This window comes from Pseudomonas sp. 1L-E-NC-VB-C3 (genome assembly GCF_057291535.1).
Map to the genome: position 1 here is coordinate 113,383 of NZ_JBXAWD010000008.1, position 55,111 is coordinate 168,493.

Genomic DNA, 55,111 nt, shown 5'->3' on the forward strand with positions numbered 1-55,111 from the left:
CGGTTGCAGGCGGCTTGGCTGGTAGTTGACGCCGGACTGGCTGGCGCCGAAATTCATCGCACCATCCTGATTGCCATTGTTCACTGCGGTTTTCGGTGCGTTGATCGGCAATTGCAAAGCGTTGGCGCCGAGGCGATACATCTGCGTATCGGCATAAGAGAACACTCGCCCCTGCAACAAGCGGTCTTCCGAAGGTTCGATACCCGGAACTACGTTGGCTGGAGCCATGGCAACTTGTTCGGTTTCCTGGAAGACATTGGCCGGATTACGGTTCAGGACCATTTGTCCAACTTTGCGCTCGGCAATACCCGGCCAGATCTTGGTTGCATCCAGTGGATCGAAATCAAACTTGGACAAATCCTGTGGCTTGAGAACCTGCACGTACAAGTCCCACTTCGGAAAGTTGCCCTTGTTGATATTACTGACCAAGTCGTTGGTCATATGACTGTAATCCTGACCCTGAACTTCGCTGACTTGTTTTGGCGTGAGATTCTTGATGCCTTGAAGACTCTTCCAGTGAAACTTCACGTAGTGAACTTCATTCTTGGCATTGATCAGCTTATAGGCATGAACACCATTGCCATCCATTTCCCGATAACTGGCCGGAGTGCCGTAGTTGGAATACAACTCGGTCAGCGTGCGGGTGGCTTCCGGTACATGGGAGAAGAAATCGAACCGGCGCGAATCGTCATCGAGGTTGGTGCGCGGATCGGGCTTGAAGGCGTGCACCATGTCCGGGAATTTGATCGCATCGCGGATGAAGAAGGTCGGGAAGTTGTTGCCGACCAGATCCCAATTGCCGTCAGCGGTGTAGAACTTGGTGGCGAAACCCCGCGGGTCGCGCAGGGTTTCCGGGGAATGGTTGCCATGCACCACCGCCGAGAAACGCACGAATACCGGCGTGCTCTGGCCTGCGGCGAACACCTTGGCCTTGCTCAGGTCGCTGAGGTCATCGGTCACGGTGAAGGTGCCGTGAGCGCCAGTGCCGCGTGCATGTACGACGCGCTCGGGGATGCGTTCACGATCGAAGCGCTGCAGCTTCTGGATCAGTTGCACATCCTGCAGCAGCACCGGGCCGTTGGCGCCGGCAGTTTGCGAGTTCTGATTGTCACCGACTGCCGCGCCGTTATCGCGGGTCAGCGGAGCGGCGTTGACCGAAAAGGTCAGCAGCCCGGCAGTCAGTACGCCGAAGGTGCGGCGGAAGGGAAAAGCCCCCAGTCCAGGAATGGATGTCATATCAGGTTCCTCTGGTTTTATTGGGCGCATCCAGGTGCGCCATACCAAGGCTAGAGGCCTGTGCCGCAGAACATAAATAGAAAGAACGTAACACCATGATTGAAGAAATTGGCTTTCCCGTCAGCGGGTTAGCGCGTATTCCGCGCGCGATTGCTGGCAATTTGCAAACTAATCGTCAATCGATGTGTCGATAAAAACGGGCATTGTAAGAAGGTGTTTCGCGCAGGAGGCGTTTCGCTGATTTACACTGCCAACACCAAACTCATCTGTAACAAGGAAATAACTATGGGCGTGCTTAGCGAGTTCAAGGCCTTCGCGGTCAAAGGCAATGTGGTCGACATGGCCGTCGGTATCATCATCGGCGCGGCGTTTGGCAAAATCGTTTCGTCGTTTGTCGGCGACGTGATCATGCCGCCGATTGGCCTGTTGATCGGTGGAGTGGACTTCAGTGATCTGGCTGTCACGCTCAAAGCAGCCCAGGGCGATGCGCCCGCAGTGGTGCTGGCTTACGGCAAATTCCTGCAGACGGTGCTGGATTTCGTGATTGTCGCTTTCGCGATTTTCATGGGTGTCAAAGCCATCAACCGCCTCAAACGTGAAGAAGCCGTAGCACCGACCGCGCCGCCGATCCCGAGCAAGGAAGAACAACTGCTGGGCGAAATTCGCGACCTGCTCAAGGCGCAGAACGAGCGGCCCTGAGGCATTCGGTAGTCATCAAAACGGCACCCGCGGGTGCCGTTTTCGTTACCAGTAATTTTCCACCGCAACCTGCCCCGGCTTGCGCGTCAGGCTCAGGCGCATGTCGCGCTGTTTCAGCAAGGCGCGGGTGTCGTCGATCATCTGCGGGTTGCCGCACAACATCACACGCGAATGCTCTGGCGAGAGCTCAACGCCCGCCGCGCGTTCCAGTTCGCCGTTTTCAATCAGCGTAGTAATCCGGCCCTGCAGCGCGCCTGGATGCGCTTCGCGGGTCACAGTGGGGATGAATTGCAGCTTGTGGGCGTATTCGCTCAGATAGTCCCGTTGCGCCAACCCGGCGATCAACTCCTGATAAGCCAGTTCCCGCGCCTCCCGCACGCTGTAAACCAGAATGATCCGCTCGAATTTCTCCCAGACCTCGAAGTCCTGCAGGATCGACAGAAACGGTGCCACCCCGGTGCCGGTGGACAGTAACCACAGGTCTCGGCCATCGACAAAGCGATCCAGCGTCAGGTAGCCGAACGCCTGGCGTTCTACCATCAAGCTGTCGCCGACCTGGAGCCGGCTCAGCTCACTGGTGAATTCGCCGCCCGGCACGACGATGGAAAAGAACTCGAGAAACTCGTCGAACGGCGACGACACCATCGAATAGGCGCGCCAGACCATGCTGCCATCGGCCTTGGTGACGCCCAGCCGGGCGAACTGGCCGGCACGGAAGCGAAAGCCGGGGTCGCGGCTGGTGCGCAGCGTGAACAGGTTCGGCGTCAACGGTTGCACATCGAGCAAGGTCTGGGTGGTGTACTTCTCGGCACTGGCAGTCATGAGGCACTCCTTGAAACGATTGCCTATAGTGTCCCGCAAAACCGCGCTGCCAAACACCTGCCAACGGTAATGATATTGACAGAATCAGCGCTGCACATTCGATGTGATGTCAATTTTAGATCTAGAGTAATAACTTTAAGATGGCAGTTAAAATATAACAGCGCGTATTGCTAAGAACACTTTATAAAAAACATCAAAGTTTCAATCTCGAAAAAATGTAAGGCGTTTCGCAGGAAAGATCCTACACTTCGATTCGTGCCGGATCTTTTGGATCCATTCCGCACCCCGATATCAAGATACAGAGGCAAAGTTCATGGAAACGTGGAAGGAATCACAATTGAAACAACTGACATTTGCCAAAGGCATTGAAGCGGCATACCCGATACTGCTGAGATTTGCCGAGAATCTGGGCTTTAACTACTGTGCAATAGCAGTGACGTCCCCTCATCGTGATGTCCACCTGAATGCCTTGCAGATCAATAACTACCCTAAAGAATGGAACATTCAGTACAACAAAGAGAACTTCCGCAATATTGATCCGGTAATAGCGCATTGCAATCACTCAATATTACCCATCGTCTGGGAAGAAAGAGTCTTCAACGATGCACCCGAGTTGTGGCAGGCGTTGAAACAGAATGGGCTGCAGCATGGCTGGTCGCAGGCCTTTCATGACGAAACCAGCGGTTTGTGCAGCATCATCAGTCTGGCTCGAACCCACTGCCCGATCAGCCCGCTCGAACTGTATGAGCATTACGGTTATCTGTTTTTTGCCAACCGACACTTCAGTGACCTGTATGCCCGCACCGTTCCCACACCGGCCAAACCCAGCAAACCGAGGCTATCGTCCCGGGAACTGGAGATCATGAAATTGTCCGCCATGGGCAAGACCGCTCACGATATTTCGAGAATCCTCAGCCTGAGCGAACGCACCGTTAACTATCACGTACAAAACGTCATCGAAAAATTCAACGTCTGCAACAAGATTTCCGCAGTGATTGCCGCCGCTCGTGCCGGGATTATCTGACTGACGAGCGATATCGCACGGTAATCCTGCGAGTATTTACGCGCAAAAAAACGTACCATTCAGGCCTTTCCGAGTGATGACGCAACCTGCTTGCATCGCAGTCCACTCGGTCGGATCCCGTCGCACCATCTGCCGGCAACGGGATATCTGCCGAATATCCTGAGTCCCCGCCCCATGCCCTTGCTCGAAACGCCTTTCGCCCAGCTCGACCTGATCCGCCAGCCTGAACAGCAGAATGAACCGCTGCAAGCCTTCGATGCGGCGGACGAATACCTGCTCAATCATCTCGCCAGCGGACAACCTCAGAGCAGCACCCGCGTGCTGGTGCTCAATGACAGCTTTGGCGCCTTGGCGATCAGCCTGCTGGGCAAGGTCGAGGTGAGCAGCAGCGGCGACTCGTTCCTCGGTTTCGTCGGGCTGGAAAAGAATCTGCTACGCAATGGCCAGGCGTTCGATGCGATCCGTCCGATTCCGGCCAGTGAGCCTTTGGTCGGGCCGTTTGACCGGGTGCTGATCCGCGTTCCCAAGACGCTGGCGCTATTGGAAGAGCAGTTGATCCGCCTGCAAGGGCAACTCGCGCCGGGCGCGCAAGTGATCGCCGCCGCCATGGTCAAGCATCTGCCGCGCGCTGCCGGCGATCTGCTCGATCGCTACATTGGCCCGGTGCAGGCGTCGCTGGCCGTGAAGAAAGCCCGACTGCTGATCGCCACGCCTGAAAGCAAAGCGCCCGCCACATCGCCCTATCCGACTCGTTATCGTCTCGACGAACCAGCGATCGAATTGCTCAACCACGCCAACGTGTTCTGCCGCGAAGGCCTCGACATCGGCACTCGCGCGTTTCTGCCGCATCTGCCAAAGAACCTTGGCCACGCGCGAGTCGCCGATCTCGGTTGCGGCAACGGTGTTCTGGCAATCGCCAGCGCCTTGCAGAACCCGGATGCGCATTACACGCTGGTCGACGAATCGTTCATGGCGGTGCAATCGGCTGCCGAGAACTGGCGCGCGGCATTGGGCGATCGCGAAGTGATCGTGCGCGCTGGCGATGGTCTGGCCGGGCAGGCGCCGCAGTCGCTGGACGTGGTGCTGTGCAACCCACCGTTCCATCAGCAACAGGTGGTCGGCGATTTCCTCGCCTGGCGCATGTTCCAGCAGGCGCGCGAGGCGCTGGTGGTCGGCGGTGCGCTGTACATTGTCGGCAATCGGCATCTGGGCTATCACAGCAAACTGGCGCGCTTGTTTCGTGGCGTCGAGCAAGTGGCGGCCACGCCGAAATTCGTCATCCTCAAAGCGCGCAAATAAATCTGCGGCATAAAAAAACCCTCCGTGAGGAGGGTCGCAAGTCCATACCCGAAGGCGCCGGGACGGGATATTTCAGTGGGTGGTCAAACCCGCGGCATTCATGAACATGCGCATCAGGCTGGCGGCGATGAACAACACGCCGACACTGCCAACCCAGATCAGGGCCAACCAGCCGAGCCGCTGCCACAGCGGTTTTTTTTCGGCTTCTTCAATGTCGTGCAGGGAATGTTTGCCGGTCATTGCATCGATCTCCGTTAAGCCAAGGCGTCACTGCGGACGCCTTCGCGAGCAGGCTCGCTCCCACAGGGCAAGCCCAGCATTGGATTAGTGATAACCATCTTCGTGGGTCACCTTGCCGCGGAACACGTAGTAGCTCCAGAAGGTATAACCCAGGATGAACGGAATGATGAACAGCGTGCCGACCAGCATGAAGCCCTGACTTTGCGGCGGCGCGGCGGCGTCCCAGATCGAGATCGACGGCGGCACGATGTTCGGCCACAGGCTGATGCCCAAGCCACTGTAGCCGAGGAAGATCAGCACCAGGGTCAGCAGGAACGGCGTGTAGTTGGCGTTACGTGCCACCGCGCGGATCAGGCCGTACAAAGTGACCAGCACCAGAATCGGCACCGGCATGAACCAGAACAGATTCGGCATGCTGAACCAGCGTGAGGCGATTTCCGGATGCGACAGGGGTGTCCACAGGCTGACGATACCGATTACCGCCAGCAGCACGAACGCCAGCGGCCGCGCCAGGTCGTGCATCTGTTCCTGCAACTTGCCTTCGGTTTTCATGATCAGCCAGGTGCAGCCGAGCAAGGCATAGGCCACCACCAGCGCCGCGCCGCAGAACAGCGTGAACGGTGTCAGCCAGTCCAGTGAACCTCCAGCGAACTGGCGATTGACCACCGGCAGACCATCGATGAACGCTCCCAGCGCCACGCCCTGAAAGAACGTCGCCGCGATCGAACCACCGATGAATGCCTTGTCCCACAGATGACGTTTTTCATCCTTCGCCTTGAAGCGGAACTCGAAGGCCACGCCGCGAAAGATCAGGCCCATCAGCATGAAGATCAGCGGCAGGTACAGCGCCGACAACACCACCGAATAGGCCAGCGGGAAGGCGCCGAACAACGCCGCCCCGCCCAGCACCAGCCAGGTTTCGTTGCCGTCCCATACAGGGGCGACCGTATTCATCATCACGTCGCGATCGGTCTTGCCGGGCACGAACGGGAAGAGAATGCCGATGCCCAGGTCGAAGCCGTCCATAACCACGTACATCATGATGCCGAAGATGATGATCACGGCCCAGATCAGCGGAAGATCGATACCCATGAGTCAAATCTCCTTGGTCAAGCGAGTGTTGTCTTCGTGCTCGCCCTCGGCCGGATCATCGGCTGCGGACAACGGACGCGCCGGGGTGCGTTTCTTGCCTGGACCACCGTCCGGCGTTTCACTGCCTTCGCTGATCTTCGGCCCTTTGCGCACCAGGCGCATCATGTAGCCGAGCCCGGCGCCGAACAGCGCGAAATACACCACTACGAACATGATCAGGGTGATGCTCATCTGCATGAAGCTGTGGTTGGACGAAGCATCTGCGGTGCGCATCAGGCCATAGACCACCCACGGTTGACGGCCGATTTCCGTGGTGAACCAACCGGCAAGAATTGCGATCAGGCCGGACGGCCCCATCCACAACGCCAGATGCAGGAACGGCCGCGAGGTATACAGCGAGTCACGCTTGCGCAGCCACAGACTCCACAAACCGGTGAAGATCATCAGGAAACCGAGGCCGACCATGATCCGGAACGACCAGAACACGATGGTCGAATTCGGCCGGTCTTCCGGTGGAAATTCCTTCAGCGCCGGTACTTGTTTATCCAGCGAGTGGGTCAGAATCAGGCTGCCGAGGTAGGGAATCTCTACGGCGAACTTGGTGCGTTCCTCTTTCATGTCCGGCCAGCCGAACAGGATCAGCGGCGTCGCTTCGTCGCCATGGTTTTCCCAGTGGCCTTCGATCGCAGCGATTTTCGCTGGCTGATGCTTGAGCGTGTTGAGGCCGTGGAAGTCGCCGATCACAGCCTGGATCGGCGCGACGATCAATGCCATCCACATGGCCATCGATAGCATGGTGCGGATCGCCGGGTTGTCTCTGCCGCGCAGCAGGTGCCAGGCCGCTGACGAACCGACGAAGAACGCCGTGGCGACGAACGCCGCCGTGGCCATGTGCATCAGCCGGTAAGGGAACGACGGGTTGAAGATGATTGCCAGCCAGTCGGTGGGGATCACCTGACCGTTGACGATTTCAAAGCCTTGCGGGGTCTGCATCCAGCTGTTGGAGGCGAGAATCCAGAAGGTCGAAATCAGCGTGCCGATCGCTACCATCACCGTCGAGAAGAAGTGCAGGCCGCGCCCGACCTTGTTCCAGCCGAACAGCATGACGCCAAGGAAACCGGCCTCAAGGAAGAACGCGGTGAGCACTTCATAGGTCAGCAACGGCCCGGTGACGGCACCGGCGAAGTCGGAAAAACGACTCCAGTTGGTGCCGAACTGATAAGCCATGACCAGCCCGGAAACCACGCCCATGCCGAAGTTGACGGCAAAAATCTTCGACCAGAAATGGTAGAGATCGCGGTAGGTGTCGTTGCGGGTCTTCAGCCACAAGCCTTCGAGCACCGCCAGGTAACTCGCCAGGCCAATGGTGATGGCCGGGAACAGAATGTGGAACGAGATGGTGAACGCGAACTGAATTCGGGCGAGATCCAGAGCCTCTAAACCGAACATATGGCTTCCTCTGTCAGGTAATACGGGTAGCTGGCCCGGAGGCCTGCACCACTGCCCCCACGGATATGGAGTGCGGCGAATTCGGATTCGTTCTTTTTTTGCAACCATCGCAACGCAGGGAGTCTGGCCAAATGGCCGCCAGATCAGTTCCGATCGGAGTCTTGATCTGGATCAAGCAACGTTGAAAGAGTAGTCCCATTTTTACCAATGAACTGCGTGGTGGTTTGCCGCGTGACAAGTTGCCTCACTCCCCCGTGGCGAGGGGATTTATCCCCGTTCGGCTGCGCAGCAGTCGTCGCTTCCAGCTTTTGGGGCCGCTGCGCGACCCAACGGGGATAAATCCCCTCACCACAGGGTTGATTGTCAGCATGAAAGATCGATGTCTGGCTAACTGAATTGTTTCTCGTAGCAACTTCCTGTTACAGACTGGTGATAATCTCGCCGTTCACTCGCCCAAGACTGCCTTCAGATGCCCATTCAAGAGCCCCTGCTGCTACGTCACCATCGTCCATTCATGGCCTTTTGGCTGGCGCGGATTTTCACCGCCAGCGGTTTCCAGATGCTCACCGTGGCGATCGGCTGGAATCTGTATCAACTGACCGGCAACGTGCTGGATCTGGGCCTGGTCGGGCTGGTCGAATTCGCCCCGCGCGTGCTGTTCATGCTGCACACCGGGCACGTTGCCGATCGCTATGATCGGCGCAAGGTCGCCGCGCTTTGCCAGTCGTTGCAGGCATTGATTGCCTTGGCGCTGGCCATCGGCAGCGCCACCGATCACGTCACCCGCGAGATGATTTTCATCCTCGCCTTCCTGCTCGGCGCCGCCCGTTCGTTCGAGATGCCGACGACTCAGGCCTTGCTGCCCAGCATCGTCCCCAGTGCGCTTTTCCCCCGTGCAGTTGCCGCCGCGCAATCGGCGCAGCAGTCGGCCACTATCGTCGCTCCGGCTCTTGGCGGTTTGCTCTATGCGTTCGGCAGCGTCTGGGTCTACGGCCCGACCGTGCTGCTGTACGTGATCGCCTGCGCGCTGATGCTCAACCTACCGGCACGCCAGACGCCATTGAATAAAGGCAAAGCCACGCTGGACTCGCTGTTGGCAGGGATTCGCTTCATCCGCAGCCGCCCGGACATCCTCGGAGCGATCTCGCTGGACCTGTTCGCCGTGTTGCTCGGTGGCGCCACAGCGCTGCTGCCGGTGTTCGCCAAGGACATTCTGCTGACCGGCCCGTGGGGCCTTGGCCTGTTGCGCTCGGCGCCGGCGGTGGGTGCGTTGCTGATGTCGCTGTTTCTGGCGCGATTTGCCGTGGAACGCAATGTCGGCCGGGTGATGTTCACCGCCGTCGGCATCTTCGGCGTCGCCACTATCGCGTTTGGTTTGTCGACCTCGTTCTGGTTCTCCCTGGCGGTGCTGGTGGTGCTCGGCGCAGCGGACATGATCAGCATGGTCATCCGTGCCTCGTTCGTGCAACTGGAAACCCCCGACGAAATGCGCGGCCGGGTCAGCGCGGTGAACGGGCTGTTCATCGGCGCATCGAACCAGTTGGGCGAATTCGAATCCGGCCTCACCGCCCACTGGTTCGGCACCGTGCCGGCGGTGGTCATGGGCGGGATCGGCACGCTGGTGGTGACGGGGACGTGGATCAAACTGTTTCCGACGTTGGCGAATCGGGATCGGATGCATGTGCCGGTGGAAGAGAAGGTCTGAGTTTTTTGGAAAAAACTCACCTGCTTAGCACTTATTAAGCGACAACGTGCGGTACATAGTTACCGCACCAGGTGTAATGTATCGCCTTACACTCGCCGCCATGATCAAATCCTTTCAGCACAAAGGCCTTCGTGGCTTCTATGAAACAGGTACGACTCGTGGAATTCGTGCCGACCATGCAAAACGGCTTTCGCGCATGTTGCAGTTCATGGATCGAGCGACGCTTCCCGCAGACCTGGACTTGCCCGGCTGGCGCCTGCATCCGTTGAAAGGTGAGCTGAGCGAATATTGGTCGCTCAGCGTTTCAGGCAACTGGCGAGTGATCTTTCGTTTTGTCGGTTCGGATATCGAATTGGTCGATTATCTGGACTACCACTGACAGGAGGCAGGCTCATGCCCATGCACAACCCGCCACACCCCGGTGAAACCCTGCTGCTGGATGTCTTGCCCGAGCTTGGTATCAGCGTGAGCGAATTGGCCCGGCACCTTGGCTTTGCACGCCCGCATCTTTCGCGCGTACTGCACGGACACGCGCCGATCAGCCCGGATCTGGCAGTACGACTTGAGCGTGCAGGGATCGGCAAGGCGCGCGTTTGGCTAGGCGTCCAAACCGACTACGATCTTTGGCAAGCGGAGCACCGTGAGCAACCAATGATAGAACCCCTCGCAGCCCACGGCTGAACCGTCAGGCCATCATCTCCCCCGCCACCCTCGCCCGCAACGCCTTGCCACCAAGCTGCTCGACCAGGGTCAAGGCAAACTCCAGCGCCGGTCCCGAGCCTTGGGCGGTGATGCAGTTGCCGTCGACCACCACCGCTTGATCAACAAACGTACAGCCTGATAGTTGATGGCTGGCGCCGGGCAGGCAGGTCATGCGTCGCTGGCGCAGCACGCCTGATGCTTGCAGCGCGACAGCCGGGGCTTCGCCGATGGCGGCGAACAGTCGGCCGGCACTGGCTTGATCCTTGAGCAATTGCTGCAAGGGCTGATGCGCCGCCAGATGCCGGGAACCGACGGCACCGCCCGGCAGGACAATCAGGTCAAAAGTCTGTGCCAGTACATCGACCAGCATGCCGTCGGCAGTCAGCCGGGTGCCGCGTGCGCAGGTCAGCATGCGCCGGCCTTCGATGCTGGCGGCAACCACTTCGATACCGGCACGGCGCAGCACGTCGATCAGGGTCACGCTTTGCAAATCGTCGATGCCCTCGGCGAGGGCAATCAGGGCTCTGGAAGTCATGGGCGCTTTCCGCTGGATAGTCAGTCAAGCGTAGTCAGCTTTGTCCCACCCTGTTCGCAGACAGCCGTTACTTGATGTAAAGCTGGGTCGAAAGCGTGTTGCGCGGAGCGTTGATCGAGGTGTTGCTGAAGTTGAAGGTGCCTTCCTGTTTGCCGGCCAGATCGAAGGTATAAAGAGAGCCGACGGTTTTGCTGCCGGGGGTGCATTCGGTGAGGTTGCCATTATCGAAGGCGCACACCGGACCTCGGGTGCCGTTGACCTCGAAGCCATCCAGCGTCACGTGTGGCTGGTTCTGGCCATAGCCGACTTCCAGCACGAAGACTTTGATATTCGGCCCGCTGTGATTGCATTGGGTTTGCGGCTGGTTATCGGCAATATCTTCCAGGCCGCAGGACGGTGACTGCACTTTGATCACCTTCACCTCGGAGAGTGGCGGCGCCGATGCCGCGAACGCCGGAGCTGTCACCAGTAGTGCTGCAATCCATCCGAAAATCCTGATCCAACCGTTGCGCATGCCTGCCCACTCCAAAAAATCAGCGCGCAGTATGGCGCAGTTGTCGGCTGCGCAAAACTTCGCCGACGATCGACACCAACATCCGCCAAATTCCTCACGCGGCTGGTATGATGCGCGGCTTTTTCCGGCCCACGACAATTTTCCAGGCGCTTGCGACGGTCTGTGCTTTGCTGTTGAGGTCGATACATTCACGGCGCCACGCGCGCCACGGGGAGCAGACATGCTGGAAAGGCTGTTTCAACTCAAGGCACACAACACCAACGTGCGCACCGAAATTCTTGCGGGCGTCACGACTTTCCTGGCCATGGCTTACATTCTGTTCGTCAACCCGAGCATCCTCGGCGAGACCGGCATGGACAAGGGCGCGATCTTCGTCGCCACCTGTCTGGCGGCTGCCATCGGCTCGACCGTTATGGGCCTGATCGCCAACTACCCGATCGCTCTCGCTCCGGGCATGGGCCTGAACGCCTTCTTTACCTACACCGTGGTGCTGCACATGGGCCACACCTGGCAGGTGGCGCTGGGTGCGGTGTTCATTTCCGCCGTGCTGTTCTTTCTGCTGTCGATCTTCCGCATCCGTGAATGGATCATCAACGCCATTCCGCTGCCACTGCGCTCGGCGATTGCCGCCGGTATCGGCCTGTTCCTGGCACTGATCGCCCTGCACAATGCCGGCATCGTGGTCAGCAACCCGGCGACCATGGTCGGCCTCGGCGATCTGACCAAACCGGCACCGATTCTGGCCACCGTCGGCTTTGCCGTGATCGTCGCCCTCGAAGCGCTGAAAGTGCGCGGCGCGGTGCTGATCGGCATTCTGGCAGTGACCATCGCCTCGATCGTACTGAACGTCACCGAGTTCGGCGGCATCATGTCAATGCCGCCGTCGCTGGCGCCAACCTTCCTGCAACTGGACATCAAAGGCGCACTGGACATCGGTCTGGTCAGCGTGATTTTCGCCTTCCTGTTCGTCGACCTGTTCGACAACTCCGGGACCCTGATCGGCGTCGCCAAGCGCGCCGGCCTGATGGGCAAGGACGGCCACATGCCGAAAATGGGCCGCGCGCTGATCGCCGACAGCACGGCGGCCATGGCCGGCTCGCTGCTGGGTACGTCGACCACGACCAGTTACATCGAATCCGCTGCCGGCGTCAGTGCCGGTGGCCGCACAGGCCTGACCGCCATCGTCGTGGCAATCCTGTTCCTGCTGGCGCTGTTCTTCTCGCCCCTGGCGGCCAGCGTTCCGGCGTTCGCCACTGCGCCAGCGCTGCTGTTCGTCGCCGTGCTGATGACTTCCGGCCTGGCGGAAATAGACTGGGACGACATCACCGTGGCTGCGCCGGTTGTGGTTACCGCGCTGGCCATGCCGTTCACCTATTCGATCGCCAACGGCATCGCTTTCGGCTTCATCGCCTGGACCGCCATCAAACTGTTGTCCGGCCGCGCCCGTGAGCTGAACCCGGCACTGGTGATTCTGTCGATTCTGTTTGTGATCAAGTTGGGTTGGTTCAACGCATGAGTTTCGATTCCCAAGCCTACGCCGAACAACTCGAAGCCAAGGTCACGCGCTTGCGTGATCTGCTGGCACCGTTCGATGCACCTGCGCCGACGGTGTTTGACTCGCCTCTGCAGAACTTCCGCCTGCGCGCCGAATTCCGCCTCTGGCGCGAGGGCGGCGAACGCCATTACGCGATGTTCTCCCAGGACGACAAGCGCACGCCGATCCTTATCGAAGAATTCCCGATTGCCAGCCTGCGCATCAACCAGTTGATGCCGCAGTTGAAGGCCGCGTGGCAAGCCAGTTCGGCGCTGAGCCACAAGCTGTTCCAGGTCGAGTTTCTGACCACGCTGGCCGGCGACGCGATGATCACCCTGTGCTATCACCGTCCGCTGGACGAGCACTGGCATGCGGCAGCAACGAAGCTGTCGGCAGATCTCGGCGTGAGCATCATCGGCCGCTCCAAAGGCAAGCGCGAAGTGCTCGGTCAGGACTATGTCGTCGAGAAACTCGAAGTCGGCGGCCGCACCTTCAGCTATCGCCAGCCCGAAGGCGCCTTCACCCAGCCCAACGGCACGGTGAACCAGAAGATGCTCAATTGGGCTTACGAAGCGCTGGGCGATCGCAGCGACGATCTGCTCGAGTTGTACTGCGGCAACGGCAACTTCACCCTGCCGCTGGCGACTCGCGTGCGCAAAGTGCTCGCTACCGAAATCAGCAAGACTTCAGTCAACGCGGCATTGAGCAACCTCAGCGAAAACACTGTGGATAACGTCACGCTGGTGCGTTTGTCCGCCGAGGAGCTGACCGAAGCGCTCAACGAAGTGCGCCCGTTCCGCCGCCTGCACGGCATCGATCTGAAGAGTTACGAATTCGGCAGCGTCTTCGTCGACCCACCGCGCGCCGGCATGGACCCGGACACCTGCGAACTGACCCGGCGCTTCGACAATATCCTCTACATCTCCTGCAACCCGGACACCCTGGCGGCCAACATCGCCCAGCTGCATGACACCCACCGCATTACCAAGTGCGCATTGTTCGACCAGTTCCCGTGGACCCATCACATGGAATCCGGTGTGCTGCTGACCCGACGCTAATCGCGGGTAGTTGGTACGAGAAAGCCGTCGTGATTGACGGCTTTTTTGTGGGTGCTCTAAAAGATCGCAGCCTTCGGCAGCTCCTACATGTGGAACGCGGTTATCTGTAGGAGCTGCCGAAGGCTGCGATCTTTTGATCTGTGCGATCACCGAACATAAAACGCCAAGGTCATTTCTGTTCAATTGACCGATGTAACCATCTAGTACATTTTATCTCCACAGGCCGAACCCTCTCGGCCAATGCCAAAAACAATAAGTGGAGTTGCCCCCATGTCCCCTATCGTTCTGGTGCTTAACGGCCCGAACCTGAACCTGCTCGGCACCCGCGAGCCGGCGACTTATGGTCATGAAACCCTGGCCGATATTTCTGCACTGTGTGGTCGCGCGGCTGACGAGTTCGGCCTGACTGTGGAATTTCGCCAGACCAATCATGAAGGCGAGCTGCTCGACTGGATTCACGCCGCGCGTGGTCGTTGTGCCGGGATCGTGATCAATCCGGCGGCGTGGACGCATACGTCCGTGGCGATTCGCGATGCACTGGTCGCCAGTGAATTGCCGGTGATCGAGGTGCATCTGTCCAACGTGCATGCCCGTGAGCCGTTTCGTCATCATTCGTTTGTTTCCGGCATCGCCACGGCGGTGATGTGCGGGTTCGGCAGCCATGGCTACCGCCTGGCGCTGGAGCATTTCGGTCAGCGGTTGCAGAGGTAAGAACCATGTCGCGTTCCAAGGTGATACTCGCCGGGCTGATCGGCGCCGGGATTCAGGCTTCACGTACACCGGCACTGCATGAGCACGAAGGTGATGCGCAGGGCCTGCGTTATCTGTACCAGCTCATCGACCTCGATCAATTGCACCTCGACAGCACGGCCCTGCCCGACCTGCTGCAAGCGGCGGAGCGGATGAATTACACCGGACTGAACATCACTTTCCCGTGCAAACAGGCGGTCATCCCGCTGCTCGATGAGTTATCGCCGGAAGCCCGTGGCATCGGCGCGGTCAACACCGTGGTGCTGAAGGACGGCAAGCGTGTCGGCCACAACACCGATTGCCTCGGTTTCGCCGAGGGCTTTCGCCGGGGTCTGCCGGACGCTGCCCGTGAACGCGTCGTCCAGATGGGCGCCGGTGGGGCTGGCGCGGCAGTGGCCCACGCGCTGCTCAGCGAAGGCGTACGGCAATTGACGATTTTTGATGTTGATCGCGAGCGCGCGGAAAGTCTGGCGAACAATCTGAATCAACATTTTGGCGCCGGTCGCGCGCAGGCCGGAGCGGATTTGCCCAAGGCGCTGGCGCAGGCCGATGGCCTGGTCAACACCACGCCGATGGGCATGGCCAAGCTGCCGGGTTCACCGGTGCCGGCCGGGTTGCTACGCAAGGCAATGTGGGTCGCGGAGATTGTGTATTTCCCGCTGGAAACCGAACTGCTGCGCGACGCCCGCGCCTTGGGCTGCCGCACCCTGGATGGCGGCAACATGGCGGTGTTTCAGGCGGTGAAGGCGTTTGAATTGTTCAGCGGCGTGGTGCCGGATGCGCAGCGCATGCTTGAGCATTTTCAGAGCATGAGTGGCTGAACAACAGCGTAACTCTGTGGGAGCGAGCCTGCTCGCGAAGGCGTCGATTCAGTCAACGAACAGGGCGACTGACACACCGCTTTCGCGAGCAGGCTCGCTCCCACAGGGGGGATCGAGTCAGGCCTTCAGGTAGCGCAACACCGATTCGCAGATCATCTCGCGGTGGCGCTGCTTGATGGTTTCGTCCGGCAGGTCGATCTGGAAGATTTCTCCCAGCGTGTGGCGGTTCGACACGCGATAGAAGCAGAACGAACTGATCAGCAGGTGCACGTCCAGCGCATCGATGCCACGCCGGAACAAACCTTCGTCCGCGCCTCGTTGCAGAATCCCGCCCAAGGTGTCGAGGATCGTGTTGTTCAGCGCCTTGATCGCATCGGAACGCTTTACGTACTCGGCGTTGTGGATGTTTTCGATGCTGACGATGCGCACGAAATCGACGTTGTGGTCATGGTGATCGAAGGTGAATTCCACCAACCGACGGATCGCCAGCTCGGGCGGCAGCTCGTCCAGGTGCAGGCGGTTTTCCGTGCTGCGAATATCGCCGTAAAGCTTCTCCAGCACCTCGACGTACAACTGCTCCTTGCTGCCGAAGTAGTAATAGATCATGCGCTTGGAGGTGTGGATACGCTCGGCGATCGCGTCGACGCGGGCGCCGGACAAGCCCTGCTGGACGAACTCGACGATCGCCTCCTGGAGAATGTTTTCGCGGGTCTTTTCCGGGTTGTTCTTGCGACTCTTGCGCGGCACTGCGTCGGACTCGACAGCAGCGGCGGAAAGTTCTGAATTCATGGTCATCGCGGGCTCACGGCCATCACTGCACAAGCTGGCGATTATGGGCCGCGCGGGACAGTGAAGGAAGCCGCGCAGCCGGTGTTTAATCCCGCGTTTACGAATTCCCTACAACTTCGCCTGACGCACCGCACCGCTGCGGGATTTGGCCATCGCCGCCAGCCGCACCGCAACGCTGGCCGCGCCGTAGCCGGCATAGCCATTCTTGCGCTGGATGATCTCGAAGAAGAAACGCCCCTCGAACGGCTCGGTGTAGACGTGAAACAACTCGCCGCCCTGGGCGTCACGGTCGTAGAGCACGTTGTAATAGGCCAGCTCGCTGAGAAACTCATCGTCGAAATCGAAACGCGCCGCGAGGTCGTCGTAGTAATTCAGCGGGATGTCCAGCAGCGGCACACCGGCCTCTTTGGCGCGACTGACCTGGGCGAAGATGTCGTCACAATCGAAGGCGATGTGATGCACACCGGAGCCGCGATAACTCGACAGCGCATGAGAAATGGCGGTGTTGCGGTTCTCGGAAATGTTCAGCGGCAGCCGGATCGAGCTGTCGCGGCTGCGCAGTGCGCGGCTCTTCACCAGACCGTACGGATCGGGCAGCACCACTTCATCGTCGGCTTCGAAATCCAGCAGGCTTTTGTAAAACAGCACCCAACTGTCGAGGCTGTCCGCCGGCAGTGCCATGGCCATGTGATCGATACGCTTGAGGCCGCCGCCGGTCTGCGCGTCCGGCAACAGATTGAAATCGGTGCCGTACACGTCGGCGTCCGCATCGACCAGATAAATCAGGCTGCCGTCCGGTGCGCGCACCGCCGCCAGCTCCAGTTCATTCGGCCCGACCAGGCCGCGATAGGGCTGCCCCTTGTAAGCGACCGCGCGGGCCAGCGCACTGGCGCTGTCCTTGACCCGCACGGCCGTGGCGCACAGTGACGGGCCGTGGGCTTCGAAAAAGCTGTGGGCGAAGGAATACGGCTCGGAGTTGAGGATCAGGTTGATATCGCCCTGACGCAGCAGGCTGACACTCTTGGAGCGATGCTGCCCGGCCTTGGCGAAACCGAGGCGTTGCAGCCAGTGACTGAGCTTCGCGCCCAGCGCTTCGTCGACGGCAAATTCGAGAAATTCCACGCCGTTGTATTCGCTGGCCGGCGGCGTTTCGAAAAGAATCTCACGGTTGGCCACCGGCGCCGCTTCCTGCTCGAGACGCTGACGGGTCTTCTCTTCCAGATACAGCAGCGAGCGCAAACCGTCGGCGGCGTTGGCCCGTGGCGGCGCGGCGCGAAAGCCGTCGTTGAAGATTTCCAGCGACAGCGGCCCGGTATAACCACTCTTTATGATCGGCGCGAGGAAACCCGGCAGATCGAATTCGCCCTGCCCCGGGAAACAGCGGAAATGCCGACTCCACTCCAGCACATCCATGGCCAGGATCGGTGCGTCGGCCATTTGCACGAAGAAGATCTTGTCGCCGGGAATGTCGGCGATCGCGCTGGGATCGCCCTTCAGCGACAGGGTATGGAAGCTGTCGAGCAGCACGCCGAGGTTGGAGTGATCAGCCTGACGGACGATGTCCCAGACCTGTTGATAAGTATTGACGTGACGGCCCCACGCCAGCGCTTCGTAACCGATGCGCAAGCCACGGGCGCCGGCGCGTTCAGCCAGCAGGCGCAAATCATCGACGAGGATTTGTTGATCGCCGACACTGTCCGGCGAGGCGTTGCTGCAGACCAGCACCAGGTCGGTGCCGAGCTCCTGCATCAGATCGAATTTGCGCTCGGCACGCTCAAGGTTGCGCGCCAGGCGCTCGCGGCGGCAGCCTTCGAAGTCACGGAACGGCTGAAACAGGGTGATGGCGATCCCCAGATCGGCGCACATCTGCTTAATTTCCCGGGGACTGCCGTCGTAGTACAGGAGGTCGTTTTCGAAAATCTCCACGCCGTCGAACCCGGCGGCGGCAATGGCTTCGAGTTTTTCCGGCAGGGTGCCGCTCAAGGAAACGGTGGCAATGGAACGCTGCATGTTTCAACTCCCGGACTGCGCCGCTTTATCTTTACTGTAGGAGCTGCCGAAGGCTGCGATCGTTTGATCTTGATTACCAAAACAGCAAAATCAAAAGATCACAACCTTCGGCAGCTCCTACCGGGGAATGGGTTTTTATAGTGAGGGAAATTATTGGCTGCATCCCTGCGCGCAGCAATTTAAAGTGTACTACCCGGTTAGTTTTGCGTGCGATTATCGAACACTAAGGCGATTTGGCGAATTGACGATTTTTTGTTCACTGCCCAACATCGGTTGCACATCGAGTCCGGCCACTAACCACCGGGCAAGGTGTTCGACAGAAAAGAACACCAAATAACAAATCCAAAAACGGGTGGAACACATGATTCCTTCACAGACTTCCCGCATGGCTCCGGCCATGAGCACTGCCACGGGTGGCATTGGCGACAAGATCCGCGGCGCCATGGCCGTCGGCAAGACCCGCTGGGGCATGCTGGCGCTGGTGTTTTTTGCCACCACCCTCAACTACATCGACCGCGCCGCCCTCGGCGTCATGCAGCCGATCCTCGCCAAGGAAATGAGCTGGACGGCGATGGACTACGCCAACATCAACTTCTGGTTTCAGGTCGGCTACGCGATCGGGTTTGTCCTGCAGGGACGCCTGATCGACCGGGTCGGCGTCAAGCGCGTGTTCTTCTGCGCCGTACTGCTCTGGAGCCTGGCCACCGGTGCCCATGGCCTGGCGACCTCCGCCGTCGGCTTCATGGTCTGCCGCTTCATCCTCGGCCTGACGGAAGCGGCCAACTACCCGGCCTGTGTGAAAACCACGCGCCTGTGGTTCCCGGCCGGTGAACGCGCTGTCGCTACCGGCATCTTCAACGCCGGCACCAACGTCGGCGCGATGTTCACGCCGATGCTGCTGCCACTGGTCCTGCATGTGTGGGGCTGGCAAGCGGCGTTCCTGTGCATGGCGGCACTCGGCGGCATCTGGCTGTTGTTCTGGGGCTTGAAGTATTTCAATCCGGAAGATCACCCGACGGTGAAGCAGTCGGAACTCGATTACATCCAGCAGCAAGTCGAACCGGAACAGGCCCGCGTGCCGTTCAGCAAGATCCTGCGCATGCGCGGCACTTGGGCCTTCGCCCTCGCCTACTCGCTGACCGCGCCGGTGTTCTGGTTCTATCTGTACTGGCTGCCGCCGTTTCTCAATCAGCAATACAACCTCGGCATCAACGTGACGCAGATGGGTATTCCGCTGATCATCATCTACGTCACGGCTGACTTCGGCAGTGTCGGCGGCGGGATTCTGTCCTCGTTCCTGATCGGTCGCGGGATGAACTCGATCAAGGCGCGGCTGCTGTCGATGTTGCTGTTTGCCTGCTGCATCATCGGCGTGGTCATGGCCGCCGGCTCGGCGAATCTGTGGGTGGCGGTGGCGGCGATCTCGCTGGCGATCGGCGCGCATCAGGCCTGGACTGCGAACATCTGGAGCCTGGTGATGGACTACACGCCCAAGCACATGATGAGCACGGTGTTCGGCTTCGGCGGCATGTGCGCGGCGATCGGCGGGATGTTCATGACCCAGATCGTCGGCCACATCCTCACCGTTACCAACAACAACTACACGGTGCTGTTCACGCTGATCCCTGCAATGTACTTCCTCGCACTGACGTGGATGTACTTCATGGCACCGCGCAAGATTCCGACCATTACCGAATAACCTGCCTGCATACATCCCATTGTGGGAGCGAGCCTGCTGGCGAAGGCGTCAAGTCAGCCACTGAACAGGGTGACTGACACACCGCTTTCGCGAGCAGGCTCGCTCCCACAAGTTGTACCGGGATTCCGCTCTTCAGCGCCGGCTCTGCTGCCACGCCGCCGCCAATCCGCTGCAACAGATCACCGCAATACCGATCACCGTCAACCCGCTCGGTGTGTGATTGAACAGCAGCCAGCCCAACAACCCGGCAAAGACGATCTGGCAATAGCCGAACGGCGCCAGCAAGGCTGGTGCTGCGTGACGGAAGGCCTGAGTCAGGAACAGATGCGCCGTCATCCCGCAACTGCCCAGCGCCAGCATCAGCGCGGCATGAGGCAACGTCGGCACCTGCCAGAAGAACGGCACCAGCGCGCTCATCACCAGGGTATTGCACAGCCCGGCGAAGAAGTTGCTGGTGGTCGGGCTGTCCACTTCGGCGAGCTTGCGCGTCAGCAATTGGTAGAAGCAGAAGAACAGCGCCGAGCAGAACGGCAGCAGGATTGCCGGGGTGAACAGTTCGCCGCCCGGGTGGACGATGATCAGCACGCCGATGAAGCCGCAGATCACCGCGATCCACTGTCCGCGCGTCACTCGTTCCTTGAGCAGCGGCACCGATAACGCCGTCACCAGTACCGGCGCGAGAAAGTTGACCGCGGTGGCTTCCGCCAGCGGGATGTACAGCAGCGCCGTGGTGAAAAACAGGCTGGTGCCGAGCAGGCACAGGGCACGGGCGAGCTGCCATAACGGTTTTTTGGTGCGCAGAACGCGCAAACCGGACTGCGGCAGGAAAATCCCCGCCATCAACAAGGTGTGCACCACATAGCGCGCCCACACCACCATCACGATCGGATAAAAACCGGAGAGGTATTTCGACAAGGCGTCGTGGCTGGAAAACAGGAACGTCGCCACGACAATCAGCAGAATCCCCTTGAAGGGCTGGTTGACACCGGAGAGCGGGGTGCTGACGGTCATTGGCAATCTCTGAAAAAAATACCCGGGCGAGCGTTCGCGCTGGCGGCAATCGGTGTGGCAATCATAGTCGGCCGAGCTTTCAGCAACCGCACAGGTTGCACTCTGCTTCGCCGGGAAACCGCCGCCAGGCAAAACCTTGAGGCAAGATTCCCGCCACTTCGGCGCCCGACCAGTGTGCAACATCACAGACTGCCGTCGAAACAGCGGGTTCATGAATTCGACGGAAGAAATTCCACTCGGGATTGAATTCACGGCCCGCTCGACCGTCAATACCAGGCCCGCACCATGTGGGCGCGTGTGCATGGACGGACGACCGGACTGGCGCCACACTCACACAGCGGCAACACTCATCACCAGCAGATTCATCACCGGCAATAAAAGAGGATTCCCACATGCTATGGAAAAAAGGCCGACGCAGTGACAACGTCGTCGACGCCCGGGGTGATGACGCAGGCGGTGGCGGCGGCATGCGCTTCGGTGGCGGCAAGGGCCTGAGCCTGACGGCCATCGTGCTGATTGTCGGCATCGGCTGGCTGACCGGCCAGGACCCGATGCAGATCCTCGGCCAGTTGACCGGCCAGATGGAACAACCGGCGCCCACCTCGCAAACCCGTCAGGCGCCACCGGCCAATGATGAACAGGCCGAATTCGTCCGCTCGATTCTCGGCGACACCGAAGACACCTGGGGTCCGATCTTCCAGCAGGCCGGACGCCAATACAAAGACCCGACACTGGTGCTGTTCAGCAATCGGGTGAACTCCGCGTGCGGCATGGCCACTTCTGCCACCGGCCCGTTCTATTGCCCGGCCGACCAGAAGGTCTATCTGGACATGGCCTTCTTCCAGGAAATGTCGCAGCGCTTCAAAGCCGCCGGCGATTTCGCTCAGGCCTACGTGATCGCGCACGAAGTCGGCCACCATGTGCAGACGCTGCTGGGCGTCTCGGCGAAGATGCAGGCGGCGCGCCAGCAAGGCCGGCAAATGGAGGGCGACGGCGGCTTGCTTGTTCGTCAGGAATTGCAGGCGGACTGTCTCGCCGGCGTCTGGGCGTATAACGCGCAGAAACGCCTGAACTGGCTGGAACCCGGCGACATCGAAGAAGCCTTGAACGCCGCCAACGCCATCGGCGATGATCGCTTGCAGCAACAGGGCCAGGGCCGTGTGGTCCCGGACTCGTTCACCCACGGTACGTCAGCGCAAAGGGTGCGCTGGTTCAAAACCGGATTCGCGCAAGGCCAGGTAAGCCAGTGCGACACCTTTGCGGCGAAAACCCTGTAAATGCATAAATGGCTTGTGGCGTTACTGTTCATCGCCGGCACCGCGCAAGCGGCCGGCGTCGATGCGATCAGCCCCGGTCGCCTGCAACTCAAGGCCGGGGAAATGGCAGTGGGCATCGGCCCGGCACCTGAGAAGATCGAGCGGGTGCTGATCGTCATTCACGGTCGCCTGCGCAACGCCGAGACCTACCGCAAAAGCGCGGAAAGCGCCGCCGAACTCGCCGGGCAGACCGCGCACACGCTGGTGATCGCCCCGCAGTTTCTCAATGAAAGCGACGTCACCCTGTATTCCTTGCCGCCGACGGTGCTGCGCTGGCAGGGCAACGAGTGGATGGGCGGCGGCTTGTCCACCGGGCCGAATCCGCTGAGTTCCTACGCGGCGCTGGACGAAATCGTCGCGCGGCTCAGCGACCGCAAACAGTTTCCGGACGTGAAGCAGATCGTGATCTTCGGCCACTCCGGCGGTGGTCAGGTGGTGCAGCGTTACGCCCTGCTGGCCAAGGATCAGCCGGCGCTCAAGGCCAACGGTATTCGCTTGCGCTATGTGGTTGCCAATCCCTCTTCTTACGCGTACTTCAACGAGCAGCGGCCAGTGGCGTTCGACCACGCACAATGCCCGGGCTTCAATCGCTGGAAGTACGGCCTGGCGGACATGCCGGTGTATGCCGGCGGGCAAACGCCGTTGCAGGTCGAGAGCGCTTACGTCAAACGCGAGGTGATTTATCTGCTCGGGCAGCAGGACGTCGACCCGGAACACCCGGCGCTGGACAAGAGCTGCGCAGCCGAGGCGCAAGGGGCTTACCGCTTGATGCGCGGAAAAATGTATTTCGGCTACTTACTGCGCCGGCATCCCGAGGGGGTCAATCAGCGGCTGATTGAAGTGCCTGGGGTCGGGCATGACGGGGATGGCATGCTGACGTCGGCGGAGGGGCGGAAGGCTTTGTTTGATCAGTGAGTTTTTTGCTGGATCCACCGGCCCCTTCGCGAGCAGGCTCGCTCCCACATTTGGAATAAATGCCACAGTTGGAACGCATTCCCCTGTGGGAGCGAGCCTGCTCGCGAAGGCGTCCGATCAGACAACAACGATCTCAGGCCTGCAGCATCCGCCGCAACTCAACACAATCCTTCGCATGCCAATCCGTCAACTCCGGCCACGGGTTATCCGGCAGGTTCACCAACACCGTCCGCGCCCCCGCTGCTCGGCCGCAATCCAGATCAAAGCGGTAATCACCAACCATCACCATGTCACTGGCCGGCACTTGCCAGGCATCGGCCAGTTTCAGCAAACCGCCGGGATGCGGCTTCGGCGGTGCTTCGTCGCGACCCAGCACATCCTCGACCGCGAAGCAGTCAGCCAGGCCGATCGCCTCCAGCGTGACATGCGCCAGCTCCCGCGCATTGCGCGTGAGGATGCCGAGGCGATAACCCCGCGCATGCAGGTCGCGCACCAGCTCAACCGCGCCGGTGGCCGGGGTCGAGCCCAGCGCCAGATCGCGTTCATGCTCGAGCAACCAGGCATGCTTGGCCGCCGCTTCATCCGCCGGCAACGCGGCGAGGTGGGTGAGGATGTCGTCCTCCGGCGGAATCGCCAGTGCCACACGAATCGCCGCGAAATCATGCACGGCTACAGTCAACGTGCCGTCCATGTCGAATACCCAATGACGAACCTCGGTCAGGCTCATGCCCAGTCCTTGCGATGGCGGATCAGACCTTCCTGAGTCACCGAAGCGACCAGTTGCCCGGCGCGGTTGAATACGCTGCCACGGGAAAAACCACGGGAGTTGCCGGCCCACGGGCTGTCCATCGCGTAGAGCAACCAGTCATCGGCGCGCAGATCATTGTGGAACCACAGCGCGTGATCAAGGCTGGCGACCTGCATGTCTTTCTGCCAGACCGACTTGCCGTGGGGCAGCATCGACGTGGTCAGCAGGCCGAAGTCCGAGGCATACGCCAGCAGGTATTTGTGCAGCGCCGGGATGTCGGCCAGGGCGCCGTCGGCGCGGAACCACACGTACTTCAGCGGATCGGCCGGTTGCGGGTTGTACGGATCCTTTTCGGTGACCGGGCGTACTTCGATCGGTTTCGGACACAGCAGTTTTTCACGCATGTGCTCGGGAATCAGGTGCGCACGCTGCTGGATCAGTTCCAGCTCCGAGGGCAGGTTTTCCGGGCCGACCACCACGGGCATCTGGCCCTGATGCTCGAAGCCTTTTTCGTCGTACTGGAACGAAGCGCTGCACGTGAAGATCGGGTGGCCCTTCTGGATCGCCGTCACGCGGCGGGTGCTGAAGCTGCCGCCATCACGCACGCGATCAACCGAATAGACCACCGGCAACTTGGCATCGCCCGGGCGCAGGAAATAACCGTGCAGCGAGTGCACGTGGCGCGCCTCTTCCACCGTCTGACTGGCCGCCGACAGCGACTGGCCGAGCACCTGACCACCGAACAACTGGCGGAACCCCAGATCCTGGCTGCGGCCACGGAACAGGTTTTCTTCGATCGGTTCCAGGGTCAGCAGATCGACCAGATCTTCCAGCACTTGGCTCATTCAGACACTCCTCACACAAAGCAATGGCCGCGCAGTCTTGGCTGCGGCGGACGATTCAGGTTCTGGCACGGGCCAAATACGATGGCGGCCATTGTAAACGTCCGTGTCGGCTTATTCATGCAAGGTTTGCAGCCATTGTTCGCGGCTGATGCGATACAGAACATGACGGCGCAACGGGTGATCGAGCGCAAGCCTGGGGTGATCGAAATCATCCTGTGGATCGTGATGCATGCCGATCGCCTGCATGACCTTCTCCGACTGCGCATTCTGCCCGGCGGTAAACGAGACGATTTCCTCCAGTTTCAACTGGTCGAAACCGGCGCGCAGAGCCGTCCACGCCGCTTCACTGGCGTAACCCAGGCCCCAGTGTTCCTTGGCCAGACGCCAGCCGATCTCCACCGCCGGAGTAAACGGCGCATCGAAGCCGACCACGCCCAACCCGGTGAAACCGATGAACTCGCCCGTGTCCTTGCGCTCCAGTGCCCACAGGCCGAAGCCGTGCTCGGCGAAATGCCCGCGCACGCGGCCGATCAATGCGGCGCTTTCGAGCCGGGTCAGCGGCGCCGGAAAGTAGCGCATCACCTGCGGATCGGCGCACATCGCGGCGAATGCCGGCAAATCCTCATCCTGCCACTGACGCATCAACAACCGCGCGCTTTGCAGCTCCAGTATCGGCTCCATCGTCCCCTCCATTTCCATGCCGTTGAGTCTACATCGCTGGTAGGATCGTTCATTCTTTCCCAGGTTCTGCGCGAAACAAGCCATGCCTTTGCCGTTGATCTATCACGAAGACTACAGCCCCGAGTTTCCCGCGGAGCACCGCTTCCCCATGGACAAGTTTCGTCTGTTGCGCGATCACCTGGTCGACAGCGGCCTGACCCGCGACGCCGACCTGCTGCGCCCGCAGATCTGCCCCAACGACATCCTCGCCCTCGCCCATGACCGCAGCTATATCGAACGCTACATGAGCGGCGAGTTGTCCCGCGAAGACCAACGGCGCCTCGGCCTGCCGTGGAACGAGGCGCTGGCGCGACGCACCGTACGTGCGGTGGGCGGTTCGATCCTCGCGGCAGAGCAAGCGCTGGAACATGGCCTGGCCTGTCATCTGGCCGGCGGCACCCATCACGCTCACTACGATTACCCTGCCGGCTTCTGCATCTTCAATGACCTGGCGATCATCAGCCAGTACCTGTTGCAGAGCGGCCGGGTCAATCGCGTGCTGATCTTCGATTGCGACGTGCATCAGGGCGACGGCACTGCGCGGATTCTGCACGACACGCCGGAGGCGATTACCGTTTCCCTGCACTGCGAGAAGAATTTTCCTGCGCGCAAAGCCGAAAGTGACTGGGACATTCCGCTGCCCAAAGGCATGGGCGATGCCGACTATCTGCAGGTGGTCGATGACACGCTCAATTACCTGCTGCCGCTGTATCAACCGGATCTGGTGCTCTACGACGCTGGCGTTGATGTGCACAAGGACGATGCCCTCGGTTATCTGCAACTGACCGACGACGGGGTGGCCGAGCGCGATGAACGGGTGATGCGCCATTGTCTGGGCCGCGACATCCCGGTGGTCGGGGTGATCGGCGGCGGCTACAGCAAGGATCGCCACGCCCTCGCCCGCCGCCACGGCATCCTCCATCACAGCGCGCAACGGGTCTGGGATTCACACGGCTGTCATTGAAACGTGCTGCGTTACCCACAATCGCTGTGGAACTGGCTGTGGATAACCTGAGTGAAAGCGACTGCAGGCCATGCTGGGCAAGGCGCCCAGCGCACTGTTTGTTTTTTAACCAGCCTCGAAATACACCGCAGCCCCGGTGGGAGCGAGCCTGCTCGCGAAAGCTTTAGCACCTACAACATCTAATTGACTGACAGACCGCGTTCGCGAGCAGGCTCACTCCTACAGGGGTTCAGCGCTGTTAGAATGCGCGCCTTGTCCCGCCATACCGCAGCGCACCCCCATGACCCAGAACTCCGCCCCCGCCAACACCCACGTCGCCATCATCGGCGGTGGCCCCGCAGGCCTGATGGCCGCCGAAGTGCTGAGCCAGGCCGGAATCCGCGTCGACGTGTACGACGGCATGCCCTCGGTCGGGCGCAAGTTCCTGCTGGCCGGGGTTGGCGGCATGAACATTACCCACTCCGAAGCGTACCCGGCGTTCCTCTCCCGCTACGCTGAACGCGCACCGCAGATCGCCCCGCTGCTGCGCGCATTCGATGCCGATGCCTTGTGCCAGTGGATTCACGATCTGGGCATCGAAACCTTCATCGGCAGCTCCGGCCGCGTGTTCCCCACCGACATGAAAGCCGCGCCACTGTTGCGCGCCTGGCTCAAGCGCCTGCGCGACAGCGGCGTAGTTATCCACACCCGCCATCGCTGGCTCGGCTGGGACGCAAGCGGTGCACTGCGCATCGCCAGCCCGCAAGGCGAAATCAGCGTAAACCCCGACGCCACCCTGCTCGCCCTCGGCGGCGGCAGTTGGTCGCGCCTGGGCTCGGATGGCGCGTGGATGTTGCCGCTGGAGCAGCGCGGCGTGGATCTGGCGCCGTTGCAGCCAAGCAATTGCGGCTTCGACGTGCAGGCCTGGAGCGAGCTGATGGTGAGCAAATTCGCCGGCGCGCCGCTGAAAAACATCGCCATCGGGTTAAACGACGATATCCCGCGTCTGGGCGAATGCGTGATCACCGCGACCGGCATTGAAGGCAGCCTGATCTATGCCCTGTCGGCGCCGATACGCGAGGAAATCAATCGCTATGGCGCAGCGGTTATCCACATCGACCTGCTGCCCGGCCGGCCTGTGGATAAATTGCAGGCGGCGCTGAGCAAACCACGTGGCTCGCGCTCAATGGCCAAGCATCTGCACAGTCAGGTGGGGATTGATGGGGTTAAAGCAGCGTTGTTGCGCGAGCTGACCGATGCCGAAACCTTCGCCGATCCGGCGCTCCTGGCGCGAGCGATCAAAGCGTTGCCGCTGACACTGGTGAAAACCCGTCCGCTGGATGAAGCGATCAGCAGTGCCGGTGGCGTAAGGTTCGAAGCGATGGATGAGCGCTTGATGCTCAAGGCGCTGCCGGGGGTGTTTTGTGCGGGCGAGATGCTCGACTGGGAAGCGCCGACCGGAGGCTATTTGCTGACCGGGTGTTTTGCCAGCGGGCGGGCGGCTGGGTTGGGTATTGTGCAGTGGCTTAAGCACAAACCCCTGTAGGAGCTGACGAGTGAAACGAGGCTGCGATCTTTTGATCTTCAAAAATCAACATCAAAAGATCGCAGCGTTCCGCAGCTCCTACAGGGAAACGCATCCCCAATGTGGGAGCGAGCCTGGTCGCGAAGACGTCCTTACAAACGCTTCATCAAATCAAGGCTTGCGCTTACGCGGTCCGGTATTGAACACCGGCACTTTGCGCACCGGCTTGATCGATGGCTCCGGTGCCGAGGTCTCGCCGCTGTCGACCCACTTGCCCAGATTGCGTTTTCCACCGCCACCGCCCGAGGCTTTCGGCTTCTTCGGTTTCTTGATCACCTGACCGCTGGCATCGGTATCAGGCACGCGGTGCTCAGGTTCGAAATCCGGCTCGTTCTGGCGCTTCAGGTTCTGCCGCGTCAGCATTTCGATGGCCGAGAGCATGTTCACTTCATCGGCACACACCAGCGAGATCGCCTCACCGGTGGCACCCGCGCGGCCAGTCCGGCCGATGCGGTGAATGTAATCCTCGGCGACGATCGGCAGATCGAAGTTGACCACCAGCGGCAGGTCTTCGATGTCCAGACCACGGGCGGCAACGTCGGTCGCCACCAGAATCTGCACTTCGCTGAGCTTGAACCGGTCCAGCGCGCGCTGGCGCGTGGCCTGGGGTTTGTCGCCATGGATGCCGTCAGCATTCACACCGAGGCCCTGAAGTTTTTCCACCAGCGCATCGACGCCGTTGCGGGTCTTGGCGAACACCAGCACCTGCTTCCACTTGTTCTTGCGCATCAGGTGCACGAACAGTTCAGCCTTGCGCTTCTTGTCCACGGTGACGATCCACTGCTTGACCGTGTTGGCGGCGACGTTGCGCGGGCTGACCTCGACGCTCAGCGGATCATTGAGCATCTGCCCGGCGAGCAGGCGGATATCATCGGAGAAGGTCGCGGAAAACAGCAGCGTCTGGCGCTTTTTCGGCAGCATGCGGTAAATGTTCGCCAGTTCTTCGGAGAAGCCCAGGTCGAGCATACGATCGGCTTCATCCAGCACCAGCGTTTGCAGTTGATCGAGTTTCAGCGCGTTCTGGCGGAACAGGTCGATCAAACGGCCGGGTGTGGCGACCAGCACATCGACGCCGCCGCGCAGCTTCATCATCTGCGGGTTGATGCTGACACCGCCGTACACCGCGTAAGTACGCAACGGCAGGTTTTCCGCGTACTGGCGCACGGCTTCGTGGACCTGCTCGGCCAGCTCGCGGGTCGGCACCAGAATCAGCGCACGCGCCGAATTGGCGGTGACTTTCGGCCCTTCCATGGTCAGCAACTGCAACAGCGGCAAAGCGAAACCGGCAGTTTTACCGGTGCCGGTCTGGGCCGCTGCCATCAGGTCGCGACCGGCCAGCACCGCCGGAATGGCTTGCGCCTGCACCGGCGTCGGGGTCTGGTAGCCGAGCGTCTCGAGGGAGCGCAGCAAGGGTTCGATCAGGCCAAGGGAGGCGAAAGTCATGGGAGTACCGTAGGAAAAAATGACGCGGGGATGCAATGCCGCGCAGTTTACCCTAATTCGTACGCGCTTCCGTCGGAACGGCTTTCGCCTCTTCCACGGGTGGCTGTGCAGGTCGACGCCACTGCGGCAGGCTGATCAGCAGCACGGCGCTGATGATCACCAGCATCGCCAGCGCTTCTTCGATGCCGATGGTCTCGCCGACAAACACCACACCGAGCAACACCGCCACCGCCGGGTTGACGTAGGCATAACTGGTCGCCGCCGCCGGGCGCACGTGTTTGAGCAGATACATGTAGGAATTGAAGGCGATGATTGAGCCAAAGAAGATCAGATAGGCCAGCGCCAGCCAACCCTCGAGCGGCGGCATGGCTTGCAGGTGCTCACCACTGACGGCGCTGCCGATCAGCAGCACCACACCGCCAACCAGCATCTCCACCGCACTTGCCATGGCGCCCTGCGGCAACGGCAGATGTCTGCTCCACACCGAACCGAACGCCCAGGTCGCCGCCGCGAAAATCAGCAGCGCCGCGCCCAGCGGACTCGATTGCAGGTTGGAACCCATGTTGAGCATGGCGATGCCGATAATCCCCAACGCTACCCCGGCCCACTCAAGACGCGTATTACGCGCACCCCAGAAATATCCACAGAGCAAGGTGAACAATGGCACCGTCGCCACCGCCAACGCCGCCACACCCGAAGCCACGCCCGTGTGCTCGGCCACACTCACCGCGCCATTACCAAAACTGAGCAGCAAAATGCCGATGATCCCCGCCGCTTTCCACTGCGCCCAGGTCGGCGCCGGTGCCCCGCGCCAACGCAGAAAGGCGTACATCAACGTACCGGCGATCACGAAGCGCACACCGCCGAGCATCAGCGGCGGCCAGTACTCGACGCCGATGCGGATCACCAGATAGGTCGATCCCCAAATCACATACAGCGCAAAAAACGCAGCGATCAACGGCAGGGAAAAACGGCGCAATGCAGGCATGGGCAGCTCGACAGTCAGATTCGGTGAACGGTTTATTCTAGAAAGGCTGCCGCGCAAAAATAAGTTACAAAACCTGTTTATCGCGCCGGTACACTTTTGCATGAAAGCAACTGAGACCGACAAGGTCCTTGTGGGAGCGAGCCTGCTCGCGAAAGCGGTGTATCAGTCACAGTTGCGTTGAATGACACACCGCATGGATCGTTCCCACGCTCCGCGTGGGAATGCCTCAACGGACGCTCTGCGTTCGGCTTTGAAAGGGACGCGGAGCGTCCCGGGCTTCATTCCCACGCAGAGCGTGGGAACGATCAGTCGGAGTACCCGGGATCAGCGATAACGCTGCAGATGCTCGCCGACTTTTGCGGCAGGGACTTTCTGCAATTTGCACAGCAGGTCGTGATTCAACTCGCGCACTCCATGTTTGCCCCGCAGCTCTTCAGCCAGATGCGCCATCAGATTGGCGGCCATCTCGGCGTCGGCCATGGCCCGGTGAGCCTGGCCGGTGTGCGGCAACTGCGCGAACGTGGTGAGCGTACCGAGCTTGTGATTCGGCGCCGCCGGCATCAGGCGCCGCGCCAGCAGCAGTGAACAGGCGAAATTCTGCAGGCGTGTGCGTTTGATCCGCCCCAGTTCGAAATCCCAGAACTTCTGGTCGAACGAGGCGTTGTGCGCCAGCAACGGCGTGCAGCCGACGAATTCGTTGACCTCTTCCATCACCCGCTCGGCCGGCGGCGCGGTGCGCAGCATGGCGTTGCTGATGCCGGTCAGTTGCTCGATGAACGCGGGGACGCGCACGCCGGCGTTCATCAGGCTCTGGTAACGCTCGACGATGCGGCCGTTTTCCAGCATGACCACGGCGATTTCCGTGGCGCGGCAGCTGCTGTTCGGCGACAGGCCGGTGGTTTCAAAGTCGATGACTGCGATGCGTTCCAAACCGGGTTCAACTCCGTACAGATAAGTTCTTGAGCTTAATTCTTTAACAGCAGCGCGCCTTCGATCGGCACGTAGCGGCTGGCGGCGCGGATCAGCGAGTTGGCGGTCAGGCCAGGGACGCCGTAGGCCACCGCTTGCACACCGTGCTTGTTGATGATGCGCTCGAGCAGCATGTCGAAATCGCCGTCACCGGAAGCCAGCACCACTTCGTCGACGTGGTCGGCGGCATCCATGATGTCCAGGGTAATGCCGACATCCCAGTCACCCTTGGCCGAGCCGTCGCTGCGCTGGATGTAGGGCTTGAGCTTCACGGTGAAGCCGAGGTTGCGCAGGATCTGCTGAAACTGCTGCTGCTTGCTGTCGCCACGGTCGATCGCGTAGGCGTAGGCCTCGACGATCTGCCCGTTCTTGCTGATGTCCGCCCACAATGCGGCGTAGTTGAAGTGGCAACCATAGGCCTGACGCACGGTGTAGTAGAGGTTCTGCACATCGGCGAACACTGCGATTTTTTTCACCGGAGTTCCTGTGGGCGCACAAGCGCACGAAGCGGGGTCAGGCGATCAGGCCTGAAAAAGGCGCTCAGTATGCCAGCCAGGAGAAAGATTCAGCGAATAATCACCGGCTGGCGCCGAGATGTCCCTGACAAACGGTGTTGTGGCGAGGGGATTTAGCGAAACGTCGCACCGCCCCGCTGGGCTGCGCAGCAGTCCTCGCTTTAACCAGGAAAAGCGGGGGCTGCTGCGCAGCCCAGCGGGGATGAATCCCCTCGCCACAGGGTGCATGTCAGCCTTGAAAGGCTATGTCAGACGAAAGAGTCGTCGTCATCGAAGAACGACGAATTGTCGCTGCTGTAATCGGCGTCGCTGAAACCGCCCTGGTCATTGCCCGAGAAGCCGTTGTCCGCCACGCGCTGATCATCGCCCCAGCCGTTGTTGCTCTGGTCGGCGACCTGCGCCGGTTCTTCCTTGATGACCTCGACGATTTCTTCCGGTTGCTGATTATGGTGGAACAGGCTGCTGATGCCCTGCGCCAGCATCACACCGCCGGCCACGCCAGCGGCGGTTTTCAGCGCGCCGCCGAGGAAGCTGTTGCCCGCCGCCGGGGCTGCCTGCTGCGCATAGTTGGGCGGCGCGGCGCCGAAGCTCTGTTGTGGCGCCGGTGCCTGGTAGCTCTGCTGCGGCGCTGGTTCACGCCAGCCGCCGGAGGACGACGGCGCTGCGCTCTGGCTCGGCGCCGGACGCGAACTGCCGCCGCCAAAAATGCTCGACAGGAAGCCACCGCCGCCGCTCGCCGATGGCGCGCCGCTCTGGGCCTTGGCCGATTGCAGCTCGGCCTGCAGGCGCTGGACTTGCTGGGTCAGCTGCTTGTTCTGCTCATCGAGGCTTTTCAGCGCGGCCTCTTGCACCAGAATCGCCTGGGTCATGAAATAACCTGCCGCCGGTTGGCGCGTCAGGTGTTCCTTGATCCGCGCCTCGGCCTGGGCGTCGCGCGGGGCTGCCTCCGTTTCGGCCTGTTGCAGCCGGGAAAACAGTCCATCGATCAGGGTTTGCTCTTCGCTGTTCATGGCGACCTCGTAGATTGCCGGTAATAACGTGCCCGCCCCCACTCTGGGCGCGGTGCTCTCCTGTAATGGAGACAGTGACAAAACGTTTCAATGACCTTTACCGAATGTTTACGTTTGTGTCGGCCCGCGTTGCATCGGTTAAAGTGAGCCACTGTTTTCGACCTGCGATACCGACTGATGAATGCCCTCGAAGTACTGCGCGACTCTTTGTATTTTTTCAAACGCCATCTGGGCAGCATCGTGCAGTTGTGCCTGCCGCTGGTGATCGTCGAAGCTTTCTTGCAGCAGGCGGTCGATCACGCCACCGGGCCGGACACCTTCGCCGGAGTCAGCATCATCGTCGGCCTGCTGGTGTATCCGCTGTACACCGCCGCGCTGATCCTGTTTCTCGATGCGCGCAGCCGTGGCGAGTCGCCGCGCAACCGCGACCTGCTGGCGATGGCCGCAACCCTGTGGCCACGCTTCGCCGTGCTGACCGCGCTCAATACCTTGCTGATTCTGCTGGGCCTGTCGCTGTACTTCCTCCCGGGCCTGATGCTGATGGTCATGCTCGCCTTCGCTGAATACCTGTTGGTGCTGCGCGGCCTCGGGCCGTTGCAGGCGATGAAGGAAAGCCTGCGCCTGACGCGCGGGCACTTCTGGCGCATCCTGCTGTGCATTCTCTGCGTGATGACTCCGTTGTGGTTGCTCAAGGGCGCGACGCTGGCGGTGTACCCCGAACCGCAGAATCCGCTGATTGCCGGGCTGATCGACAGCGCTCACAGCTTTCTGCAACTGTTCACCAGTGTGGTGCTGTTCCGCCTGTTCATGCTGATCAGCGAATTGCCTGACAAACGTAACGGAACGGTCTGACCGCACCGTGCTTGGGCTTCGCGGCTGCCGTCAGGTATGCTCGGGGCCACTTCCTGTAACGCTATAAGCCGAGCCATGACCCGTCTGCTGCGCTACACCCTGCTTCTCGTCATCCTTGCCGTCGTCCTGTTCGGCGTACTGCTGTTCAGCCTGACCTGGCGCCCCGATGCCCGCGAAACCCTGCCGGTCAGTTGCAGCACCACGGCGCCGACGCTGGTTCCCGGGCAAGCACTGAAAGTCATGACCTGGAACGTGCAGTTCCTCGCCGGCAAGCGCTACGTATTCTGGAATGACCTGGCTCAGGGCGACGACGAAGCGCCGACCGCCGAAGACATGGCCTTCAGCCTCGACGAAGTGGCGCGGGTGATCCGCGACGAACAACCCGATGTGGTGCTGTTGCAGGAGCTCGACGACGGCGCCAAGGCCAGCGATTACCAGAACCAGCTCAAACTGTTGCAGGAACGCGTCGCCGATCTGTACCCGTGCAGCACCAGCGCCTTCGACTGGAAGGCGGATTTTGTTCCCGAGCCACATATCTACGGCAGCGTCGGCCGCCAGTTGGCGACGTTGAGTCGCTATCGCATCGAACACGCCGAACGCCTGCAACTGCCCGTGGCCCCGAGCAACTTCATCAGCCGCCAGTTCCAGCCCAAAGACGCTTTGCTGGCCGTCAAACTGCCGCTCAGCGATGGCGGACAACTGACCGTATTCAACACCCATCTGCAGCGCGCCAGCGAGCCGGACGGCCACTTGCAGGCGCAAGTCGCCGCCGTGGCCAAGGTGCTCGACAAGTATGAAAGCCAAGGCCTGCCCTGGCTGATCGGTGGCGATTTCAATCTGCTGCCGCTGGGCCAGTACCGGCGCCTGCCCGTGGAGCGCCGCACGCCCTACTCTGCCGACAGCGAACTGCATCTGCTGTGGGACAAGTACCCGATGATCCCGACCAACAACGAGGCCGGCGGCATCGACCGGGCCAAATGGCTGACCCATTACCCCAACGACCCCGGGCTCAACGGCCCGGATCGCACGGTCGATTATCTGTTCTACAGCCCGAAGCTCAAACGCCTGCAAGCACAGGTGCGGCAGGACGATACCTTGCGCATCTCCGACCACTTGCCGGTGATTGCGCGGTTCCTCCTGCCCGCTGCGCCCTGAGCGCTCTGCCCTTAGAAGCCGGGCGGAATGTAACCGGGGACAAACCGGACGCCCAGGCACTTGCCATGCAGGATTCGCCCGTCCTCGATCAGGAACTGTGCAATCTTCTTCTGTTGATCGATCTTCGCCTGCAATTTGCAATCGGAACTGTGCCCAACTTGCTGATAATGCTCGGTGTAGACCATGCCGTTGCCGGTATGGGTCATCGAAGTGCCAGCCGCTTCGGTGGTGGTCCAGCTCGCGGACTTGTACCAGGTCAGCACGGCCAAGGGTTCGCCATTTGGGCCGATTTCTTTGTTCATCGAATCAGGCGTGCCGAACAGGTCCAGTGCTTCCTGGAGATCGCGGCCTTCCCAGCGGCTCTGCGCGATAGTGCCACAACCGCTCAATATCAATCCTGCCACCAGGGTTGCCAGCCACAAACGTGTGTAAGTCATTGGATGCCCCGGCTTATTTCTTCAGTTCGAGCAGGCTGTCGATGTTGTCCATCATCTGGCTCTTTTGCTGAATCGGCGCGAGCTTGAAGAACATCTGCTGCAGCATCTCGATCATCTGCAGGTATTCCATCTTGCCCACTGCGGCCATGTCGTTTTTGGCGCGACTGCCAGGGGCGCAGGCAAACTTCAGCGCTTGCTGGACCCAGAACTCTTTGGGGGTCTGCCATTGATTGGCAACTTTCAGATGACGCATGGTGTAGGCCAGACGCTCGATGGACTGGCCATTGATGAAACGCACCTTGCCCGTAGAGCATTGGGCTTCGAGGTTGTAGACGTCGATCATCGGTTTGCCCGGCTCTTCATACACCAGGGTCACTGCGACCATGGTTGCGCCTTTGGTTTTCTGCGAAGGCACGACCGAGGTGGCATCGGCGACGTACATGATGTTTTTCTGGGGCACGCCGTTGCCGTAGATAATCCACCAGTCGCCAATCGGGTTGGACTCTTCGGCCATTGTCGGATTAGAGGCGGCCAGCAGCGCAGCCGACAAGAAGATCAACTTCTTGAACTTGAAGAAAGAGCTCATGGGCAGTTCCGTTCCTTGGGCACAAGTTGCCAGGCAACAAGGCTTGTTATTGTTCAGGCCGCGATTTTGGGAGCCTGAACAAACAAGGGCAATTAGCACGGATGGGCTAATGGCGCGCTGCCATTGTGTTCAGGTACCGCGTGGCTTTGCCCGCGCGGTGGCTTCGGCGACCAAGGGATCGTCCGGCCAATAATGCTTCGGATAACGCCCCTTCAGATCCTTCTTCACCTCGGCATAGGTACTGCGCCAGAAGTTGGCCAGATCCTGCGTGACCTGCACCGGCCGCCGCGCTGGCGAGAGCAGATGCAGCTTGACCACTTGCCTCCCGCCGGCAATCCGAGGCGTATCGGCCAGACCAAACAGCTCCTGCAAGCGCACCGCGAGAATCGGTGGATGGTCGCTGTAATCCAGGCGAATCGATGAACCCGACGGCACGCTCAAATGATGCGGCGCCAGCTCGTCGAGTTTCTGTGGCAGCGGCCACGGCAGCAGATTGCGCACGATGCTCGACAGGTCGAGGTTGGCGAAATGGCTCAGCCGCGAGACCTTGCCCAGATACGGCAGCAACCAGTCTTCCAGGGTATTGAGCAGCGCTGCATCGCTGACATCCGGCCATTGGCTGTCGTCCTGAGTGCGCAGATCGAGCTGGCGCAACAGCGCCACCCGCGCTTGCCACTGGCGCAGTTCCGGCGTCCATGGCAGCAGCTCCAGACCCTTGCGTCGCACCAGATTGACCAGGGCCTGACTGCGCGTGTTTTCATCGAGACCGGTCAACGGTTCGCGGCTGAGAATCAGCTCGCCGACCTTGCGCTGGCGCTCGGCACGCAGCACGCCTTCGCGTTCATCCCAATCGAGTTGGTCAACGCTGCGCACTTGCTCGGCGAGCACCGAGTCGAACAGCGCCGGATCGAAATCCGCCGCCAGATAGATGCGTTCTTCGCGCTGGCCCTGACGGCTGCCGAGGTCGGCGATGACAATCCACTCATGCTTCATCAAGCTGTCGGCCTCAGCGAACAGCGCGGCGCGACCGTTGGCCAAGCGGTATTCGGCCCCCCCGGCACGCCGTTGCTGGGCGACGCGATCCGGGTAGGCCAGCGCCAATAGCGCGCCGAGCCAGCGCGGATGGTCTGCATCGCTGACCGGCTCGCTCGGCTTGCCGCGCAAGTAGCCGCGATACTGCCGGGCTAATTGCCGGGCGCGTTGCACCCCGCCCTGCGTACCACGACCGGCGCGCTCTTCGCCGGAAAGCAGCACCAGCCTGCTGTGCAGATCCGCACCGGCACCGCGCAAGATATCGCGCTCGCCGAGCAGCGCCGCCACATCACAGGCCATCGCCGCCAGCCCCAGCGCCTGACCGCGCAACAGCAAATGCGCAATGCGCGGATGCGCCGGCAGTTCGGCCATGGCCTGGCCGTGGGCCGTCAGCGTGTCACCGTGCAAGGCGCCGAGCCGTTGCAGCAGATCCTGCGCTTGCGCATACGCGGCGGCCGGGGGCACATCCAGCCAGACCAGTTCGCCCGGGGTCACGCCCCAGCGCCCGAGTTGCAAAGCGAGGCTGGCCAGATCCGCCGAGAGAATTTCCGCGCTGCCATAGGCCGCCAGTTGTTCGTGCTGATCCGGTGACCACAGGCGATAACACACGCCCGGCTCCAATCGCCCGGCGCGGCCGGCACGCTGGGTGGCGCTGGCCTTGGAGATGCGTTGAGTGTCGAGGCGGGTCATGCCGCTGCCCGGGTCGAAACGCGGCACCCGCGCCAGCCCGGCATCGATGACCACGCGCACGCCGTTGATGGTCAGGCTGGTCTCGGCGATGTTGGTTGCCAGCACCACTTTGCGCTGACCGGGCGGCGCCGGATCGATCGCCGCGCGTTGCGCATTGAGGTCGAGTTCGCCGTGCAACGGGCACAGCAAGATGTCTTTGCGCTCGCCGATTGCGTCGACCAGTTGCTGATGTACGCGACGGATCTCCGCTTGCCCCGGCAGGAACACCAACAGACTGCCGGTCTCGTCGTGCAGCGCTTCGAGCACGGTTTGGGTAACGCGCTGGTCGATGTATTCGCCTGGCTGAAACGGCCGGCCCCAGCGCATCGACACTGGATACATGCGGCCTTCGCTGCGCAGGATCGGCGCGTCATCGAGCAACCCCGACAGGCGCTCGCCTTCGAGGGTCGCCGACATCAGCAGAATCTTCAGCGGCTGTTCAGCGCGAAACAGCTCGCGACCGTTCAGACTGAGCGCCAACGCCAGATCGGCGTCGAGACTGCGTTCATGAAATTCGTCGAAGATCAGCAGGCCCACACCCTCCAGCGCCGGGTCGTCCTGCAAGCGCCGGGTAAGGATGCCTTCGGTGACCACTTCGATACGGGTTTTCGGGCCGACTTTGCTGTCGAGGCGGATGCGATAGCCGACGGTTTCACCGACCTGCTCGCCGAGCTCGCTGGCCAAACGTTCCGCCGCTGCGCGCGCGGCCAGACGCCGTGGTTCGAGCATGACGATGGTCTGCCCGGCCAGCCAGGCTTCGTTGAGCAAGGCCAAGGGCACGCGGGTGGTCTTACCGGCGCCGGGCGGTGCTTCGAGCACGGCTTCGTGGCGTGACGCAAGGGCTTCACGCAGGGCGGGTAAAACATCATCGATCGGCAAAGAAATCATGCTGGCTCCCAAACAGAGCGGCGAGTATAACGACGAACTGTCTGACGTTCGTCAGGGTCTTAACTTCACAAGACGAAGCTTCGTTATTTGATGACTCAGGAGACATTTCCATGCGCTTACCCTCTCGCCTGATCGGCGGTGTTCTGGTCACCACTCTGCTCACGCAACTCACGGCGTGCGGCTCGATTTTCTACCCGGACCGCCGTGGCCAGATCGACGGCAAGATCGACCCGGCGATTGCCGTGCTCGATGCCGTCGGCCTGCTGTTCTACATCATTCCCGGGCTGATCGCGTTTGCCGTCGACTTCGCCACCGGGGCGATCTATTTCGAACCGGGCCACACCGCGCAGATCGATCCGGCCAAGCTCAAGCAAGCCATCGGCCCGGATGGACAGGTCGACAATCACAAGTTGCAGGCGATTCTTGAGAGCGAACTGGGTAAAGACTTTCCTCTCGACGACCCGCGTCTGATCCAGCACAAGGGCAGCACTCAGCAACTGGCGATGTTCGGCCTGCAACCCGCCGCTTGAATAAGGACGTTCAATGACCTCCAGCCCCGAACACGCCCGCCTGCTGCGGCTGGCGACCCGCGCCTCGGTGGCGGTCGCGTGCACGCTGATCGTCGCCAAAGCGATTGCCTGGTGGCTCAGCGGATCGGTGAGCATGCTCGCCGGCCTCACCGACTCGGCGCTGGATGGCGTCACTTCAATGCTCAATCTGCTGGCGGTGCATTACGCCTTGCGTCCGGCGGATGACGATCACCGTTATGGCCACGGCAAAGCCGAATCGCTGGCGGGCATGGCGCAGGCGTTGTTCATTGGTGGCAGCGCGGTGTTGATCGCGTTTCAGGCCTACGAGCGCTTGCAGAAACCAGAGCCGCTTGGCGCGCCGTGGCTGAGCATCGGTGTGATCGTGTTTTCCCTGCTGCTGACGGCGGCGCTGCTGATGTTGCAGCACCGGGTGATCAAGCAGACCGGCTCCAACGCCGTGCGTGCCGACTCCCTGCATTACCGTTCGGACCTGCTGCTCAACGGCAGCATCCTGATCGCGCTGGTGTTGGCGGGAATGGGTTTTGCGCAACTGGACGCGTGGTTCGGGCTGGGGATCGCCGTGTACATTTTCTGGAGTGCGATCCAGATCGCCCGGGAAAGTTTTTCGGTGTTGATGGACGAGGAGTTGCCGACCGATGTCAGCCAGCACATGCTCGAACTGGCGTGCAGCGTGCCGGGGGTGCTCGGTGCGCATGACTTGCGCACGCGGATCTCGGGCAACCACTGGTTCGTGCAATTGCACCTGGAATTGCCGGGCGAACTGACCCTGTCAGTCGCCCATGGCATCAGCGATCAAGCGGCGGCGGCGATTCACAAGGAATATCCGAAGGCCGAGGTGCTGGTGCACGCCGACCCACAGGAAGTGGTGCTCGCCGCCCGCACTCAGTAATTGACTTGGTAACCGCGACTGCTCAGGCAGTTGCCCTGCGCCTGGCGATAGGCCTGAACCACTTCGGGTGCCGGTTGGTAGGTCGCGGTGCGCGGGTCGAAACCGCTTTGCTGCACCGCGTACTGCGAGCACTGGTAACCGTCCTGCTGCACCTGCTGCGGTGACTGGCCGTTGGCCGGGTAGGCTTCGACGTCATAGCCTTGAGATTGCGGTTGCGGCGGTTGCTGCAGCGGCGGCTCGACCACCACGTAATCCTGCGTCGCCTCCTGATAGGCGTAATACGAGCCGGCGGCGAGGAATAGCAGCGAGCCGCCGATCCACACTTCACGGGCGTAATCCGGCAAATACTGGATGCGGATCCCGCGCGGCGGCTGCACGACGATGTAGCGTGGGCCTTGCGGGCGATACCAATAGCCACCGGAATAGAAGTAATCCTGACCGCGATACGGCACGCGGTAATCACGATCCGGGAAACGATCGATCACATGGCCCGGACGATATTGCGGGCCAGGCCCCCAGCCATTGCCATGACCGTTCGGCCGTCCCGGCCAGCGGTTGTCATCGGGACGTGGCCGCGTCTGCCATTGCTGATTGTGGTAACCGTTCTGCGGGCGCTCGTCGCGGTAGTAACCCTGACGCGGCTCCTGAGTCTGGTGCACGGCGTCGGGTCGCGGCTGGATCGGCAGGTTGTTGCCCGGCTGGCGAGGCGGTTCTGGACGATCATCGACACGGTTGCGGTTCTGCCATTGACCGTCATTGTTATGCGGCTGGCCGTTGTGCTCGAACTGACGGCTGTTGTCGCCACGGATAATCCCGTCGTTCTGCGGCCCGTTGCCCGGCCCGCGATTCTGCGGCTCATCGGCCAGCGCTTGCGCACTGACCCCCACACACAGCAAACCAACACCGGCCAGACGCCAGATGCGCGAATTCATGCTTTTCCTCACTGTGGGAGCCTGTCGTTGGCAGGGCTTGTTGCTCAGACTCGAAACAGCCCCATCGGGTTCTGCAACAGGTTATCAGTCGCGCGACTTATTTATTGAGGCGCCAACATGAAATCGCAGGCAAGAAAAAAGGGAGACCCGTCGGCCTCCCTTCTGGAGAACTTCGTCCTGGCTCGACGCTTTTGACGTCGGCTCACCTCACGCTGTCTTCTGGGCAGTGTGCAGCTCGGGGGCCGGCACATCCCCGGTGGGGGTGGCGGCCTCGGCGGGCCTGATTGGGCGGGCCGCGTGGACTGTGTTACCGAGCAGTGATTCTGGTGTTAAGAATAAGCCTGAGGCTGCGACACAGGATTGCGAAAATTGCTCAATTAAACACCGCTTGCGCAATTTTTAACCCTGGATAGATAATCTGCCGCAATAGTTACGACCAAGGACAGATTGATGAGCAAACTTGACCGGTATGACCTGAGTATTTTGGCGGAATTGCAGCGCGACGCCCGTATCTCCAACCAGGAACTGGCCGAACGCATCGGTCTGTCGCCCTCGCCTTGCTCGCGCCGGGTCAAGCAGCTGGAAGACGATGGCTATATCTCGCGCCAGGTGGCGCTGCTCGATCGCAAGATGCTCGGCTTGAGCCTGACGGCGTATGTACTGATCGGCATGGACCGGCACACCCCCGAGCGCTTCGAGAATTTCGAGGCGGCAATCCGCACGTTGCCGCAAGTGCTGGAATGCAGTCTGGTGACCGGAGTGGATGCCGACTACCAGTTGAAAGTGGTGGTGCCGGATATGGATCACTATCAAAAGTTGCTGTTGGGGCATCTGACGCGGATCGAGGGGGTCACCAGCGTGCGGTCGAGTTTTGTGCTGAACCAGGTGCTCAACAGCACCGAACTGCCGCTGACTCATTTGCGTAGCTGATATCGCTTTCGCGAGCAGGCTCGCTCCCACAGGGGAATGCATTTCAACCTGTGGGAGCGCGCCTGCTCGCGAAGGGGCCGGCACAAGCGACCCAGATCAATGCCTCGCCATCCGCCCTTGGCGTATACTCGCCGCCGCCCTTTCAGCCCTGTCCGCGCCGGAGATCGCCAATGGATCCAGCACTGTTCGAAGAGTGGATGATGACCGGTCTGGTCAGCATCCTGATCATTTTCATGGGTTTCATCGTCTGGGATCTGGCGAAGAAGTCCAAGGCCGGGCGGTTCGGCTCGTTCATTCTGTTTTTCGTGCTGGGCCTGGGCGTGGCCGCGTTCATCATCAAGAGTGTGGTGATCGGCCTGATCGAGTCCGGCGCCTTATAAGCGCGCCGGCACTTCCCGCCACTGGCCCTGATCCAGCCCTTCAAGGGTCCAGTCACCAATCCTGACTCGCACCAGACGCAACGTCGGCAGCCCGACGGCCGCCGTCATGCGCCGCACCTGACGGTTGCGCCCTTCGCGAATCACCAGTTCCAGCCACGAAGTCGGTATGGTCGCGCGAAAGCGTACCGGCGGATTGCGCGGCCACAACTGCGGCTCAGCCAGTTGCCGCGCTTGGGCGGGCAGAGTCATGCCGTCATTCAGCTCGACGCCATCACGCAGGCGCTGCAACTGCTCAGCCGTCGGCTCGCCCTCCACCTGCACCCAATAGGTCTTCGCCAGTTTGTGTTTCGGATCGGCGATGCGCGCCTGCAACTGGCCGTCGTTGGTCAGCAGCAACAAACCTTCGCTGTCACGATCCAGACGTCCGGCCGGATAAATCCCCGGCACATCGATGTAATCCTTGAGCGTCGCCCGCCCTTCACCGTCGCTGAATTGCGTCAGCACATCGAAGGGTTTGTTGAACAGGATCAGTTTCGGCTCGGCCGGTGGTGCCTTGGCAACACGGCGCGGGGCAGAAGACTGAGGCTTCACGCCGGGGCGGCGGGAAGGTGGACGCGGGGGACGGGACATAAGAGACAGAACATTTAGCGATCAGGGCTGACAATGCTAGTGCCCCGACCGCCAAATGACCACGACTAACCGTTAACGGAATGGCGGCTCGTCGAAGCTGCGCAACTTGCGCGAGTGCAGCGAGTTGAGTTCGGTGCGCAGCAGATCCACCGCTTCGATGCCGATTTTCAAATGCTGGCTGACCGCGCGTTCATAGAAGGCGTTGGCCGAGCCCGGCAGTTTGATTTCGCTGTGCAGCGGCTTGTCCGAAACGCAGAGCAACGTGCCGTACGGCACCCGCAAGCGATAACCCTGCGCTGCGATCGTGCCGCTTTCCATGTCCACCGCAACCGCGCGGGACAGGTTGATCAGCGGCCGCTCCTGAGCCCAGCGCAGTTCCCAGTTACGGTCGTCGTAGGTCAGAACCGTGCCGGTGCGCAGGCGCTTCTTCAGATCGTCGCCCTTCTCGCCGGTGACATTCGCCGCTGCCTGTTGAAGCGCAAGCTGCACTTCGGCCAGTGCCGGGATGGGAATATTCGGCGGCACCACACGATCAAGAATGCCGTCGCGGCGCATGTAGGCGTGGGCCAGCACGTAATCGCCGATGGTCTGCGACTGACGCAGGCCACCGCAGTGGCCGATCATCAGCCAGCAATGCGGGCGCAGCACGGCCAAGTGATCGGTGATGTTCTTGGCGTTGGACGGGCCGACGCCGATGTTCACCAGCGTGACGCCGTGGCCGTCGCTGGCGATCAGGTGATAGGCCGGCATCTGGTAACGGTGCCAGACCACGCCGGCGGCAATCGCCGAGGCTTCGCCGTGATCCATGCTCTTCTCGATGATCACGTTGCCCGGCAGGACCATGCGCACGAAACGCGGATCGCGGCGCAACTGCTCCAGACCATGAACGATGAACTGATCGACGTAGCGATGGTAGTTGGTCAGCAGAATCCACGGCTGCACATGGCGCCAGTCGCTGCCGGTGTAATGCACCAGACGGCGCAGCGAGAAATCCACGCGCGCCGCATCAAACAGCGCCAGCGGCAGCGGATCGGTGTTTTCCCAGTCGTAGAGGCCGTCGGCAATGCCATCGGTCGCGGCGGACAGATCGGTACTCGGGAACACCCGCGCCAGCACCGCCGCGGTGACACCGGAACCGGCCAGTTCATCGCCCTGCTCGACCACATACGGATACGGAATGTTCTGCTGGCTGACGCCGACTTCGACGGTCACGGTGAAGTCGTGCATCAACGGCGTCAGTTGTTCGAGCAGGTATTTGCGAAACGCCGCCGGGTGAGTGACGGTGACGCTGTAAGTACCGGGCAACTGCACCTTGGCGTAAGCGCGGGTGGTCTGCGGCACTTCGCCCTGGCAGTGGTAGGTCAGACGCAGTTCGGGATAACGAAACAGGGCACGCTGTTCGGCGTCGGGTTCGACGCGGTCCTTGAGGTAACGCTTGAGGGCAGAATTCAGCGCAGTGGTGGCCCGCTCATGCAGCTCGGCCAGACGATCCACGGCTTGTTCGGCGGTTTGAACGACAATAAACGCTTCGGTCACGATCAGCTTCCTGTGTTCTGACTTGCAGAGCTTCATCTTGCCTGCATCGTGGACGCACGGGAACAGTGGCGTTGTGGGTGTACCGAAATCTTTCAGGTAACCCGAATCATTGTGGGAGCTGGCTTGCCAGCGATGAGGCCGTCACATTCAACATCGATGTTGACTGACAGACCGCCATCGCTGGCAAGCCAGCTCCCACAGGGTTTTGTGGTGTCGGGAAAATTGCGGTCAGAAAAGCTGTGGAGTCGAGCGCGCGACGATGGCTTCGACGTCCAGCCCACGCGGCAACGCGCCGTAGACGCGACCTCCACCGCTCAGACGGCTGGCAATGAAGGCATCACTGACCACCGAGTTGCCCGCCTCGAGCAACAGCTTGGCCTGCAAACCGAGCGCAATGTCCTCGGTCAACTGCCGCGCCCGATACTGAATATCACTGGTGTCCTTGAATTGCGCCTGCAACTGCTGGATATGCGCAGCCAGACGCTTGTCGCCATGGCCGTCGCCCAGTTCGCTGAACAGCACATCGAGCACGCCCGGTTCTTTTGACAATGCGCGCAGCACGTCGAGACATTGCACATTCCCCGACCCTTCCCACGTCGAATTCACCGGCGCTTCGCGGTACAGGCGCGGCAGGATGCTGTCCTCGACGTATCCAGCACCGCCCATGCATTCGGCGGCTTCGTTGATCATTCCTGGCGCACGTTTGCATATCCAGTATTTGCCCACCGCCGTCACCAGCCGCGCGAATTGCGCTTCGTGGCGATCATCCAGATGATCGAGCGCCTTGCCCATGCGCAGACTCAGGGCCAGCGCCGCTTCGCTCTCCAGGGCCAGATCGGCGAGTACGTTTTGCATCAGCGGTTGCTCGCTGAGCAATTTGCCGCCGACCTTGCGGTGCGCGCAGTGATGGCTGGCCTGGGTCAGTGCCTGGCGCATCAGCGAGCTGGAGCCGACCATGCAATCGAAGCGGGTCATCGCCACCATTTCGATAATGGTCGGTACGCCGCGCCCTTCTTCGCCGATCATCCACGCCAGCGCCCCACGAAACTCCACTTCGCTGGAGGCGTTGGACTGGTTGCCGAGTTTGTTTTTCAGACGCTGGATGTAGAACTGATTGCGCGTGTCGTCCGGGCGATGGCGCGGCAGCAGGAAGCAACTCAAGCCCTTGTCGGTTTGCGCCAATGTCAGGAAGGCGTCGCACATCGGCGCCGAGCAGAACCACTTGTGCCCGACCAGTTCATAAGCCTGACCCGGGCCGCTGGCGCCGACCGGATAAGCCTTGGTGGTGTTGGCGCGAACATCGGTGCCGCCCTGCTTCTCGGTCATCGCCATGCCGATGGTCACGCCGGCCTTGTGCGCCATGCCGACGTTGCGCGGGTCGTAGTCGGTGGCGAGGACTTTCGGCAGCCACTGTTCGGCCAGGTCCGGCTGCAAGCGCAGGGCCGGCACGCTGGCGAAAGTCATGGTCAACGGGCAACCACTGCCGGCCTCGGCCTGGCTGTGCAGATAGGTCATCGACGCGCGGGCGACATGTGCGCCGTCCTGCGGGTGCGCCCACGGCAGCGAGGTCAGGCCATGCTCGATCGCCGTGCGCATCAGCTCGTGGTAGGCAGGGTGAAATTCGACCAGATCGATGCGGTGACCGTAGCGATCATGGCTGGCAAACACCGGTTTGTTCTGGTTGGCGAGAAACCCCGCTTCCATCAAAGGCCCACCCGCGAGTGCGCCATAGGCATCGATGCGCGACTCGGCCCAATCGGCGCCAAAACGCCGCGACCACTCTTGCAGCGGCAGGTCGATGCGGTACAGGTTGGTGCCATCCAGCGACGGCGGCTGATTGGTGACTTCGTGGGTTTCGGCGAACTGATGCAGGTTCATGACGGCGCTCCGTGTTCAGCAATGGCACCAGTTAAGCACTGGTGCTTTTTTGAACAAAGTGTCATAGACGCCGTTTTTGCGGCGCTTTTACCCCATCAGCAACTGAGCACGCGGCGCTGTAATGCAGCCTGCAGATCCTCGAATTTGACCGGTTTGTGCAGATAGTCGATAGGCGCGCCCGGGGCGCATTGCTCGCGATCCGCACCCAGCGCCAGCATGAATACCGGCAAGTGCGCACAGCCCGGCAATGCATGGATCTGGCAGCACAGCGATGCGCCTTCGTGGCGGGGCAACTGGCAATCGATCAGCACCGCATCGAAGCTTTCCCGTTGCAGGCAGTCCAGCGCGGCGGCGCCGTTGTCAGCGCTGCGCACGCGGAAACCGAGCTTGAGCAACATGCCACGCATGACCAGTTGATTGACGCTGTTGTCGTCCACCAGCAGCACCGTGCAGTCCTGCGGCGCACGAATGCAATCGCGGGTCGGCTGATCCGCAGGCGCTTCGATCACCGGCAGTTCGAATTCGACATCGAGCTGGAAGCGGCTGCCGCGTCCCGGCTCGGAACGATGGGTGAGTTTGCCGCCGAGCAATTCGACCAGCTGCCGACAGATCGCCAGCCCCACCCCCAGGCCGCCGTATTCGCGAGTCATCGAACCATCGAGCTGGAAGAAACGCTGATACAGGGTCGCCTCGCCCAGATCAGTGAAACCGATACCGGTGTCGATCACCGCAAACGACAGCGCCATGCGCTCATCCGCCGACGGCCGCCCGGTAACGCGCAGTGCCAGCCCGCCGACGCGGGTGAACTTGATCGCATTGTCCAGCAGGCATTCCAGGCACTGCGCCAGTTTCGCGCTGTCGCCGAGCAAGCGATCCGGCAGGGTCGGCAGCACCTCGACCTTGAAGTCCAGCGACTTGCTCGCTGCATTACCTTCGAACTGCACGCGCAACGCCTCGACCACTGCGCGCAGGCTGAAACTGCCCGGCGTCGCCTTGAGTTTGCCGGCCTGCAATTCAGTGAGCGTGAGGATGCCATTGACCATGCGCATCATGTCGCGAGCAGAACCGGCGGCGGTTTGTTGATATTGCTCAAGCTCGGGATCGAGGTCGACGGTCTGCATCAGTTCCAGCGAACCGATCACGCCGTTCATCGGCGTGCGCAGTTCGTGGGTCAACGTCGCGAGGAATTCATCCTTGAGCTTGTTGCTGTGGGCCAGTTGCTGGTTGAGCACTTCGAGTTTCTGCCCGGCGTCGAACAAGGTCTGCGCCTGTTGTTCGCGCATCGCGTTGATGCGGTCGGCCAGCGCCAGCGACAGCAGCGCCACCTCGATGGCCGAGCCGATCTGGCTGGCGTACATGGTCAGGAACACGTTGGGCAGCAGGCCCAGCACCATCAGCGTATTGACGATGCCGCCGAGCAGGAATGCCGACCAGGCGATGATGAAGTAACGCGCCACACGCAGGCCGCGCCACCAGGCAAGAATCCCGGCGGCAAAGATCACCACGGTGAAGGTCAGCGCCAGTGTGGTCGCCAGGCGCAGGGCCAGGGCATAACTGGTCATCAGCGACAGGCCGATCACCAGCGCACTGAAGGCAATCAGGCCGATCAGCAAGCGATCCAGCCAGGGGCTGTGGGTCTTGGTCTGCAGGAAACTGCGGGCGAACTGGCTGCCGAACAGCCCGGCGCAACCGATGAAGAACGGCGTCGCGGCGTTGGCCCACCATGGGTTGTCCGGCCAGAAATACTCGACCGCCGCGCCATTGACCGACAATTGATAGAGGCCGAACGAGCCGATATAGAAGATGTAATAGAGGTAACTGGTGTCGCGCACGCTCAAGTAGATGAACAGGTTGTAGACCAGCATCCCCAGCAGCACGCCATAAATGATGCCGAGTACATACAGGCGCACCGGTTGGTCTTCGAGGTATGCGCTGCTCGACCACAACGTCACCGGCGCCTGGATCGAGCCTTCGCTGGCCAGTCGCAGGTACAGCGTCTGCTGTTGATCCGGTTTGAAGGGAAGGTCGAACAGGTAGTTGTTCTGGCGGATCTCGCGACTGGCGAAGGGCAAGGCATCGCCGGTCTGGCGCACCAGCCGGTATTCGCCGTTGGCGCCAGGCAAGTACAGATCGAGGTGATCAAGCGGCGGATACGCCAGTTCCAGCAGCCAGGTGCGCTGGGCGGCCGGGTTGCTCGGGCGGTAATGCAGGTCGATCTTCAGCCAGAACGCCGAACGCGAGTAACCGGCGTTGAGCGTGGCTTTGTCGTGGGCTTTGAACTGGCCGGCGGCGTCTTGCGCGCGGACGTCGGCAATCGTCGCCTGACCGCTCGGGTCTTCGAACACTTGCAGCGATCGGCCCAGTGGCAGGCTTTGGGTGAATTCGTCGAATTCGACAGCGCTCGCCATGAGGGGCAAGCAGAACAGCAACATCAGCAAATAGCGCATTGAAGCCCCAGCGTGGCTCGTCCGGTTGTGTCAGGAAGCCCCCCATTCCCTTTGAGTAGACGTAAAACCGGTATTACCTGTGATTGTTTGGATCCAGCCTAGCATAGCCGTTGATGGCCATTGAGCACCATGGAAATTTTTCCTACAACGGCTCTAGAACGGGCGTTCCAGGGCAAAGCACCGAGATAGAGCTGTTGGGTTGGTCAACTCGCGACGACAGCCTCCTTGATAGATGACCAATTGTGGCGAGGGGATTTATCCCCGTTCGGCTGCGAAGCAGTCGCCAGTCCATCCAGCGAGGTGTGTCAGAAAGAACCGGATTGCAGGGTTTGAGGCCGCTTCGCAGCCCAACGGGGATAAATCCCCTCGCCACAAATGTGCTCCAAATAAAGACTGCGGGGTTGTCCGACAATCTGCTCGCAAACACCGTGAGTACTGAACCCCAAAATCAGCTTTGGTGGTAAGCTCGCGCACCATGAATATCTACAGCTCCCGCCCCGTTGTCCTCTGTCTCTCCGGCCACGACCCCAGTGGTGGCGCCGGCTTGCAGGCAGATATCGAAGCCTTGCTCGCGCAGGGTTGCCATGCGGCTCCGGCCGTCACCGCCCTGACCGTGCAAGACACCGTCAACGTCAGTGACTTCCGCGTCCTCGACCGTGAATGGGTACTGGCCCAGGCCAACGCCGTGCTCAACGACTCCGAAGTCGCCGCAGTGAAACTGGGCATGCTCGGTTCGCTGGAGATGGTCGACACGGTCGTCGAACTGCTCTCGGCGCACCCGCATCTGCCGGTGGTCTGCGACCCGGTGCTGCGTGCCGGCGGCGGCGGACGCCTGGGCAAGGACGAGGTCGGCTATGCGATGCGCGAGCGTCTGCTGCCGCTGTCGATCATTGCCACGCCCAATCTTCCTGAAGCGCGCATCCTCGCCGAACTGCCCGAAGGCACGGCCGACGAGTGCGCAGAAAAACTCCTGCCATTTGTCAAAAACCTGCTGATCACCGGCGGCCATGGCGACGAAACTGAAATCCACAACCGCGTGTACAGCCGCGACGGCCTGCGCGAAACCTTTATCTGCCAGCGCCTGCCGGGCAGCTATCACGGCTCCGGTTGTACGCTGGCCAGCGCCCTCGCCGGTCGCCTGGCTCAGGGCGAACACCTGGCCAGTGCCGTGCGCAGTGCGCTGGATTACACCTGGCGCACTTTGCGCGATGCCGAACAACTGGGCAAAGGCCAGTTCGTGCCGCGTCGCCTGCCGCTGGATTTCTGCTCGTAACGTCGTGAGGTCTGCCCGATGAAACTACGTGGCCTGTATGCCATTACCGACAGCCAGTTGCTGGCCGGCAAGTTTCTGTCTTACGTGGAGGCGGCGCTCGACGGCGGCGTCACCCTGCTGCAATACCGCGACAAGAGCAGCGACGAGGCCCGCCGTCTGCGCGAGGCCGAAACGCTGCGCAACTTGTGCGAGCGCTACAAGACGCAGTTGATCATCAACGACGACGCCGAATTGGCCGCGCGCCTCAATGTTGGCGTGCACTTGGGCCAGACCGACGGCCCGCTGTCGCCGACCCGCGCGCTGCTCGGCTCGAAAGCGATCATCGGTTCGACTTGTCACGGGCAAATCGCCCTGGCCGAACAAGCCGCTAAAGAAGGTGCGAGTTATGTCGCCTTCGGCCGCTTCTTCAATTCCACCACCAAACCCGGTGCACCAAGCTGCAGCCTCGACTTGCTCGACGAAGCCAAGCGCACGCTGCACTTGCCGGTCTGCGCGATTGGCGGGATCACCCTCGATAACGCCGCGCCACTGGTCGAGCACGGTGTCGATCTGCTCGCCGTGATCCACGGTTTGTTCGGCGCCGAGAGCAGCGCCGAAGTGACCCGTCGCGCCCGCGCCTTCAACGAACTTCTGAAAATCTGATTTGAGAGCCCGATCATGTCTCGTTCCGAAACCCTGTTTGCCAATGCTCAAAAACACATCCCCGGCGGCGTCAACTCGCCGGTGCGCGCGTTCAAGAGCGTTGGCGGCACCCCGCTGTTCTTCAAACACGCCGAAGGCGCTTACGTCACCGACGAAGATGACAAGCGTTATGTCGATTACGTGGGTTCGTGGGGGCCGATGATCCTTGGCCACAGCCATCCGGACGTGCTCGACGCGGTGCGCAATCAGCTGCAACACGGCCTGTCCTACGGCGCACCGACGTCGATGGAAACCGAGATGGCCGATCTGGTCTGCTCGCTGGTGCCGTCGATGGAGATGGTGCGCATGGTCAGCTCCGGCACCGAAGCGACCATGAGCGCGATCCGACTGGCCCGTGGTTACACCGGTCGCGACAGCATCATCAAATTCGAAGGCTGCTACCACGGCCACTCCGACAGCCTGCTGGTCAAGGCCGGTTCCGGCGCTCTGACCCAGGGCGTACCGAGCTCGGCCGGCGTGCCTGCAGCGTTCGCCAAACACACCCTGACCCTGCCGTTCAACGACATCGACGCGGTTGAAGCGATGCTCGCCGAAGTGGGCAAAGAGGTGGCGTGCATCATCGTCGAGCCGGTCGCCGGCAACATGAACTGCGTGCCGCCAGCGCCGGGCTTCCTCGAAGGCCTGCGTTCGCTGTGCGACAAGCACGGCGTGGTGTTGATTTTTGACGAAGTGATGACCGGTTTCCGCGTCGCCCTCGGCGGTGCCCAGGCGCACTACGGCGTGACGCCGGACCTGACCACGTTCGGCAAGATCATCGGCGGCGGCATGCCGGTGGGCTGCTTCGGTGGCAAGCGCGAGATCATGCAGCGCATCGCCCCGCTCGGTCCGGTGTATCAGGCAGGTACGTTGTCGGGTAATCCGCTGGCGATGGCTGCCGGCCTGACGACCTTGCGTCTGATCAGCCGCCCGGGTTTCCACGCTGAATTGACCGACTACACCGCGCGCATGCTCGACGGTCTGCAACAGCGTGCCGATGCTGCGGGCATCCCGTTCGTGACCACCCAGGCCGGCGGCATGTTCGGTCTGTACTTCAGCGGCGCCGATGACATCGTCACCTTCGACGACGTGATGGCCAGCGATGCAGCAATGTTCGGTCGCTTCTTCCACCTGATGCTGGAAGGTGGCGTGTACCTGGCGCCGAGCGCTTTCGAAGCCGGTTTCACCTCGATCGCCCATGGCGAAGCCGAGCTGCAACTGACGCTGGACGCTGCCGAGCGCGCCTTCGCCGCATTGAAATAATCGCCGTACCGCTGACGTTGGCTATGGCCAGCGTCAGCTTTCGCCTACATCCGCTCGGTTTTTCCGACATGCCTGCGAAAATCCTGCCCGAATCGGGCGATATATTCCCCACGCAGCAGAAAAACGAGTAAAGACTTTGTAAGGTTGGCCCTGCTTATTTCATAATGCGCGCTTATTGGATCCCTCGACGGGTCCGCGTGCCCTTCAGAGGTAAGTCGATTCCCATGAACCGCACCGGCCGCACCCTTGCATTGGGCTGCCTGTTGCTCCTTCAGCCCCTGCTCGCGCATGCACAAGCAGGCGGCAACTCGTTGTTGATCCCGGCGATGGGTCGTTGCACCCTCAATACTCAGCCGCAAGACGTCACGCAGGCACTGGCCGCCTGCCAGAAAGCGGCGGACGAAGGGGACGCGCAAGCGCAATACGAGTTGGGTGAGTTCTACTACGACGGCAAGAACGCGCCGCGCGACCTCAATCAAGCCCTGAGCTATTTCGAAAAGGCCTCGTTGCAAGGCCACGCCCAGGCGCAATACAAGCTCGGCAGCATGTTCTTCCACGGTGAAGGTGTGCAGGCCAATAATATCCAGGCCTACATCGTGCTGAAGATGGCAGCGGTCAACGGTGCCGAAGAGGCGCTGGACACGGCCGACGAAGTCTCGGAAAAGATGTCCCGCGAAGATCTCGAAACCGCCACTCAGGTGCTCGGGCAGATTTTCCGCAAATACCTGATGGAACTGCAGAACGCCGATGGGCGTACGCCATTCTCCCCACTTCCATAAGCGCTGTGGAGATGGCCTGTGGCGAGGGGATTTATCCCCGCTGGGCTGCGAAGCGGCCCCAAAACCTGCAACCCGATTCTGTCTGACACACCTTACTGAATGGAGCTGCGACTGCTTCGCAGCCCAACGGGGCGGTGCGACGTTTCGCTACCCCCCCTCACCACAAACTCATCCCAATCCAGAATCTGCTGTTACTTTTCAGGCATCGGCATCGGAAACGGCATGACATTGCCGACCGCGCCACGGGCTTCGCTGATTTTCGGTGTACCCAGACGTTCGACTTCATCGATGCGCACGATCGAATGCATCGGCACAAAGCTGCGCACCACGCCTTCGAATTGCGCCTTGAGCTTTTCTTCGCTCGGATCGACGACCATTTGCGTACGCTCGCCAAAGACGAATTCTTCAACTTCCAGGAAACCCCACAGATCACTTTGATAGATCTGCTTGGCGTACATTTCGAACACCTGGCCCTGGTTGAGGAAAATCACCTTGTAGATTGGAGCTTCGCGTTTGGTCATGGCGGGCGGATAACATCGGGGTAAAAATGAGGGCGCGAACTATAGCATAGCCACCGGACGCACAGCGGTAGGAACCTGACGGCTTGTTCCCTATAATGCGCGGTTCTTTGAATCACGTGACGACCCGAATCCATGGCCAAGAAGCTTTACATCGAAACCCACGGTTGCCAGATGAACGAGTACGACAGCTCGCGCATGGTCGATCTGCTGGGCGAACATCAGGCCCTGGAAGTCACCGCCCGCGCGGAAGACGCCGACGTGATTCTGCTCAACACCTGCTCGATCCGCGAACGCGCGCAGGATCGTGTGTATTCGCAGCTCGGCCGCTGGCGCGAACTGAAGCTGGCCAACCCGGACATGGTCATCGCCGTCGGCGGTTGCGTGGCCAGCCAGGAAGGCGCAGCGATTCGCGATCGCGCTCCGTACGTCGACGTGGTGTTCGGCCCGCAGACCCTGCACCGTCTGCCGGAAATGATCGACGCCGCGCGCAGCAGCAAGCTGCCGCAGGTCGACGTGTCGTTTCCGGAAATCGAAAAATTCGACCACCTGCCCGAGCCGCGTGTCGACGGCCCGAGCGCTTATGTGTCAGTGATGGAAGGTTGCAGCAAGTACTGCACCTTCTGCGTGGTGCCGTATACCCGTGGTGAAGAAGTCAGCCGGCCGTTCGACGACGTGATCGCGGAAATCATTCACCTTGCCGAACACGGCGTGCGTGAAGTGACCTTGCTCGGGCAGAACGTCAACGGCTATCGCGGCCAGACACACGACGGTCGCCTGGCCGATCTGGCCGAACTGATCCGCGTGGTCGCCGCTGTCGATGGCATCGACCGCATCCGCTACACCACGTCGCACCCGCTGGAGTTCTCCGACAGCCTGATCCAGGCCCACGCCGAAGTGCCGGAACTGGTCAAGCACTTGCACTTGCCGGTGCAGTCGGGCTCCGACCGGATTCTCGCGGCGATGAAGCGCAACCACACGGCGCTGGAGTACAAATCCAAGCTGCGCAAATTGCGCGCTGCCGTGCCGGGGATCTGCATCAGTTCGGACTTCATCGTCGGCTTCCCCGGTGAAACCGAGAAAGACTTCGAGCAGACCATGAAGCTGATTGCCGATGTCGGCTTCGATTTCTCCTACTCGTTCGTCTACAGCCAGCGCCCGGGCACGCCCGCTGCCGATCTGGCCGATGACACACCGGAAGAATTGAAGAAAGAACGTCTGAACGCGCTGCAACATCGTCTGAATCAGCAGGGCTTCGAGATCAGCCGACAAATGGTCGGCTCGATCCAGCGCATTCTGGTGACCGATTATTCGAAGAAAGACCCGGGCGAGCTCCAGGGCCGCACCGAGAATAATCGTATCGTCAACTTCCGCTGCGACAATCCCACCCTGATCGGCCAGTTCGCCGATGTGCACATCGACGCCGCGCAACCGCACTCGCTGCGTGGTTCGCTGGTTCAATAACACCATCGCATTGTGGATGGGGCTTCTGTGGTGAGGGGATTTATCCCCGATGGTTGGCGCAGCCGACCCAAAACCTGCACTCCGGGTGATCTGATACACCTCTGATAATGGTTTCAGGACCGCTTCGCGTCCCATCGGGGATAAATCCCCTCACCACAAATGACCCCGCCAGCCACAGAGAATGGGTTCGAAAGCAGCGTCGATATTTAAGAGCTTTCGCACCCAGGCCACTGGCGTTATCCTTGATTTCATCCTCATTGCCCCAGGGCGGCTAAATACGACCTTGAACGCACCCATC

General features: G+C 61.0%; 54 protein-coding genes (2 of these 54 running past the window's edge). 27 read left to right on the forward strand and 27 right to left on the reverse strand.

The genetic code is table 11. From position 1 onward, the window contains the following. A protein-coding gene (katB, locus tag AC0Z5Z_RS14780; RefSeq protein ID WP_485611248.1) for a catalase KatB crosses the window boundary here: on the reverse strand, positions 1-1,236 show its 5' portion. It extends 306 nt beyond the left edge of the window; 1,236 of the gene's 1,542 nt are visible here — the first part of the coding sequence; its start codon is at positions 1,234-1,236; its stop codon lies beyond the left edge, outside the window. A 285-nt stretch (positions 1,237-1,521) separates the two neighbouring features. On the opposite strand from katB, the gene mscL reads away from it, so the two are divergent. Then, positions 1,522-1,935: a large-conductance mechanosensitive channel protein MscL gene (gene mscL, locus AC0Z5Z_RS14785; protein WP_024014404.1), complete on the forward strand. Its 414-nt coding sequence runs from the start codon at positions 1,522-1,524 to the stop codon at positions 1,933-1,935. 45 nt (positions 1,936-1,980) lie between these two features. Here mscL and AC0Z5Z_RS14790 read toward each other — a convergent pair whose 3' ends face one another. Next, positions 1,981-2,757, reverse strand: coding sequence for a ferredoxin--NADP reductase (locus AC0Z5Z_RS14790; protein ID WP_095181864.1), 777 nt, complete (start codon positions 2,755-2,757; stop codon positions 1,981-1,983). 313 nt (positions 2,758-3,070) lie between these two features. Here AC0Z5Z_RS14790 and AC0Z5Z_RS14795 point away from each other — a divergent pair, with 313 nt between their 5' ends. Further along, positions 3,071-3,781: an autoinducer binding domain-containing protein gene (locus AC0Z5Z_RS14795; RefSeq protein ID WP_041477771.1), complete on the forward strand. Its 711-nt coding sequence runs from the start codon at positions 3,071-3,073 to the stop codon at positions 3,779-3,781. 174 nt (positions 3,782-3,955) lie between these two features. Then, positions 3,956-5,080 carry a methyltransferase gene (locus AC0Z5Z_RS14800; protein WP_485611249.1) on the forward strand — a complete coding sequence of 375 codons (1,125 nt, stop codon included), beginning with the start codon at positions 3,956-3,958 and terminating at the stop codon, positions 5,078-5,080. Positions 5,081-5,152: 72 nt separating this feature from the next. On the opposite strand, the gene AC0Z5Z_RS14805 is transcribed toward AC0Z5Z_RS14800, so the two are convergent. From AC0Z5Z_RS14805 to AC0Z5Z_RS14815, 3 genes are all read right to left on the reverse strand, one after another. Further along, entirely contained in the window at positions 5,153-5,320 is a 168-nt protein-coding gene (locus tag AC0Z5Z_RS14805) for a DUF2474 domain-containing protein (RefSeq protein WP_016773090.1), read from the reverse strand. A gap of 84 nt (positions 5,321-5,404) precedes the next feature. Then, positions 5,405-6,412, reverse strand: coding sequence for a cytochrome d ubiquinol oxidase subunit II (gene cydB, locus AC0Z5Z_RS14810; RefSeq protein WP_016773089.1), 1,008 nt, complete (start codon positions 6,410-6,412; stop codon positions 5,405-5,407). Positions 6,413-6,415: 3 nt separating this feature from the next. Beyond that, positions 6,416-7,861 carry a cytochrome ubiquinol oxidase subunit I gene (locus tag AC0Z5Z_RS14815; RefSeq protein ID WP_024014409.1) on the reverse strand — a complete coding sequence of 482 codons (1,446 nt, stop codon included), beginning with the start codon at positions 7,859-7,861 and terminating at the stop codon, positions 6,416-6,418. Between the two features lie 469 nt (positions 7,862-8,330). On the opposite strand from AC0Z5Z_RS14815, the gene AC0Z5Z_RS14820 reads away from it, so the two are divergent. The 3 genes from AC0Z5Z_RS14820 (at position 8,331) to AC0Z5Z_RS14830 (ending at position 10,247) form a co-directional block, all read left to right on the forward strand. Next, positions 8,331-9,566 (forward strand): MFS transporter, encoded by a 1,236-nt coding sequence (locus AC0Z5Z_RS14820; protein ID WP_150742272.1) that lies wholly within the window; start codon positions 8,331-8,333, stop codon positions 9,564-9,566. Positions 9,567-9,666: 100 nt separating this feature from the next. Beyond that, positions 9,667-9,945 (forward strand): type II toxin-antitoxin system RelE/ParE family toxin, encoded by a 279-nt coding sequence (locus AC0Z5Z_RS14825; RefSeq protein ID WP_041477766.1) that lies wholly within the window; start codon positions 9,667-9,669, stop codon positions 9,943-9,945. 14 nt (positions 9,946-9,959) lie between these two features. Next, positions 9,960-10,247: a HigA family addiction module antitoxin gene (locus tag AC0Z5Z_RS14830; RefSeq protein ID WP_016773085.1), complete on the forward strand. Its 288-nt coding sequence runs from the start codon at positions 9,960-9,962 to the stop codon at positions 10,245-10,247. A gap of 4 nt (positions 10,248-10,251) precedes the next feature. Here AC0Z5Z_RS14830 and AC0Z5Z_RS14835 read toward each other — a convergent pair whose 3' ends face one another. Further along, positions 10,252-10,803: a DJ-1 family glyoxalase III gene (locus AC0Z5Z_RS14835; protein ID WP_150638450.1), complete on the reverse strand. Its 552-nt coding sequence runs from the start codon at positions 10,801-10,803 to the stop codon at positions 10,252-10,254. Between the two features lie 67 nt (positions 10,804-10,870). Beyond that, positions 10,871-11,317 carry a DUF4879 domain-containing protein gene (locus AC0Z5Z_RS14840; RefSeq protein ID WP_095181869.1) on the reverse strand — a complete coding sequence of 149 codons (447 nt, stop codon included), beginning with the start codon at positions 11,315-11,317 and terminating at the stop codon, positions 10,871-10,873. A 220-nt stretch (positions 11,318-11,537) separates the two neighbouring features. Here AC0Z5Z_RS14840 and AC0Z5Z_RS14845 point away from each other — a divergent pair, with 220 nt between their 5' ends. The 4 genes from AC0Z5Z_RS14845 (at position 11,538) to AC0Z5Z_RS14860 (ending at position 15,480) form a co-directional block, all read left to right on the forward strand. Beyond that, entirely contained in the window at positions 11,538-12,833 is a 1,296-nt protein-coding gene (locus AC0Z5Z_RS14845) for an NCS2 family permease (RefSeq protein WP_016773083.1), read from the forward strand. Next, positions 12,830-13,909 (forward strand): tRNA (uridine(54)-C5)-methyltransferase TrmA, encoded by a 1,080-nt coding sequence (gene trmA, locus AC0Z5Z_RS14850; protein WP_252876938.1) that lies wholly within the window; start codon positions 12,830-12,832, stop codon positions 13,907-13,909. Before AC0Z5Z_RS14845 ends, trmA begins: the two co-directional genes overlap by 4 nt. 270 nt (positions 13,910-14,179) lie before the next feature. Then, complete coding sequence (aroQ, locus tag AC0Z5Z_RS14855) at positions 14,180-14,620, forward strand: type II 3-dehydroquinate dehydratase (RefSeq protein WP_056790556.1); 441 nt, start codon at positions 14,180-14,182, stop codon at positions 14,618-14,620. A 5-nt stretch (positions 14,621-14,625) separates the two neighbouring features. After that, positions 14,626-15,480: a shikimate dehydrogenase gene (locus AC0Z5Z_RS14860; protein ID WP_485611250.1), complete on the forward strand. Its 855-nt coding sequence runs from the start codon at positions 14,626-14,628 to the stop codon at positions 15,478-15,480. A gap of 117 nt (positions 15,481-15,597) precedes the next feature. On the opposite strand, the gene AC0Z5Z_RS14865 is transcribed toward AC0Z5Z_RS14860, so the two are convergent. After that, complete coding sequence (locus tag AC0Z5Z_RS14865) at positions 15,598-16,275, reverse strand: TetR/AcrR family transcriptional regulator (RefSeq protein ID WP_016773079.1); 678 nt, start codon at positions 16,273-16,275, stop codon at positions 15,598-15,600. A gap of 102 nt (positions 16,276-16,377) precedes the next feature. Further along, the gene (gene quiC / locus AC0Z5Z_RS14870; protein WP_485611251.1) at positions 16,378-18,279 is read right to left on the reverse strand and encodes a 3-dehydroshikimate dehydratase QuiC; all 1,902 of its coding nucleotides are present in this window, start codon (positions 18,277-18,279) and stop codon (positions 16,378-16,380) included. A 361-nt stretch (positions 18,280-18,640) separates the two neighbouring features. Here quiC and AC0Z5Z_RS14875 point away from each other — a divergent pair, with 361 nt between their 5' ends. Further along, entirely contained in the window at positions 18,641-19,978 is a 1,338-nt protein-coding gene (locus tag AC0Z5Z_RS14875) for an MFS transporter (RefSeq protein ID WP_056790566.1), read from the forward strand. 132 nt (positions 19,979-20,110) lie between these two features. On the opposite strand, the gene AC0Z5Z_RS14880 is transcribed toward AC0Z5Z_RS14875, so the two are convergent. Further along, a complete protein-coding gene (locus tag AC0Z5Z_RS14880; RefSeq protein ID WP_041477756.1) occupies positions 20,111-20,989 on the reverse strand; it encodes a DMT family transporter in 879 nt (292 codons plus the stop codon). A gap of 392 nt (positions 20,990-21,381) precedes the next feature. On the opposite strand from AC0Z5Z_RS14880, the gene ypfJ reads away from it, so the two are divergent. Together ypfJ and AC0Z5Z_RS14890 are read left to right on the forward strand one after the other, a co-directional pair. Next, the gene (gene ypfJ, locus AC0Z5Z_RS14885; protein WP_016773076.1) at positions 21,382-22,266 is read left to right on the forward strand and encodes a KPN_02809 family neutral zinc metallopeptidase; all 885 of its coding nucleotides are present in this window, start codon (positions 21,382-21,384) and stop codon (positions 22,264-22,266) included. Then, a complete protein-coding gene (locus tag AC0Z5Z_RS14890; RefSeq protein WP_485611252.1) occupies positions 22,267-23,220 on the forward strand; it encodes an alpha/beta fold hydrolase in 954 nt (317 codons plus the stop codon). A gap of 133 nt (positions 23,221-23,353) precedes the next feature. Here the strand turns inward: AC0Z5Z_RS14890 and AC0Z5Z_RS14895 are convergent, their stop codons facing one another. The 3 genes from AC0Z5Z_RS14895 to AC0Z5Z_RS14905 form a co-directional block, all read right to left on the reverse strand. Then, positions 23,354-23,947: an HAD family hydrolase gene (locus AC0Z5Z_RS14895; RefSeq protein ID WP_150742282.1), complete on the reverse strand. Its 594-nt coding sequence runs from the start codon at positions 23,945-23,947 to the stop codon at positions 23,354-23,356. Beyond that, positions 23,944-24,813: an acyl-CoA thioesterase II gene (tesB, locus tag AC0Z5Z_RS14900; RefSeq protein WP_095181876.1), complete on the reverse strand. Its 870-nt coding sequence runs from the start codon at positions 24,811-24,813 to the stop codon at positions 23,944-23,946. Before tesB ends, AC0Z5Z_RS14895 begins: the two co-directional genes overlap by 4 nt. A 111-nt stretch (positions 24,814-24,924) precedes the next feature. Then, entirely contained in the window at positions 24,925-25,494 is a 570-nt protein-coding gene (locus AC0Z5Z_RS14905) for a GNAT family N-acetyltransferase (RefSeq protein ID WP_110603105.1), read from the reverse strand. Between the two features lie 82 nt (positions 25,495-25,576). On the opposite strand from AC0Z5Z_RS14905, the gene AC0Z5Z_RS14910 reads away from it, so the two are divergent. Both AC0Z5Z_RS14910 and AC0Z5Z_RS14915 read left to right on the forward strand, forming a co-directional pair. Beyond that, on the forward strand, positions 25,577-26,497 hold the full coding sequence (locus AC0Z5Z_RS14910) for a histone deacetylase family protein (RefSeq protein WP_095181878.1): 921 nt from the start codon (positions 25,577-25,579) through the stop codon (positions 26,495-26,497). Between the two features lie 280 nt (positions 26,498-26,777). Continuing rightward, positions 26,778-28,022 carry a TIGR03862 family flavoprotein gene (locus AC0Z5Z_RS14915; RefSeq protein ID WP_485611253.1) on the forward strand — a complete coding sequence of 415 codons (1,245 nt, stop codon included), beginning with the start codon at positions 26,778-26,780 and terminating at the stop codon, positions 28,020-28,022. Positions 28,023-28,172: 150 nt separating this feature from the next. On the opposite strand, the gene rhlE1 is transcribed toward AC0Z5Z_RS14915, so the two are convergent. The 5 genes from rhlE1 to AC0Z5Z_RS14940 form a co-directional block, all read right to left on the reverse strand. Next, positions 28,173-29,504 (reverse strand): RNA helicase RhlE1, encoded by a 1,332-nt coding sequence (gene rhlE1, locus AC0Z5Z_RS14920; protein WP_485611254.1) that lies wholly within the window; start codon positions 29,502-29,504, stop codon positions 28,173-28,175. 52 nt (positions 29,505-29,556) lie between these two features. Next, a complete protein-coding gene (gene yedA / locus AC0Z5Z_RS14925; RefSeq protein ID WP_252876945.1) occupies positions 29,557-30,492 on the reverse strand; it encodes a drug/metabolite exporter YedA in 936 nt (311 codons plus the stop codon). A 324-nt stretch (positions 30,493-30,816) separates the two neighbouring features. Then, complete coding sequence (locus AC0Z5Z_RS14930) at positions 30,817-31,422, reverse strand: 3'-5' exonuclease (RefSeq protein ID WP_095181881.1); 606 nt, start codon at positions 31,420-31,422, stop codon at positions 30,817-30,819. 35 nt (positions 31,423-31,457) lie between these two features. Next, entirely contained in the window at positions 31,458-31,937 is a 480-nt protein-coding gene (locus tag AC0Z5Z_RS14935; RefSeq protein WP_016773064.1) for a LabA-like NYN domain-containing protein, read from the reverse strand. 287 nt (positions 31,938-32,224) lie between these two features. Further along, positions 32,225-32,986 carry a DUF2076 domain-containing protein gene (locus AC0Z5Z_RS14940; protein ID WP_252876946.1) on the reverse strand — a complete coding sequence of 254 codons (762 nt, stop codon included), beginning with the start codon at positions 32,984-32,986 and terminating at the stop codon, positions 32,225-32,227. A 177-nt stretch (positions 32,987-33,163) separates the two neighbouring features. Here AC0Z5Z_RS14940 and AC0Z5Z_RS14945 point away from each other — a divergent pair, with 177 nt between their 5' ends. Both AC0Z5Z_RS14945 and AC0Z5Z_RS14950 read left to right on the forward strand, forming a co-directional pair. Beyond that, a complete protein-coding gene (locus AC0Z5Z_RS14945; RefSeq protein ID WP_485611255.1) occupies positions 33,164-33,838 on the forward strand; it encodes a YciC family protein in 675 nt (224 codons plus the stop codon). Between the two features lie 75 nt (positions 33,839-33,913). Further along, positions 33,914-34,993 carry an endonuclease/exonuclease/phosphatase family protein gene (locus AC0Z5Z_RS14950; RefSeq protein ID WP_236168724.1) on the forward strand — a complete coding sequence of 360 codons (1,080 nt, stop codon included), beginning with the start codon at positions 33,914-33,916 and terminating at the stop codon, positions 34,991-34,993. 11 nt (positions 34,994-35,004) lie between these two features. Here AC0Z5Z_RS14950 and AC0Z5Z_RS14955 read toward each other — a convergent pair whose 3' ends face one another. From AC0Z5Z_RS14955 to hrpB, 3 genes are all read right to left on the reverse strand, one after another. Next, a complete protein-coding gene (locus tag AC0Z5Z_RS14955; protein ID WP_236168725.1) occupies positions 35,005-35,430 on the reverse strand; it encodes a hypothetical protein in 426 nt (141 codons plus the stop codon). A 13-nt stretch (positions 35,431-35,443) separates the two neighbouring features. Beyond that, positions 35,444-36,016: a hypothetical protein gene (locus AC0Z5Z_RS14960; RefSeq protein ID WP_256810310.1), complete on the reverse strand. Its 573-nt coding sequence runs from the start codon at positions 36,014-36,016 to the stop codon at positions 35,444-35,446. A gap of 129 nt (positions 36,017-36,145) precedes the next feature. Beyond that, on the reverse strand, positions 36,146-38,665 hold the full coding sequence (gene hrpB / locus AC0Z5Z_RS14965) for an ATP-dependent helicase HrpB (RefSeq protein ID WP_485611256.1): 2,520 nt from the start codon (positions 38,663-38,665) through the stop codon (positions 36,146-36,148). A gap of 110 nt (positions 38,666-38,775) precedes the next feature. On the opposite strand from hrpB, the gene AC0Z5Z_RS14970 reads away from it, so the two are divergent. Next, positions 38,776-39,195 (forward strand): polyribonucleotide nucleotidyltransferase, encoded by a 420-nt coding sequence (locus AC0Z5Z_RS14970; RefSeq protein ID WP_252876951.1) that lies wholly within the window; start codon positions 38,776-38,778, stop codon positions 39,193-39,195. A gap of 13 nt (positions 39,196-39,208) precedes the next feature. Further along, positions 39,209-40,105, forward strand: coding sequence for a cation diffusion facilitator family transporter (locus AC0Z5Z_RS14975; protein ID WP_056790613.1), 897 nt, complete (start codon positions 39,209-39,211; stop codon positions 40,103-40,105). Here the strand turns inward: AC0Z5Z_RS14975 and AC0Z5Z_RS14980 are convergent. Further along, positions 40,099-41,037 carry a DUF6515 family protein gene (locus AC0Z5Z_RS14980; RefSeq protein WP_252876952.1) on the reverse strand — a complete coding sequence of 313 codons (939 nt, stop codon included), beginning with the start codon at positions 41,035-41,037 and terminating at the stop codon, positions 40,099-40,101. The two genes, AC0Z5Z_RS14975 and AC0Z5Z_RS14980, sit on opposite strands and share 7 nt — an antisense overlap. A gap of 450 nt (positions 41,038-41,487) precedes the next feature. Here AC0Z5Z_RS14980 and AC0Z5Z_RS14985 point away from each other — a divergent pair, with 450 nt between their 5' ends. Both AC0Z5Z_RS14985 and AC0Z5Z_RS14990 read left to right on the forward strand, forming a co-directional pair. Beyond that, positions 41,488-41,967, forward strand: coding sequence for an Lrp/AsnC family transcriptional regulator (locus tag AC0Z5Z_RS14985; RefSeq protein ID WP_007909658.1), 480 nt, complete (start codon positions 41,488-41,490; stop codon positions 41,965-41,967). A gap of 170 nt (positions 41,968-42,137) precedes the next feature. Further along, positions 42,138-42,347 carry a DUF2788 domain-containing protein gene (locus tag AC0Z5Z_RS14990; RefSeq protein WP_016773053.1) on the forward strand — a complete coding sequence of 70 codons (210 nt, stop codon included), beginning with the start codon at positions 42,138-42,140 and terminating at the stop codon, positions 42,345-42,347. Here AC0Z5Z_RS14990 and AC0Z5Z_RS14995 read toward each other — a convergent pair. The 4 genes from AC0Z5Z_RS14995 to AC0Z5Z_RS15010 all read right to left on the reverse strand — a co-directional run bounded on the left by AC0Z5Z_RS14995 (position 42,342) and on the right by AC0Z5Z_RS15010 (position 48,838). Further along, positions 42,342-42,977, reverse strand: a complete 636-nt coding sequence (locus tag AC0Z5Z_RS14995) for a pseudouridine synthase (protein WP_056790617.1) — start codon at positions 42,975-42,977, stop codon at positions 42,342-42,344. The two genes, AC0Z5Z_RS14990 and AC0Z5Z_RS14995, sit on opposite strands and share 6 nt — an antisense overlap. 72 nt (positions 42,978-43,049) lie before the next feature. Then, positions 43,050-44,549, reverse strand: a complete 1,500-nt coding sequence (gene amn / locus AC0Z5Z_RS15000) for an AMP nucleosidase (RefSeq protein ID WP_016773051.1) — start codon at positions 44,547-44,549, stop codon at positions 43,050-43,052. A 192-nt stretch (positions 44,550-44,741) separates the two neighbouring features. Then, a complete protein-coding gene (locus AC0Z5Z_RS15005; protein WP_310220061.1) occupies positions 44,742-46,391 on the reverse strand; it encodes an acyl-CoA dehydrogenase family protein in 1,650 nt (549 codons plus the stop codon). 95 nt (positions 46,392-46,486) lie between these two features. Continuing rightward, positions 46,487-48,838 (reverse strand): hybrid sensor histidine kinase/response regulator, encoded by a 2,352-nt coding sequence (locus AC0Z5Z_RS15010; protein WP_252876954.1) that lies wholly within the window; start codon positions 48,836-48,838, stop codon positions 46,487-46,489. A 475-nt stretch (positions 48,839-49,313) separates the two neighbouring features. Between AC0Z5Z_RS15010 and AC0Z5Z_RS15015 the strand changes: the two genes are divergently transcribed. The 4 genes from AC0Z5Z_RS15015 (at position 49,314) to AC0Z5Z_RS15030 (ending at position 52,831) form a co-directional block, all read left to right on the forward strand. Beyond that, a complete protein-coding gene (locus AC0Z5Z_RS15015) occupies positions 49,314-50,111 on the forward strand; it encodes a hydroxymethylpyrimidine/phosphomethylpyrimidine kinase (RefSeq protein WP_256810293.1) in 798 nt (265 codons plus the stop codon). Between the two features lie 18 nt (positions 50,112-50,129). Then, positions 50,130-50,753: a thiamine phosphate synthase gene (gene thiE / locus AC0Z5Z_RS15020; protein WP_041477735.1), complete on the forward strand. Its 624-nt coding sequence runs from the start codon at positions 50,130-50,132 to the stop codon at positions 50,751-50,753. Positions 50,754-50,768: 15 nt separating this feature from the next. Further along, positions 50,769-52,052: a glutamate-1-semialdehyde 2,1-aminomutase gene (gene hemL / locus AC0Z5Z_RS15025; RefSeq protein ID WP_485611257.1), complete on the forward strand. Its 1,284-nt coding sequence runs from the start codon at positions 50,769-50,771 to the stop codon at positions 52,050-52,052. Between the two features lie 224 nt (positions 52,053-52,276). Beyond that, the gene (locus tag AC0Z5Z_RS15030) at positions 52,277-52,831 is read left to right on the forward strand and encodes a tetratricopeptide repeat protein (RefSeq protein ID WP_041477733.1); all 555 of its coding nucleotides are present in this window, start codon (positions 52,277-52,279) and stop codon (positions 52,829-52,831) included. A 191-nt stretch (positions 52,832-53,022) separates the two neighbouring features. On the opposite strand, the gene AC0Z5Z_RS15035 is transcribed toward AC0Z5Z_RS15030, so the two are convergent. After that, positions 53,023-53,352 carry a DUF1820 family protein gene (locus tag AC0Z5Z_RS15035; RefSeq protein WP_016773045.1) on the reverse strand — a complete coding sequence of 110 codons (330 nt, stop codon included), beginning with the start codon at positions 53,350-53,352 and terminating at the stop codon, positions 53,023-53,025. Between the two features lie 132 nt (positions 53,353-53,484). Here AC0Z5Z_RS15035 and miaB point away from each other — a divergent pair, with 132 nt between their 5' ends. Both miaB and AC0Z5Z_RS15045 read left to right on the forward strand, forming a co-directional pair. Next, positions 53,485-54,813 (forward strand): tRNA (N6-isopentenyl adenosine(37)-C2)-methylthiotransferase MiaB, encoded by a 1,329-nt coding sequence (gene miaB / locus AC0Z5Z_RS15040; RefSeq protein WP_485611258.1) that lies wholly within the window; start codon positions 53,485-53,487, stop codon positions 54,811-54,813. 283 nt (positions 54,814-55,096) lie between these two features. Then, positions 55,097-55,111, forward strand: the start of a protein-coding gene (locus AC0Z5Z_RS15045) for a PhoH family protein (protein ID WP_016773043.1). Its footprint extends 978 nt past the window's final position; 15 of the gene's 993 nt are visible here — the first part of the coding sequence; its start codon is at positions 55,097-55,099; its stop codon lies off the right edge, out of view.

What these genes read in the sequence shown, in the direction of transcription:
- mscL (WP_024014404.1), top strand. Translation starts at nt 1,522, where the DNA reads ATGGGCGTGCTTAGCGAGTTCAAGGCCTTCGCGGTCAAAGGCAATGTG.
- AC0Z5Z_RS14790 (WP_095181864.1), bottom strand. Translation starts at nt 2,757, where the DNA reads ATGACTGCCAGTGCCGAGAAGTACACCACCCAGACCTTGCTCGATGTG.
- AC0Z5Z_RS14795 (WP_041477771.1), top strand. Translation starts at nt 3,071, where the DNA reads ATGGAAACGTGGAAGGAATCACAATTGAAACAACTGACATTTGCCAAA.
- AC0Z5Z_RS14800 (WP_485611249.1), top strand. Translation starts at nt 3,956, where the DNA reads ATGCCCTTGCTCGAAACGCCTTTCGCCCAGCTCGACCTGATCCGCCAG.
- AC0Z5Z_RS14805 (WP_016773090.1), bottom strand. Translation starts at nt 5,320, where the DNA reads ATGACCGGCAAACATTCCCTGCACGACATTGAAGAAGCCGAAAAAAAA.
- cydB (WP_016773089.1), bottom strand. Translation starts at nt 6,412, where the DNA reads ATGGGTATCGATCTTCCGCTGATCTGGGCCGTGATCATCATCTTCGGC.
- AC0Z5Z_RS14815 (WP_024014409.1), bottom strand. Translation starts at nt 7,861, where the DNA reads ATGTTCGGTTTAGAGGCTCTGGATCTCGCCCGAATTCAGTTCGCGTTC.
- AC0Z5Z_RS14820 (WP_150742272.1), top strand. Translation starts at nt 8,331, where the DNA reads ATGCCCATTCAAGAGCCCCTGCTGCTACGTCACCATCGTCCATTCATG.
- AC0Z5Z_RS14825 (WP_041477766.1), top strand. Translation starts at nt 9,667, where the DNA reads ATGATCAAATCCTTTCAGCACAAAGGCCTTCGTGGCTTCTATGAAACA.
- AC0Z5Z_RS14830 (WP_016773085.1), top strand. Translation starts at nt 9,960, where the DNA reads ATGCCCATGCACAACCCGCCACACCCCGGTGAAACCCTGCTGCTGGAT.
- AC0Z5Z_RS14835 (WP_150638450.1), bottom strand. Translation starts at nt 10,803, where the DNA reads ATGACTTCCAGAGCCCTGATTGCCCTCGCCGAGGGCATCGACGATTTG.
- AC0Z5Z_RS14840 (WP_095181869.1), bottom strand. Translation starts at nt 11,317, where the DNA reads ATGCGCAACGGTTGGATCAGGATTTTCGGATGGATTGCAGCACTACTG.
- AC0Z5Z_RS14845 (WP_016773083.1), top strand. Translation starts at nt 11,538, where the DNA reads ATGCTGGAAAGGCTGTTTCAACTCAAGGCACACAACACCAACGTGCGC.
- trmA (WP_252876938.1), top strand. Translation starts at nt 12,830, where the DNA reads ATGAGTTTCGATTCCCAAGCCTACGCCGAACAACTCGAAGCCAAGGTC.
- aroQ (WP_056790556.1), top strand. Translation starts at nt 14,180, where the DNA reads ATGTCCCCTATCGTTCTGGTGCTTAACGGCCCGAACCTGAACCTGCTC.
- AC0Z5Z_RS14860 (WP_485611250.1), top strand. Translation starts at nt 14,626, where the DNA reads ATGTCGCGTTCCAAGGTGATACTCGCCGGGCTGATCGGCGCCGGGATT.
- AC0Z5Z_RS14865 (WP_016773079.1), bottom strand. Translation starts at nt 16,275, where the DNA reads ATGACCATGAATTCAGAACTTTCCGCCGCTGCTGTCGAGTCCGACGCA.
- quiC (WP_485611251.1), bottom strand. Translation starts at nt 18,279, where the DNA reads ATGCAGCGTTCCATTGCCACCGTTTCCTTGAGCGGCACCCTGCCGGAA.
- AC0Z5Z_RS14875 (WP_056790566.1), top strand. Translation starts at nt 18,641, where the DNA reads ATGATTCCTTCACAGACTTCCCGCATGGCTCCGGCCATGAGCACTGCC.
- AC0Z5Z_RS14880 (WP_041477756.1), bottom strand. Translation starts at nt 20,989, where the DNA reads ATGACCGTCAGCACCCCGCTCTCCGGTGTCAACCAGCCCTTCAAGGGG.
- ypfJ (WP_016773076.1), top strand. Translation starts at nt 21,382, where the DNA reads ATGCTATGGAAAAAAGGCCGACGCAGTGACAACGTCGTCGACGCCCGG.
- AC0Z5Z_RS14890 (WP_485611252.1), top strand. Translation starts at nt 22,267, where the DNA reads ATGCATAAATGGCTTGTGGCGTTACTGTTCATCGCCGGCACCGCGCAA.
- AC0Z5Z_RS14895 (WP_150742282.1), bottom strand. Translation starts at nt 23,947, where the DNA reads ATGAGCCTGACCGAGGTTCGTCATTGGGTATTCGACATGGACGGCACG.
- tesB (WP_095181876.1), bottom strand. Translation starts at nt 24,813, where the DNA reads ATGAGCCAAGTGCTGGAAGATCTGGTCGATCTGCTGACCCTGGAACCG.
- AC0Z5Z_RS14905 (WP_110603105.1), bottom strand. Translation starts at nt 25,494, where the DNA reads ATGGAGCCGATACTGGAGCTGCAAAGCGCGCGGTTGTTGATGCGTCAG.
- AC0Z5Z_RS14910 (WP_095181878.1), top strand. Translation starts at nt 25,577, where the DNA reads ATGCCTTTGCCGTTGATCTATCACGAAGACTACAGCCCCGAGTTTCCC.
- AC0Z5Z_RS14915 (WP_485611253.1), top strand. Translation starts at nt 26,778, where the DNA reads ATGACCCAGAACTCCGCCCCCGCCAACACCCACGTCGCCATCATCGGC.
- rhlE1 (WP_485611254.1), bottom strand. Translation starts at nt 29,504, where the DNA reads ATGACTTTCGCCTCCCTTGGCCTGATCGAACCCTTGCTGCGCTCCCTC.
- yedA (WP_252876945.1), bottom strand. Translation starts at nt 30,492, where the DNA reads ATGCCTGCATTGCGCCGTTTTTCCCTGCCGTTGATCGCTGCGTTTTTT.
- AC0Z5Z_RS14940 (WP_252876946.1), bottom strand. Translation starts at nt 32,986, where the DNA reads ATGAACAGCGAAGAGCAAACCCTGATCGATGGACTGTTTTCCCGGCTG.
- AC0Z5Z_RS14945 (WP_485611255.1), top strand. Translation starts at nt 33,164, where the DNA reads ATGAATGCCCTCGAAGTACTGCGCGACTCTTTGTATTTTTTCAAACGC.
- AC0Z5Z_RS14950 (WP_236168724.1), top strand. Translation starts at nt 33,914, where the DNA reads ATGACCCGTCTGCTGCGCTACACCCTGCTTCTCGTCATCCTTGCCGTC.
- AC0Z5Z_RS14955 (WP_236168725.1), bottom strand. Translation starts at nt 35,430, where the DNA reads ATGACTTACACACGTTTGTGGCTGGCAACCCTGGTGGCAGGATTGATA.
- AC0Z5Z_RS14960 (WP_256810310.1), bottom strand. Translation starts at nt 36,016, where the DNA reads ATGAGCTCTTTCTTCAAGTTCAAGAAGTTGATCTTCTTGTCGGCTGCG.
- hrpB (WP_485611256.1), bottom strand. Translation starts at nt 38,665, where the DNA reads ATGATTTCTTTGCCGATCGATGATGTTTTACCCGCCCTGCGTGAAGCC.
- AC0Z5Z_RS14970 (WP_252876951.1), top strand. Translation starts at nt 38,776, where the DNA reads ATGCGCTTACCCTCTCGCCTGATCGGCGGTGTTCTGGTCACCACTCTG.
- AC0Z5Z_RS14975 (WP_056790613.1), top strand. Translation starts at nt 39,209, where the DNA reads ATGACCTCCAGCCCCGAACACGCCCGCCTGCTGCGGCTGGCGACCCGC.
- AC0Z5Z_RS14980 (WP_252876952.1), bottom strand. Translation starts at nt 41,037, where the DNA reads ATGAATTCGCGCATCTGGCGTCTGGCCGGTGTTGGTTTGCTGTGTGTG.
- AC0Z5Z_RS14985 (WP_007909658.1), top strand. Translation starts at nt 41,488, where the DNA reads ATGAGCAAACTTGACCGGTATGACCTGAGTATTTTGGCGGAATTGCAG.
- AC0Z5Z_RS14990 (WP_016773053.1), top strand. Translation starts at nt 42,138, where the DNA reads ATGGATCCAGCACTGTTCGAAGAGTGGATGATGACCGGTCTGGTCAGC.
- AC0Z5Z_RS14995 (WP_056790617.1), bottom strand. Translation starts at nt 42,977, where the DNA reads ATGTCCCGTCCCCCGCGTCCACCTTCCCGCCGCCCCGGCGTGAAGCCT.
- amn (WP_016773051.1), bottom strand. Translation starts at nt 44,549, where the DNA reads ATGAAGCTCTGCAAGTCAGAACACAGGAAGCTGATCGTGACCGAAGCG.
- AC0Z5Z_RS15005 (WP_310220061.1), bottom strand. Translation starts at nt 46,391, where the DNA reads ATGAACCTGCATCAGTTCGCCGAAACCCACGAAGTCACCAATCAGCCG.
- AC0Z5Z_RS15010 (WP_252876954.1), bottom strand. Translation starts at nt 48,838, where the DNA reads ATGCGCTATTTGCTGATGTTGCTGTTCTGCTTGCCCCTCATGGCGAGC.
- AC0Z5Z_RS15015 (WP_256810293.1), top strand. Translation starts at nt 49,314, where the DNA reads ATGAATATCTACAGCTCCCGCCCCGTTGTCCTCTGTCTCTCCGGCCAC.
- thiE (WP_041477735.1), top strand. Translation starts at nt 50,130, where the DNA reads ATGAAACTACGTGGCCTGTATGCCATTACCGACAGCCAGTTGCTGGCC.
- hemL (WP_485611257.1), top strand. Translation starts at nt 50,769, where the DNA reads ATGTCTCGTTCCGAAACCCTGTTTGCCAATGCTCAAAAACACATCCCC.
- AC0Z5Z_RS15030 (WP_041477733.1), top strand. Translation starts at nt 52,277, where the DNA reads ATGAACCGCACCGGCCGCACCCTTGCATTGGGCTGCCTGTTGCTCCTT.
- AC0Z5Z_RS15035 (WP_016773045.1), bottom strand. Translation starts at nt 53,352, where the DNA reads ATGACCAAACGCGAAGCTCCAATCTACAAGGTGATTTTCCTCAACCAG.
- miaB (WP_485611258.1), top strand. Translation starts at nt 53,485, where the DNA reads ATGGCCAAGAAGCTTTACATCGAAACCCACGGTTGCCAGATGAACGAG.